Below are 57,671 nucleotides of genomic sequence, written 5' to 3'. Positions count from 1 at the left end.
TACTTTCAATTGATTTTAAAGAATCAATTCTCTTGCGAATTTCATTTTCATACTTTACAATGTCATCATCAATTAAAGTGTTTGCCTTTTTCATACAAACCTCAAAATGATTCTTTATATTCTCTTCAAAACTTGCCTTAATATCTCCAAATTGAGAATTTAGAACATCGTAACAATCTTTAATTTTATCTTGCAATTCTTTTTCAAAATCTAAAATATCTTTTGATCTTTGCTCTATTATCTCAAAATTATGATCCATTTCAGAAATCTTAATTTGCAAATTTTCATCATTGCTTGTAAGTGTTTTATAGATTTCATCTCTAATTTTTGAAATAGCCCCCTCGCTTTCAATTAAAAATGTAGAATATCTCTCTTCAAAATTACTCTCAATAAGTTTAAACCTTTCCTTATAAAGATCGTTTAAAAACTCGGCTTTACTCTCAATATTATTTTTAAGCTCATTTGTTATCTCTCCAAATCTCTCTTTTGCTTGCATAATATCACTATCAATCGTTCTTCTATAATCAATTGCTTCTTCTAATCTAGATTTATAATACTGTTCAATCTCTTTAACAAGATCGTTAATTTTTGCCTCTCCATCATCTGTTAAATCTTTAACTTTCAACTCAAATTTTTCAACTTGATATTTCGATATATCAAAAGATTCCTTAAGTTTTTGAAGATTTTCATCCATACCTTTGCCAAGACTATCTATTCTATCTGTCAATCTTCTATTTAGACTTTCAATCTCATGCATTATTTCATTTTCAAGTTTACTAGAAATATTTTCTGAATACCCTCTATAATTAGATATCACCTCATTATATTTTCCATTAATTTCTTTGTTTATATCATTAAACTTCACACTAAGAGAATCAAGAGTAATATCTATATTAGCCTGAAAAGAAGCAATATCGGTTCTTTTATCCTGCAACAAACTGTCAACCTCTTTAACAAATTCTTCTGAATTATTTAAAACTGAGGCAAATTTCTTTGATAAATTCTCTTCAAGTTCTCTAGTCTCTTTATTAAAATGATTCATTATGTCTTGCAAAAGCTCATCAGAATATATAGCCCCTTGATTTCTAAACTCATCTATTTTCTCAAGATAATAACTCTCAAGACTTTCTATAGAAAATTTAAGCTCTTTAATTTTTGTAGTCACCTCAGAATCTATTAAATCCAGATCAACTTTGCCTGAAGACAATAAATTTTCAATTTTAACAGTTATTTCGTTTAATTTACTTTGCCAATCACTAAGCTTGCTATCTACTTCAGTGTTAATTGAATCCTTCTTGTTTAAAATATCTTTAGAAATTCTATCTAAAAAATCATCAATTTGCTTTTGATTGTCCGATTTTATATTAGAGACAATTTGTAGTTTTGACTCAACAAATTCATTAAGATCAGATTTAAAATTATTTAAAATATCTTCTGATTCAATCTTGAAATCTTTTAATTTATAATCACATTCTTCAATCTTGCTTATAACAAAATTATTCTTATCATCAAATTTTTTGCTCAAATCTTCAAGCATAAATACACTTTTATCTTTAATTATTTCTGTTTGCCTATCAATAAATTCTTTAATCCCTAATATAGCCTCATCACTTTGTGAATACGACATATCTTTTAATTCTTTGTATTTTTCTATCACTAAACTCTCAATATCGCCTGTTTTTAACAAAACATATTCCATTCTATCGTTAACATCTTTTTCTAAATTTTCTATTTTTAAAGTAGCAGATGAAAGTAGCTCTTCACTAGAAATCTTAATATCAAGCAAAGATTTATTTAAAGCAATAAGCTCATCTTTCCAACTGCCATGCATATCAATAGCTTTTTTTTGAATATGATCTGAAAGATCATTAAAAACGCTCTCACTAAGCTCTATTCCTTTGTCTTTTTGAATCTGAATTAAGCTTAAAAATTCTTCATTTGTTTTATTTATTTGAGATTCAATATTTTTTAAATTAGAATCCATTTCATCTTGCCACTTTAAATATTGAAGCTTACTTTCTTCTAGTTGAGTAACAAAAACATTTACCTCATTGTAATAACTATCCTTAAACTCTACTATATTTTTACCAATTTCATCTTTAATGTTAATTAAACTAGCATTAAAATCTTCTTTTAAAGTCTCCTGGGTTTTTTCAAAAATATTATAAAAATATCCAACTTCATTTTCTAATTTTTTGTTTAAATCTTGAAATTCTTGATAATTATTGGTTGCCTCTTGAGAGAGTGTATCAAATTTTTCACCATAAATTAAAGAAAATTCATCCATTTTTGCTGTTAATTTATCTGCAAAACTCTTATATTGGGATTCCATTTGATTTTCAAATTTAGAACTACTAGAATCCAAAGATTCAAAAAGAGACTTGTACTTGGCATTTATACTATCGCTTAAATTTGAATAATTATTATTAAACTTACCATTAATTTCTTCAAAATTAGAAATCAAATTATCATTAAGTTTAATAAGCTTGCCTTGAATATTTGAATCAACATCTAAGAGTTGAGATTCTAACTGCACTTTAAGTTGATTAATATCACCTTTAAAACTTTCACTAAATACTTCAATATCTGCTCCAAACTTATCTTTAAATTCAAGATATATTCCATTAGAATCATCTTCAAGCCTCTTTATTAAATCAATAGCACCTACCTGAACACTTTCCATTTTAGAATTCAAATCTAACAAAGTAAGCTCTACCCTTTCTCTAATGTTATTATCAACTTGACTTATTTTATCTTCATAATCCTCATAAATATTTTTAAGATTCAACTCAACTTGAGATCTAAATTTATCAAAAACATCATCTACTTGCTCCTCATACTTTCCCATCTCTATTCGCATTGACTCCTCAAGTGAATTAATTCTTGAATAAACATTGTCTTTAAAAGAAGAACTCATAGAAGAAATTTCATTGTCCACCAAAACCAATTTATCCTCAAGCTTATCTTTAATTTCCTTAGAACGATCATCAACATATTCAAAAATATCTTTAAATTTATTTTGCAATTCTTCATTCAGTCGATTTAAAATAAAATCTTCTTTTTCATTAATTTTATTCTTTACACTCTCCATAATAAGCTCTATAGAATCTTCTATTAACTTATATTTGTTTTCATAAAAATTAAAAGAACTTTCAATCTCTTTACTATATTTGTCAATATTAAATTCGACCTTTTCAAGAAAATCATTGAATTCTAAATCTAATTTCTCATTACCCTTAACTAAAATATCATTTTTTCTCTCTTCAATATTTGCTAAATCTTTTTCATAAAGACTAATCTCTTTATTCAAATTATCCATTTTAAAAACAAGGTCCTTAATATTGGTGTCAAACTTTTCCCAACTAGCAATTTTAATAGATTCGAGATTTTCTTTATTAGTCTTGTCAAATTTTTCTAACACTGAATTCAAATTTGATTCAACCGAATCAATCTGAGTATTAAATCCTTTTAAAGTTTTTGAAAGCTTATCTACTATTTTCCCATCAACTTGCAATCTTTGTATATTCTCTTGAACTTTAAAAGTCATTTCATCAAGATCCTTAAGCATAGAATCATGATAAGCTATCTTTTTTTCAACCTCTGCAAAATCATTGCTTTTATTTTTAATCTTTTGCTGAACTTCATCAATTTTTTTTATTATTTCTATACTAGATCTTTGATAAGCTTCCATATCAACAGCAAGATCATTAATCTCTTTTGTCTTATCTTCAATAAAATCTTCAAGATTAACCTTTGTAAGATCAACGAACTTTTTAATTTTATCTAATGCTCTAGAACGCTTATCATATTGCCTATAAACAAATAAAACTATTGAAACCAAAAAAAGGTTAACTAAAATAGTCGCAAAATCTATCATAAAATATTTTACCCATATTCTATATATTCAAACGTATATATTCTCTTAAGTCTTTATAATCATGAAAAATAAAATCAATCATCCCTTTGTAATTTATATTCTTTTTAGAAAAAAAAGCTGCTTTCATTGAAACATTTCTAGCACCTAAAATGTCATATTCATAAGAATTCCCTACATACAAAATATTATTACCACTTAAATTTAAATCTTCAATAACTTTTAAAAAAGGTGCCTTATGTGGCTTTAAATACCCAGTATCTTCTGAGGAACAAAGAATATCCCAAAAACTGTCTTGAATGCCCAATAAATTTTTGACACGACCTAAAATAGGAAAGTCTGACATTACACCCAATTTTATTCCCTTAAATTTAAGCCAATAGATTAAATCTTGAACTCCATGATATGGCTTAAGTTTTTTAAACTTATCGCTAAAAATCTGACTATAATATATTTTATTTAATAAAAAAGAACACCGATTCTCATCAAGATTTAAATGCTCAGAAAGCATTTTAACCTGAAGAGAAAAAAGTTCATCCCTATTTGAAGACGAAAATTGATTGCTTTGTAAAATTCGTATTTTTTTCCTAATCTGTTTAAAAGCTAAAAAAAACTTAACATTAGTTAAAAATTCAAAAAACATTAGTTTATTTCTAGCCGCCTCAGGATACAAGGTGCCATCTAAATCAAATACTACAGCTTTAATCATGATGATTTATTATTTGCCTTTATAGGCATAGGTACTATTGATAAATTTTCAGGAACCTTGACTCTAACTAAATGAATATAAGACTTTGGATATCTTTTCTGTAGAGACTTGATTGAAGTTTCAGTATTAACCTCGCTAACAGAAACCCTAAAAATCCTATTTTCATCAAGAAATGGAAGAAATAAAACAACATGTTTATGAAGCACCATGCTTGATAAATTGTTAACACCCGTGCTAATAGATCCTAAATAAATATACCCAGGCTCATCTAAAGCTAGACTATATAATAAAAACTCTAAATTTTCAATTTTATAACCACGATTGTCCACATAATCAAAAAACTTAATATTATTGACATCATTTTCCTTGATTTTAGATAAATTTAAATCTGCATTAATATTATTTATCCTATAAGCAATATTACGAATCCAATCAAGACCAAAAAAAGGATCCTTATTAAATTCTTGACTCCTAGTAAAACCACTGCCTCTAACACCAATATGTCTAAGCCTAAGATCATCAATTCTTAAAAGTCGTCCTGTCATTGATTGATAAATCGAATCCGCCACCCATTTAACAAATCCCGAGCAATTAAACCCCACTGGATCTTTTTGCAATAACCCAGTTTCTATATGCACCATTTTGCCATACTCATCCATTGCACCATCAACAACCTCAGCAATAGGAAAAGACGCAAGGGATTTCCTTAAACTAATTGCCATATTAGAAATATCTTTATAAATATCAAAATATTCAGGAATAAAATATCTAAAATCAATAACCCTACTAATATAATTTATTATATTAGCAAGAGAAATTACTGCAATGTCTTCAATCTTAAAAGGCAATTTAACGTCTTTATAAATCAAAGTATTTACCAAATAAAAATCAGCATTAGAAGAAAATTTTGCAGATTTTATTCTAATAAACGTATCCCCTCTATTTATAAAAAATACTTTTATCTGTTTAATACCATCTTTGCCCACTTTAATCACATAAGACCCTGGAAAAATATAACTCACATTCTTTTTTTTATTAAAAAAAGAATAATAAACATACTCAGAAGAAACTTCACTTGAAACTTCAATGTAATAATCTTGTGTAATAAAATGTTTTACTGGACTTATTTTTTTTTGCACATAGCTTGAATTAAAATATTTTGAATACTTGGTTCTTACATCAAAATCATAAAAAAAACTCTCAAGCGAAAAAAGATTTAGACTCTTAAATATTAAAAATAAAAATATATATCTCACTTTAAATCTCTTATTTTTTCCTTTAATTCTACTAAAATTGGAATATTTTTATATCCAATTTTACGCAAATTATTTACTAAATAATTATAATAAGAATTTGGAAAATTCTTTATTTTATTTGCAAAAAGAATAAACTTAACGGGATTAGTGCTAACTTGTGTAATATATTTGATTTTATGAGAAATATTTAAATGATAATCTTTGATCCATAAATTTAACATTTTATTTAAATCTGGAGTGCTGGTTTTAAGCTCAAGCTGCTCTTTTAACTTAAAAGATTCTTTAAAAAGAGAATCTAGACCTATCTTTTTATGAACAGAAATTCTAAATATAGGGGCAAAATTTAAAATAGGGAAAAAAAACTTCGTGCGGCTCTTTAAGGCTTCAAAATAACCTTTGGATTGCTCCACAAGATCCCATTTGCTAAACACAATAATAATTCCCTTCCCTTTTTTAGCAGCATAATGAGCAATTTTTTTATCCTGAGAAGTTAATTCTTCTTTAACATCAATCAACAAAAACACAATATCTACCATGTCAATTACTTTTAATGCCCTACTAACAGAATAATATTCAACAATTTCACTTACTCTTGCCCTTCGCCTTATCCCAGCTGTATCAATAGCCTCAAAAACTTTCCCATTTCTAGTAAACTTAGTTTTAATAAAATCTCTAGTAGTACCGGGCTGATCCGAAACAATTGCAATTTCATTTCCAGATAAATAATTAATAAGGGTAGATTTGCCTGAATTGGGCTTACCTATAATCCCAACCTTAATATCAACTCCACCCTCAATATTAGCTTCACCAACTTCTACTTTTAAAAAATCTCTAAGCTGAGTAATGCCTCTGCCATGGGCTGCACTAACCAGAAAATAGCGCTTGAACCCTAGATTATGAAATTCATGGGCTAAACATTCCTTATCTTTAGTATCTACTTTGTTTAAAACCAAAACCACCTTACTACTATATTTTCTCAGTATTTCAATAATCTGATAATCTTCAAGTAAAATTTCATTAATATCTAAAACCAATAAAATTAAATCAACTTTTTCTAAAGAGCTTAAAACCTTTTGTACAACAATTTTGCTAATCTCATCTTTTAAGATCGTAAACCCACCAGTATCAATTAATTTAAAATTAAAAGAATCAATCTTACAAACCTCTTCAACCAAATCCCTAGTAACACCGTAAGTACTCTCAGTAATACTTCTTTTTGTATCTAAAATTCGATTAAATAAAGCAGATTTACCAACATTTGGTCTACCAACAATAAGAACCTTTTTATAACTAAGCAAAGCAAATACACCTCTTTATTTATTTCGATATTTCCATTATAATAGCAAATATTAGTATTTATGCCAATTACACGTGAGTGTTTATATTGAAAAGAAAAAAAAAATCAAGCTCAACCAAATCAGATATATTTTTAATTTTAATTGCTATTGTTTTAACGATAATTAGTGTGCTATTAATAATCAAAAATTCACTTATTATGCATATTTTTAAAGAAAAAAATTACGATAGCGGGTTATTCGAATCAAGCCAAACACAAGATAATAAATTAATTGGAGCTAAAAAAACTACCAATAAAAATACAAATATAAAAATACTTAAAAATGAAAGTTTTTTAATCCAACCACCAGAAATAAAAAAACTTGAAGAAGAACTCAAGCAAAACCAAAGAAATAATAACCTTAAAAACAAAAAATTTATTAAACTTTATTTTATAAAAGTAACCCCAGAAGGTTATTTTTTAAGACAGACTGTAAAAAGAGCTATATATTACGATAAAAATATTCTTGAAGAAACACTAAAATCTTTAATCAAAGGCCCAAATGAATACGAGCTAAAAAATAATTTTTTAAGCTTAATCCCTATAAAAACCAAGCTTTTAAATTTAAGCCTAAACGAAGGAATTGCTAAAATAAACTTATCTAAAGAATTTTATGAAAATAGTTTCGGAATTGAAGGAATAATTAATCAAATCGCCCAAATAACCTTAACATGTCTTGAAATTAAAGGAATTGATGGAATAATTTTAACAATAGAAAATAATCCAATAATACTTGAAGAATTAAACTTGAATTTCTCAGAAATATTAAATAAAAAGACTTTAGACAAATATTAAAATTCAATATTGCTAAGCAATTGCATAGAACTTGCAATATTTAAAACACTTGACTTAACAACTAAAAACATGAATTCTTGATTGCCTTTTTTACCTTTGGTTTTTAATTTTAATATATTTTTTACTTGTAATTTATTTTTATAGAATTTTTCAATTACACTTTGCAAAATTATTTTCAAATACTTACCATTAACAACACCATTAAAATTTTTAATATCTAAATTTAAACCTTTAAACTCAAACTGGGGCTTAATCAAAACTATAATAAAATTATCAGAAAGTTTATCTATTAAATTTACACATATACTTATTGACGATCTAAAAGAAACATCTACAACAGCAAAATTGGGAACAATCTTAAATTCTGTAACATCAAAAATATTAGTTCTCTCTAAAACTTTAACTCTTGGATCAATTCTCAATTTATAAGAAAGTTGGTTAATTCCTACATCAATTGAATAAACAAAATTAGCCCCACACTGCAACAAACAATCGGTAAAACCGCCGGTTGAAGAGCCAACATCAACACAAATTTTATTTTTAACTTCAATCTCAAAATCTTTAAGGGCCTCTAAAAGCTTGTATCCTCCCCTTGATACAAATGTTTGACAAGCATCCTCAACTAAATCTATTTTACTTGTTTTGTTTATTAACATTTTAGGATTTTTTTCTTTATGAGAATTTACATATATATTACCTTTTAGAATTAAGATCATTAATTCTTCTCGTGTTTTTTCTGGATACCTTTTGCAAAGTATATTTAATAAATTATTTCTGAATCCTTTCAATTTTTAAAGCACGGCCTGTCTTTAAATTAGAAGTAATAATAACTCCTTGTAAAATTATGTCATCTTCTACAACTTCGGCTCTTAAGGGGACATATTCAAGCAAGCCTTTAAGAGAAATATCGGGATTAAATCCTATTACAGAATTTAATCCACCTGTCATCCCAATATCACTAATATAGGCTGTCCCCTTTGACAATATTCTTTCATCTTGAGTCATAACATGGGTATGAGTGCCAACCACACCTGTTACAAAACCATTTAAAAAATATCCAAAACTTTCCTTTTCATAATTGCTCTCAGCATGAAAATCTACAAAAATGGTTCTAGTCTTATTACTAAGCATATTAACCAATTTTTTTGTATTATCAAAAGGATTCTTAACAATAAAATTCATATTTAAAACCCCTTGAACATTAACAACAGCAACCTTTTCATCTTTAATAGTTAAAAAACAATAACCATGCCCATCTAACAAATCTGAAAAATTATTTGGTCTTAAGATATATGTTTGCTTATTTAGGTAATCATTTATTTTGTAATTAGAATACACATGATTGCCAGTAGTAATAACATTAACACCTGATCTAAAAAGATTATTTGCTATTTCTGGAGTTATTCCAAAGCCATTTGAAGAATTTTCTCCATTAGCAATTACCAAATCTATTCTATATTTGTTCTTAATGTTTTTAAGATTAAAAAAAACTTTTTTTAATCCACTCTCGCCTATTATATCCCCAATTATCAAAGTTTTAATAGTGCTATCTTGCATATTCAATAACTCTGGTTTCGCGAATAATTGTAACTTTAATTTTCCCAGGATATCTCATTTCAGCTTCTATCTTCTTAGCAATATCTCTTGCAAGTAAAATTGATTTTTCATCATTAATCACAGCATTGTCAACAATAATTCTAACTTCACGACCAGCTTGAATAGCATAACATTTTTGAACACCCTCAAAACTATAAGCAATGTCTTCAAGTCTTTTAAGTCTATTTATATAGTTATTTAAACTTTCCCGCCTTGCTCCAGGACGAGATGCAGAGATGGCATCTGCTATTTGAACTACAATGGCCTCAAGACTCTCTGGTTTAACCTCATTATGATGTGCAGCAATAGCATTAACAACAATTTCGCTCTCTCCGCAACTTTGAGCAAGTTCAGCACCAGTAATAGCGTGTCCCTCACTATTATCGGAAATACTTTCCATCCCTTTACCAATATCATGCAAAAGACATGCTCTTTTTACTACAACAGGATCTAACTTCATCTCTTTAGCTAAAATTTCTCCTATTATAGCCGTTTCTTTAGAATGGCTTAAAACATTTTGACCGTAACTACTTCTAAAATAAAGCCTTCCCAACCCTCTAATAAGTCTTTTATCAAGCCCATGTATATTAAGGTCAAAAACCACCTTCTCACCTTCTTCTTGAATAATGTTATTTATCTCGTTGGTAACATTATACACAACTTCTTCAATCCTAGCAGGATGAATTCTGCCATCTGTAACAAGTCTTTCTAAAGTCCTCTTAGCAAGCTCTTTTCTTATTGGATCAAAGCAAGATATAACAACGGCTTCAGGCGTATCATCAATAATGATATCCGCTCCTATTAAAGTCTCAAGAGCCCTAATATTACGCCCCTCTTTACCTATAATCCTACCTTTCATCTCATCATTAGGTAATTCAACAGAAGCCACTGTAAACTCAGAACTTACCTCTGTAACAATGCGCTGCATAGTAGATACTAAAATATCTTTTGCAACCTTATCTGCTAATAGCTGCGCTTCCTGTTCACTTTTATTAATAATAACTTGAGCATCTCTTTTCGACTCATGCTCAACTTTTTCAATTACAATTTTTCTTGCGTCTTCTCTTGTAAGACCAGAAATATTTTCCAATCTTTTAACAAGATCGACCTCTTTTTCTCTTATTACTTTTTCTTTTTGTTCAAATTCTTTAATTTTAAAATCAACTCTAGACTGCTGTTTATCAAGAGCAGATATTCTCTTATCTAAGGTTTCTTCTCTTTGTAATAATCTTTTTTCTAGATTAACAATCTCATTTTTCCGATCTCTTATATCCCTATCTTGCTGGTTTTTTTCTTTAAGCATTTGAGATTTTGCATTAGCAATAATTTGCCTTCTTTCATTTTCTATCTCTAATTGTGATTCTACTCTTACTTTTTTCAGATTTTTTTCTAAATCCAATAAAGACAATCTACCTAAAAAAACTCTTATTAAAAATCCTAATATAAAGCCAGCAAAAATAGAAGAAAAAATAATATATATCATATCATTTAACTCCTATGCTGTTTAAAAGCAATTTAAAATTTAATCTTTAAAACAGTGTGCTCAAATTTATTAATTATTCAACTTTTAAAGGCTTTTCAACTAATTCTAGGATAGCCATTTCAGCCGCATCTCCATATCTTTTTCCTAATTTAATCATCCGAGTATACCCACCACTTCTTTGTCTAAAAACAGGAGAAATTTTGGTAAACAGCTTATTTAAAATATACTTATCATGTATAAATTTTGATAATTCTCGCCTATTATGCACAGTATCAACTTTTGCCCTTGTAATTAATCTTTCAGCAAATCTTTTAACTTCAAACAATTTTGCCTTAGTAGAAGAAATTTTTTCATACTTAAAAAAAGAAATTACCATATTTTTTAAAAGTGCTCTTCTGTGACTGGCCTTCCTACTTAATCTATTAAAACCTAATTTTGTTTTCATGAAACAGTCTAAACTCTCCTTTTATTCAAAAATTTTAACATTTTTACTCAATACAGATAGAGCATCTTCTTTAGACATTCCCAAATATAATCGATAAGAACCAAGTTTTTCAATTATTTCTTCTAAACTTTTTTTCCCAAAATTTCTAGCTTTAGAAAGCTCTTCTGCACTTTTGCTAATAAGTTCCCCTAAAGTTCTAACATTTTCTTTGGCTAAACAATTTAAAGATCTGACTGACAAATTTAATCTCTCAATACTCATATCAAGTAAATCAGAACTTTCTGATTTTGATTTTTCAAAAGACGTATTAACATTGTCTTCAAAATCAACAAGGGGAAATAAAAACTCTCTTACTATTGATGCTGCCTTTTTGATGGCATCTTTGGCAGAAATCACACCAGTAGTCCAAATTTCCATTACAAGTTTGTCATAATCTGACCTTTGACCAACCCTAGTATCTTCTACAGAATACGAAACTTTCTCTATAGGAGAAAATATAGAATCTAAAGCAATAACATTAACTTCTTCTAAATATTTAGCATTTTGCTCAGAAGACACATAGCCTCTACCATAATTAATTTGAAATTCAAAATCTAAATTCACATCATGTGATAAAGTGGCTATAACTAAATCTTTATTAAAAACCTCAACTCCATCTCTTTCAAAATGAGAAGCTTTCAAAACATTGGTATCTTTGCCACTAACACTAAAGCTTATTGTCTTGCTTTGCTCTCCTTCTCCAAGTTTCAAATGGATATTTTTAATATTAGCAATAACCTCAAGAGTATCTTCAGAAACTCCAGGAATCAAATCAAATTCACTTAAAACAACCTTTGACGAAGAGTCTTTATTATTAGACTGAACTCTCATAGCAGTAATAGCATATCCCTCAATAGAAGAAAGTAACACTCGCCTTAAAGTATTACCTATAGTAATCCCAAAGCCTCTTTCAAAAGGATATATCGTAAATTTACCATAAGATCCATCACCTTGGCTTTTCAAAAATTCAATTTTTTCAGGTATAGTGAAATCTTTCAAAAATTTTTCCACAGACATCATAACTCCTTCTAGCTAAACTCGTCTGGTTTTTTTCGGTCTGCATCCATTATGAGGAATAGGAGTAATATCTGAAATCGATTTTACAGTCATACCAACCGAACCAATAGCTCTTATTGCAGATTCTCTGCCAATGCCTGGCCCTTTTATATACACATGAACATAATTAATTCCAAAATCTCTAACTTTATTTAAAGCAGACTCTGCTGTTATTTGAGCAGCATATGGGGTTGACTTTTTAGCCCCTTTAAAACCCATTCCACCAGCACTTGCCCAAGCTAAAGCATTCCCCTTTATATCAGATACAGTAACTATAGTATTATTAAAAGTAGCTTGTATATAAACGTTTCCTTCTCCGATATTTCTCTTAATTTTTTTTTTACTATTAGTTGATAATTTTGCGCTCAACTTACCCTCCAAATCTTAAAAACTATTTTATTTGCTAGCTATTTTCTTATTAGCTACAGTCTTTCTTTTTCCTTTTCTAGTTCTTGCATTCGTTTTAGTTCTCTGGCCTCTCAAAGGCAGTCCTTTTCTATGCCTAACACCCCTATAACACGCTATATCCATAAGTCTTTTAATAGACATTGCAACTTCACTTCTAAGTTTCCCTTCTACAACATAATCGCTCTCAATTACCTTCCTAAGTCGATTAACCTCATCATTGTCTAAATCCTTAGCAATTTTGCTTGGAGAAATACTTGATTTATTGCAAACTTCCAAAGCTCTTGTTCTACCTATACCATAAATAGAAGTAAGCGCTATCTTTAACTGTTTATTATTTGGTAAATCTATTCCCGATATTCTAGCCATTTCATTTCTCCTAATTTTTACTTTTGTCTTTGTTTATGCTTTAAATTATCACAAATAATTCTTAACACACCTTTTCTTTTTATAACCTTACATTTTTCACAAATTGGCTTCACACTTACTCTAACTTTCATAATCAAACACTCCTAAATTTTTTGCAAAAATGCATAATTCTTTCTATTTCCATGAGAAAATCCCTGAGTTTTCAAATAAGCATCAATATGAATTAATGTGTCAAGAGCAACTCCTACCATAATAAGCAAAGAAGCCCCCCCCATTATCCTAGAAACATCGTGTGGAAATCTAAAAATATTTTGCACTAAAAATGGAATAATTGCAATAATTGACAAAAAAATAGATCCTGAAAATAAAGTTTTATTCATAATTTCATCTAAATACTTTTCCATTTCATCAGACTTTATTCCTGGAATAACACCCCCATTCTTACGAATATTATTACTTATATCTTTAGGACTTAGCTGAATCTTAGAATAAAAATATGTAAATCCAATTATCAAAATTACATTCAAAAAAGTATAATAAAAACCATTGGGCCTTAAATAAGATAAAATTTGCCTAGCTATAGAAGAAGTTTCTGCAAAACCACTTAAAATTTGTAAAGGCAGGGTAATTAAAACAGAGGCAAAAATAACGGGTAAAACGCCCGATGGATTCAACTTGATTGGTAAATATGAACTAACTGTGCTATTAGAATTTGCCCTAGCATAATGAATAGCAATTCGCATTTGAGCCTTGTATTCATATATAATTAATACAACAACTAAAACAAATATGCTTATAATAAGTATAACAAAAACAGGATTAACATTTTGAGAGGGATCCTGCATACTTTGAAATAAATTAAACAAAGCCGCTTGAAGTCTAACCACTATGCCAGAAAAAATTATCAAAGATGTTCCATTGCCTACACCTCTTTGATTAATTTGCTCTCCAAGCCACAAAAGGATAAATGTTCCCGTAGTAACCGTTAAAATAGCAATAAATATATATCTATAAAAGGGAATGGTAACAGCACCCGGAATACCCTTAGCATAAAGGCTTGTTGCGTATCCTTGAACTACAGCTGCAACTATTGTTAAATATTTTGTATATTTTTTAGTCTTTTGTCTCCCACCATCCCCTTCTTGCATTTTTTTCAAAGAAGGGAAAGAATAAACAAGAAGTTGAACAATAATAGATGCTGAAATGTAGGGCCCTATACTAAGCATAAAGATAGAAAAATTACTAAAAGCTCCCCCTGAAAAAAAATCAAAATAATTAGCAATTGAAAAATCTGATTGCGACTTGAAATAGCTTTTAAGAGCTACAGAATCTATTCCCGGTATCGGCAAATATGAACCAACTCTAAAAAGAAAAAGAACAAACAAAGTAAATAAGAACTTATTTCTCAAATCCTTAACGGTAAATAAACTTAAAAACAATTCTTTCATTTTTATTCCACTTTAAACCAATTTAATAGTACAGCCAATTTTTATTACAAGACTTTCAGCCGATTTAGAAATTTTAGAAACCTCAAAAGAAACTTTTTTTGTAAGCTTACCATTAGACAAAATCTTAATTTTTTTATTTTTCTTTTTTATAAGTTTATTTTCAAGCAAAGTATCATAATTGACAACTTGTCCATCCTTAAATTTTTTATCTATATCTCCAAGACTAACAATTGCATATTCCAATTTATAATCATTATTAGAAAAACCTTTTCTTGGCAATCTCCTATAAAGAGGAGTCTGTCCACCTTCAAATCCAAGTCTTGGCGAAGTATTTCTTGCTTTTTGACCCTTTTGACCTCTCCCAGAAGTTTTACCAAGTCCTGAACCCGAACCTCTGCCAACAATTTTACGTCGCTTACTAGCTCCCTTAGGCTTTAACAGGTTAAACATTACATTACCTCGCTTATTAAAATCATATTAATAGTCTCGTTAAGCATGCCCTTAATAGATTCATTTAAAAAATGCACCTTTTTATCGCCTATTTTATTCAAACCTAATGCTTTTAAAACTTTGACTTTTTTATTTAATTTCCCAATAAGACTTCTTACAAGAAAAACTTGCACATTAATATTGTTTTTAGAAATAATTTTTCTATTATTTTCCATTCTTCTAATAAAACATTTATTCTTAGATCTAGACCTTGAAGCATTAAACCTAGCTTTCTTTAGTTGTAATCTCAATTTCCTTTTAATCATACATTAACCCCATAAAGTTTTCAAAGTTTTTCCTCGCATTTCTGCCACTTTTTCAGCATTCAAAACTAAATCAAATGCCTTAAAAGTCGCCTTTACTACATTCATAGAATTATTAGAGCCAAGAGATTTGCTCAAAATATCATGCACTCCTAAAGCCTCCATTACAGCACGAACAGGGCCCCCCGCAATAACACCAGTACCATGAGTAGCCGGCTTGATTAAAACTTTAGCTTTTTTAAAGCAACCAAGAACCTCATGTGGCAATGTTCCTTTTCTAATAGGAACAAATCTTAAATTCTTTCTAGCGCTTGTTAAACTTTTTTTTATTGCATCACTAGCATCATTGGCTTTACCAAAGCCCCAACCAACATGTCCTTCTCCATCTCCAACAACCATAAAAGCAGCAAAAGAGAATCTTCTCCCACCCTTAACAACCTTAGTAACTCTATTGAGTGATATTAATTTTTCTATCTGCTTTCTCTGAGCCTGAACATCTACCATAAATACACTCCCTTAAATATTAATACCAAACTCTCTTAAAGAAGTTGCAAAACTTGCAATAAGCCCATGATACTTATAACCATTTCTGTCAAAAATAAGATTATTTATATTTTTATCCTTAAGCCTTTTAGCAAGAACTTCTCCAAGTTTTTTTACATCATCAATATTTTTGCCTAAATTAAGACTTTTTTCAATAGTAGAAATACTTGCAACAGTATGCCCCTTAGCATCATCTATAACTTGCGCATAAAAATACCTATTAGATTTAAATATGGTAATTCGCGGCCTACTAGCTACTCCACGCCCTATTTTGTCCTTTATTCTTTTTTTACGTCTAAGCTTTCTCTGTTCTGCTTCTTTTATTTTTTTCATAACTATTACCCAAAATTTATTTTTTTACACCAGATTTTCCAACTTTTCTTCTAATAACTTCATTATCATATTTAATGCCCTTTCCTTTATATGGCTCTGGTTTTTTTAAACTTCTAATCTCAGCAGCAACTTGACCAACCTTAAACTTGTCTATTCCTTCAACAGAAATTTTAGTATTTCCGTCAAGCTTTACACTAATACCATCTGGAACAACATATTCAAACTGAGTTGAATAACCAAGACTTAAAAAAAGGCTATTGCCTTGTTGCTCTACCCTATATCCTATACCATTTATAGTAAGAGACTTAGAAAATCCTTCAGTCACCCCTTTTACCATGTTAAAAATTAAACTTCTGTAAAGACCGTGGTAAGCTTTTGCTTTTTTATCATTAACAACTCGGTCAACAATAACACTACCATTCTCAACTTTAACATTAATACTGTCTTTTATATCTTGAACTAATCTTCCCCTAATGCCTTCAACTATTACTAAGTTGTCTTTAATATCAACCTTAACAGCATCTGGAATCTTTATCGGAAGTCTTCCAATACGTGACATACATCCCCCTATTAAACTACCAAACTGAGCAAATCAACTCACCACCTATTTTTTTATCTTTAGCTTCCTTGCCAGTAATAACACCCTGAGAAGAAGATATAATTAATATTCCATATCCATTCTTTATCCTTGGCATATTTTTATATGAAGAATAAATTTTTCTACCAGGAGTGGAAATGGCATCTATTTTATTTATAACAGGATTTCTTTTGCTGTCATACTTTAGCAAAACCCTAATAAAAGCAATTCCTTCCTTTTCTAAAAAATTAAAATCCCTAATATAACCCTCTTCTTTAAGAATGTTTAATATTGATTTATTCATATTAGACATCTTTAAATCTACAGATCCATGCCTAACTCTACTTGCATTTCTTAATTTAGTTAGCATGTCTCCTACTGAATAAGTAATCGCCATAAAATTCCCTTACCAACTTGATTTTGAAACGCCAGGAATTAATCCTTCAGACGCATACTTTCTAAAACATATTCTACACATACAAAAATCTCTCAAATATCCTCTTGGACGACCACACAACTTACATCTATTATTTTGCCTTGTTTTATACTTAGGCTTTCTTAAAGCCCTAATAATCATTGATTTTTTTGCCATATACCTTATAAATCCCCTAATTACTAAACGGCATTCCAAATTTCAAAAGCAAAGCTTTGCTTTCTTTATCATTTGAAGCTGTTGTCACAATTGTAATATTTAAACCAGATATTCTCTCTATTTTATCATAGTCTATCTCAGAAAATATTATTTGCTCCGTTATCCCAAAAGAATAATTTCCATTACCATCAAAAGCATCCCCATTGATTCCTCTAAAATCCTTAACTCTTGGCAATGCTAAATGAATAAGCTTATATAAAAATTCATACATCGCATTACCCCTAAGTGTAACTTTAGCGCCTATTTCTTGCCCTTGTCTAATTTTAAACCCGGCTATTGCTTTTTTTGCTTTTGTCTTTACAGCTTTCTGACCAGTAATCTGAGCAAGCTCTAAAACAGCAGAATCTAATAACTTCTTATTTTTAACAGCCTCTCCAACGCCTACAGAAACTACTATTTTCTCAAGCTTGGGAACTTGCATTATAGATTTATATTCAAATTCCTTAACAAGCTCTTTTATAACGCTGTCTTTATAATACCTCTTCAATTCAGGAACATAATTCATAAACTCTATATCCTCTGTCCATTTTTTTTAAGATACCTTATTTTTTCATTATTTTCAAATCTAATGCCTAATCTTGAAGAAGTTCCCTTAACAAATATCATCACATTTGAAATATCTATAGCGGCCTCTTTATCTATTATTCTACCTTTTTCTTGGGGCGTCCTAGCTTTAATGACTTTTTTAACCATATTGCAAGACTCAACAATAACTTTATTTTTTTTTCTATTTATACTAGCAATCTTACCTATTCTTCCCTTATCTTTTCCAGAAAGAATTTTTACGCTATCTCCTATCTTCAACTTTGTCTTCACAAAACCCCCTTTTGCTATATAACCTCTGAAGCTAATGATACTACCTTCATAAAATTAGCATCCCTAAGTTCTCTTGCAACAGGTCCAAATACCCTTTTGCCCCTAGGACTTAAATTAGCATCAAGTATCACACAAGCATTATCATCAAACCTAACATAAGTCCCGTTCTTGCGTCTTACTTCTTTAGAAGTTCTAACAATTACGGCTTTATAAACATCTCCTTTTTTAACAGAAGAATTAGGAATTGCTTGTTTTACTACAATAGTTATTATATCCCCAATTTTGGCATAACGCCTTTTACTACCACCAAGCACCTTAATGCATTGAGCCACCTTGCCACCAGTATTATCCGCAATTGTTAAATAAGTCTGCATCTGAATCATAATCAACCTCCTTTAGAAAAATCAAAACTATTTTAATTTTTCTAAAACCTCAACAAGAGACCATCTTTTGTCTTTACTAATAGGTCGAACTTCAATAATTTTTACTTTATCGCCAACCCTTGAAACTTCTTTTTCATCATGTGCTTTAACTTTTTTACTAACTTTTAAATACTTGTGATAAATTGGATGCATCTTTCTTTGAACAATTTCTACTACTATAGTCTTAGACATCTTATCACTAATAACTTTACCAATTAATTCTTTTTTATTTTCTCTTGCCATATCTAAACCTTTCTAATACCTAATTCATATTCATAAATTATTGTATTAAGCCTTGCAATATCACGTCTAATCTCTCTTTTCTTTAAAGGATTTTCAACATGACCAACAACAGATTTAAATCTTAAATCTAAATATTCCTTCTTTAATTCTAGCCTTTTAGCCTTCATATCCTCAAGAGTAAAATTTTTAAAATTTTTCAACATAATTACCTCAAATCTCGCCTTACAACAAACATGGTTTTTACTGGAAGCTTAGAGCTCGCAAGCGACATTGCCTCTTGAGCAAGCTCTTCTACAACTCCTGACATTTCAAACATAACGGTACCAAGCTTAACAGGGGCATTCCAATGATCAACACCCCCCTTACCTTTACCCATTCTAGTTTCGGCCGGTTTTTTAGTATAAGGAATATCGGGAAATATTCTTATCCAAACCCTTCCACCTCTTTTTATTTTACGAGTCATTGCAATACGAGCAGCCTCAATTTGACGAGCAGTAATAAAATTTGTTTCCAAAGAAACAAGTCCATATTCACCAAAAGAAATTTTATTGCCCTTTTGAGCCTCTCCAGACAATCTTCCTCTTTGCTTCTTTCTATATTTAACTTTTTTTGGACTTAACATCTAATTATCCTCCAATATCCTGCTCGCTAAAATCGTCTCTTTCTTTAGAAAAAGACGAACTAGGTTTTTTTTTATTTAAAAGATCTACTTCATCTTTAGACAGTCCATCTTTTTTATTCAAAAGCCTGATTTGCTTTTCATTAGTCTTTTCTCTATTATTTAAAATTTTATCAAAATTTTTAACAGCATCGCCTCTTTCCCTAAAAGGCTTTTTATTTATTACCTGGCCAGCATCAGAATTGGTTTGTCTTCCCAAAACTTCACCTTTAAATAACCAAACCTTAACCCCAATAATGCCATAAGTGGTTTGAGCCTCAGAAAATCCATAATCTATATTGGCTCTAAGAGTATGCAAAGGAACCCGACCTTCCTTAACCTCAAAGCTTCGAGCAATCTCTGCCCCACCAAGTCTACCAGCAATCTTAATTTTTAGCCCTTGAGCACCTTTTAACATAGAAGAAGAAAGGGATGATTTTAAAACTTTTCTATAAGACGCTCTATTTTCTACTTGCTTTGCAATCCCATTAGCAATAATTTGAGCATCAAGCTCCGGTCTTTTAACCTCTTTAATCTTAATGCTAATCTTTTTAGAAATTTTTTTAGTTAACAATTGACCAATTTTTTCAAGATTAGAACCTTTAAGCCCTATCACAGAACCGGGCCTTGGAGTAACAATTACTACTGTTACTTTTTGAGGATTATTTCTAATTATTTCTATATCAGAAATATCAAATTTAATCCCTTTAAGAAACTTCATAATTTCTCGCCTTATTAAAAAGTCTTCATGAAGAATTGCAGAATACAATTTTTTATCAAAATACCATTTTGATTTCCAATCCTTATTAATTTTTACCCTTAAGCTATATGGATGTACTTTTTGGCCCATGCTTTATCCTTTAATATCTTTTTTTTCATCAACTTCAACAAAAATATGACAATTTCTATTAACAAGCCTGTCAGCCCTACCCCTGGCTCTAGGCCAAATCTTTTTACGACGACGCCCATCATCAACCATAACTGTTTTAACAAATATCATATCTTCGGAAAGATTTTTATTGTGATACATCGCATTTGATGCTGCTGATTTAACAACTTTTTCTAAAAGCTTAGCTCCTTTATTAGGCATAGAACAAAGCACTGCAATAGCTTTAATATAAGACTCCCCCCGTATATTGTCAGCTATCGGCCTAACTTTTTTTGGAGAAGAGGGCAAATTTTTGCCCCTTGCTGTATATCTTCTATCTACCAACATAACTACCTACTTCCTTCCCTTTTTGTCTGACTTAGCATGCCCCCTAAAAATCCTTGTAGGTGAAAACTCGCCAAGCTTATGCCCTACAAGATCCTCAGTAATATAAATAGGTATAAAAGTTTTGCCATTGTAAACAGATATAGTAAGACTTACCATCTCAGGAATTATTGTTGAAGATCTGGAGTAAGTTTTAATAACAACCCTCTTCTCACTTCCAAAAGATGATAAAACTTTTTGATAAAGACTCTTTTCTATAAAAGGCCCTTTTTTAATAGATCTTGCCACTATGCTCTCCTATTTATTTCTTCTTTTAATAATAAACTTATCTGAATATCTCTTCTTCTTGCGAGTCTTATAACCCTTAGTAGGCTGTCCCCAAGGAGACACAGGATGGCGACCTCCAGAGGTTTTCCCTTCACCACCACCATGTGGGTGATCAACAGGATTCATAGCAACACCTCTAACCTTGGGCCTTCTACCAAGCCACCTACTTTTACCAGCTTTACCTATAGAAATATTGGCATAATCTTCATTTCCAATCTCACCAATTGTTGCAATACATTTTTTAAAAATCAATCTCATCTCACCAGATGATAATTTTACAGTGACATAATTCCCTTCAGAAGCAAGTATCATAGCATATCCACCAGCACTTCTTACAAGCTGTCCACCCCTTCCCACATTAAGCTCAATATTGTGAACAGTTCTTCCAATAGGAATATTTTCAAGAGGCAAGGCATTGCCAATTTTAATTGGGGCATTCGGACCACTTTCCAAAACATCTCCAACCTTAATGCCTTTAGGAGAAATAATGTATCTTTTTTCTCCATCTTTATAAACAAGCAAAGCTATATTAGCACTTCTATTAGGATCATATTCAATAGACGAAACTCGAGCAGGAATGCTAAATTTATCTCTTCGATTAAAATCAATCAACCTATACCTTCTCTTATGCCCACCACCCCTTCTTCTAACACTAATCCTACCAGAAGAATCTCTGCCCGATTTAAATTTTTTACCTTTTGTTAAAGATTTCAAAGGATCATTACCTTTGCTCAAATCATCAAAAGATAAAGTCGTCTTATAGCGCAAAGAAGAAGTTTTTGGCTTATAAGTCTTAATACCCATATTTATTTTTCTCCAAAACCACTAAAAAATATCTATTTTATCTTCTTTTTTGAGATAAACATATGCCTTCTTCCATGAAGAAGTTTTTCCTTTGCCTACGGGATACCCTTTTCTAGACACCACAACCTTGGCTTTACTTTTAATATTGAGCAAATTACACGATACTGGAGTAACATTGAAAAGTTCTTTTATTGCTGCACCAACCTCTTTTTTATTTGCCCTTTTATTAACCTTAAAAACATAAACATTAATACTTTCCCTTTGAGTATTAGTTTTTTCAGTAAGCATAGGTGAAACTATTATATCATAAGCCTTCATACTTATCCTCAACATCCTTTTTATTTAATGTAAAACTCATTGAGCTTGTTAACAGCAGATTCTAAAGCTATTAAATTCTTAGCATAAAATAAATCAACAACCCTAAGTTTATCAAAAGATAAAATCTTTAAATCTCTTATATTTTTACCGGCCCTTTTTATCATCTGATCATCATTGCCCAAAAGAACAACCACCTTACCATTAAAACTTGCGAAATTTTTTATTATTAAGGCAAGATCTTTAGTTTTTCCAGATTCAATATTAAAATTCTCAATAACTTTAAAACTATTTTCATCAGCAGCCCGCAAACTTAATACAGACTTAAATGCAAGCTTTTTTACCTTTTTAGGCAATCTATAGCTATAATCCCTAGGCTTTGGCCCTAATGCTATGCCTCCGCCAATCCAAATTGGATTTCGCTTTGTACCAACCCTGGCTCTACCGGTTCCTTTTTGCTTCCAAGGCTTTTTAGAACTCCCCCTAACCTCTGATCTGGTTTTAGTTGAAGATGTTCCAACCCTAAGATTAGACAACTCATTTTTTATAGCATTATAAATAGACCCATGACTAATTTCTATATTAAAAACTCTATCATCCAAATTTATAGTTCCAATCTCTTTCCCATCTTTAGAAAAAACTTTTCTTTCCATACTAAATACCTACTTTTTAGATTTCTTAACAACAACAAAAGAACCCTTAGCACCAGGCACAGCCCCTTTTACTAGAAGGGCTCTATTTTCTTCATCAATTAAAACAACTTCAAGATTTTGAATAGTTTGTTGATTTCCACCCATTCTACCAGCCATTTTGGTCCCTTTAAATGTTCTTGCAGGAGTAGTAGCTTGTCCTGTTCCACCAAGATGTCTATGAAATTTTGATCCATGAGAAGATGGCCCACCACTAAAATTGTGCCTTTTCATAGCCCCTTGAAAACCCTTGCCTTTAGTAGTACCTGTAACATCTACATACTTAACAGACTTAAAAACATCAACCTTAATCTCATCCCCAGCATCATACCCATCAAGCCCCTTAAGCTCTATCACATATTTTTTAGGCTCAATATCTTTTAAACTTTTATATTGACCTTTTATAGGCTTTGAAACTTTAGAACTCTTAAGATCAACAGAACCTGCTATAAGAGCGCTATAACCATCTCTATCGACTGTTTTCTTCCCTATAATATAGTTGGGCTGAAACTCTATAACAGTAACAGGAACCACAATGCCATTTTTCTGAAATATCTGAGTCATGCCAACTTTTTTTCCAATCAATCCCAACATTAAAACACCTCAAATTCATATACTTAAAATATCATTTACTGCTTAATATCTACCTCAACACCTGCTGGAAGCTCTAATTTCATTAAAGAATCCATTAAAGCAGAAGTGGGCTCTAAGATATCAATAAGCCTTTTATGAGTTCTCATCTCAAATTGCTCTCTTGATTTTTTATTGACATGAGGAGAACGTAAAACAGTATATTTTTTTATTTTTGTCGGCAAAGGAATTGGGCCTTTAATCTGAGCCTTGGCCTTCTGAACAGCTTTAACAATAGATTCGGCACTCTGGTCTAATATTTTAACATCAAAACTAAATAATCTTACGCGTATCTTATCTTTAGCAATCAATTTATTCTCCTAAACTTTAGAGAGTATTAAATATATCCTTAAAGTTTCTTAACCTATTCCAATATCTCAAGAATTCTTCCTGAAGCAACAGTTCTTCCACCTTCTCGAACAGCAAATTCTACATTCTTATCCATAGCTATTGAAGAGATTAGCTCAACAATAATATCAACATTATCACCAGGCATAACCATTTCTTTGCCTTCTAAAGCAACAACTCCAGTAACATCGGTTGTTCTAAAAAAGAACTGTGGTCTATATCCTGGGAAAAATGGCTTATGCCTACCGCCCTCTTCTTTAGTTAAACAATAAATTGAAGCTTTGAACTTCTTGTGTGGAGTAATTGTGCCCGGAGCTGACAAAACTTGTCCTCTCTCAATATCTTTTTTATCAACTCCCCTTAAAAGAAGACCAACATTATCCCCCGCTTGACCTTGCTCAAGAATTTTCTGGAACATTTCAACACCAGTAACAGTGGTTTTTCTGGTTTCTTTAATACCAACTATTTCAACTTCTTGACCAACTTTAATAACACCTCTTTCAATACGCCCAGTAGCAACAGTGCCCCTTCCCGAAATAGAAAATACATCTTCAACAGCAAGCAAAAATGGTTTGTCAATATCTCTTTCTGGAAGATCAAAATAATTATCCATAGATTCAAGAAGCTCTTTAACGCATTTTGTAGATTCAGGATCTTCTGGATTTGACATAGCACCAAAAGCCGAACCCTTTATTATTGGAGTATCAGCTGAAAAGCCATATTTTTCAACAAGCTCTAAAACTTCAACTTCAACAAGCTCAACAAGTTCAGGATCTGCTAAGTCTAATTTATTTAAAAAAACTATTATTTTCTTTATTCCCATTCTTTGAGCAAGAAGCAAATGTTCTTTTGTTTGAGGCTCAGCACCACTATCAGCAGCAACTAAAAGTATAGCTGCATCCATTTGAGCTGCTCCTGTAATCATATTTTTTATATAATCAGCATGGCCTGGACAATCCACATGAGCATAATGCCTATTAGCTGTTTCGTACTCAATATGTCTGGCATTAATTGTTATTCCTCTTGCCTTCTCCTCGGGCGCATTATCAATATCTTCATACTTTAATGCTTTTGCATCTTTATTTACTTTTGAACAATAAATACTAATAGCCGCTGTTAATGTTGTTTTACCATGATCAACATGACCTATTGTTCCAACATTCATGTGTGGCTTTGTTCTTTGAAAAACTTCTTTTGCCATGACTAACCTCCTAAATTTCACATTCTAAATAGCTACTTACATTTAATTTCTTTAAAAAGTTTTAAACGAATTTTTTCTTATTTAAATAAGAAAATAGCTACAAATAATCAAAAAAATAAAAAAATCAATTTTTAGAAATTGACCCGCACTACACGTGTTTTTCTAAAAAATTTTAATAGCTTTAAAATTCTACACATTTTATAAAATATAGTCAATACACTTGAACTTTTAAACCCAATTAACCACACATACAATAGCACCAAAAATTAACATGAACTTCATATTCATTAAAGAAAAGCACAAAATTCAAAGCAATAGTAAATAGTTTTTGAAATCTAACAGCTAATTAAAATTGGTCAAACGCCTTTATTTATCAAAAAGGTTAACACTACTCAAATAAAAAAATATAATAAAAATGATGAAATCTCAAAAATTTAAGCTTAAATTACTACTAATACTTACAATTTATGGCATTTTAATTGTTTTTGCATCTTGTATGAAAACAAGTACAATAAAATCAAAAGCAAATGCAAAAGAAATTACCTATCTTATTAGCACTATAAAAACCAACAAAAAAATAGAAATAGTAAACTACAAATCCGACAGCAAAAATAATCTAATAATTACTCTTAAAAACAAAAGCAAAGAAGATATAAATGCAAATTCATTGGCAATTTTTAAAGAAGGCAGCAAAACAGGCGAGTTAATTAGAGAAAAACTTAATGGACTTGAGACAAAAACTTTCCATTTAAAAACTAAAATCAACACCAAAAGAAAAAACACATTATATATTTTTGAAAAACAATAACAAAAAATAAATGATTTAAAATTAAAATATTAAAATTATTAAAGACAAATCAACTATTTCCTTTGGTAAAATACATATATAAATCTTCATTACTATTTGTATTTTTTAATTAAAATGGGCTTAGTCCAATAACGAGTGCAAGTAACTGCAACTAAAATTATAATTGCTAAATAATTTGAAATTATAAAAGCATAACCTAAAGAATTTTCAATTATGCCAAAATATTGAAAAATAAAAACTACTGGAAGACGAATAAGCCACAACCTAATAAAAATAACAATCATTGCAATTTTTGTCCTGCCAGACCCAATAAGTCCTCCAAAAAATACCTGCTGCAATCCATATCCAAAAGTACCAATAGTTGTTAACAATAAATAATTATTAGCATAATTTAAAACTTCTAAATCATTTGTAAACAGCCTTAGTATAAACTGTTTATTAAAAATAACAATTGAATTTATTATTAATAAAATTGCTAAAGAAATAAAAAACCCTTTTTTCAAAACTTCTCCCACCCTATTGATTTTCTTGGCACCAAGATTTTGACCAACAATTGAAATAACTCCGGTACCAATTCCCATAGCAGGAAGAAATAAAAAAGAAATAATAGTGTTTGTAAGTCCATACGCAGCCAGAAATTTTGGACTAATATCAATAACTATATAATTGAAAATAAAAAAAGACAACGAAACCATTATTTGTCCAAAAGTTGAAGGCAGTCCAAGATTAACAATTTCCTTAATGGATCTTATATCTATCACTAAGTCCTTCAGATAAATTTTTAATCCATAATTTAGCCTATAGGTCAAAAATAAATAAAAAGCAACGGTTAACAATTTTGAAAATAAAGTGGCCCAAGCAGCCCCAGTAATACCCATATTAAAACTAAATATTAAAATTGGATCAAGAATAAAATTGACAATATTAGCAAATATAACTATTATCATTGAAAGGATAGTTTCTCCTTGGGCATTTAAAATATATGTAATTGAAATACTTAAAAACATAATAGGTATTCCAAAAATTGTCACATAAAAATAAACTCTTGAAAGTTCTTTAAGCTCACCTTTTACACCCAGCAAATCTAAAAGATGATCAATAAAAAAAAAAGCACAAATAGTAACAAATAAGGATAAAACAAAGTTTAAAGCAATAAGTTGCCCTGCATACCTTGAAAAACGAGAAAAATTTCCCTCTCCTATGCATTTTGACATCAAAGAAATGCTTCCTGTAGCCATTCCCATAGCAATAGCCATAATAAAAAAATTTACAGGACCAGCAAGCGAAAGTGCTGACAAAGGCATGGCTCCAAGCTTGCCAACATAAAACATGTCGGTAAGATCATAAAAAGCTTGAATAATATTGGTTATAACAATAGGAAAACTTATTAAAAAAAGAACCTTATATAAATTACCATTTAATATTAATTCTCTAGTCTTACTCTTATTTGTAGACATAAAATTTTATCCTTATCTAAAATATTTTTTATAAAAAATCTAAACTCAAATTTATTCATCAATAATAAAAAAGTATTTAATTTTTAATTTCAAAAATTAAAAATTAATATACAATGTTAAAACCATTAACAGTCAATATGTTATGCATTAAATGATTAAGATATAAATAAAACCTATTAACCCGCAATACTAAAAAAATCATAACCAAAAACAGAAAAATTAAAACCATTCTTACAAATTAAAGTAGAAAAATAAATACTTTATTTAAAAGAATAACTAATATTATAAAAACAAAAATTCAAAATCAGAAACACCTCTATTCAAATTTTTATCAATCTTTCAATATTATTTTTTACGCTAAGATCTTTAAACTATAAAATAAAAAAATTAACAATATTAGATAAAAATACTAAAACTCTAACAATCCTTTAAATTACAGACGAACTAAATAAAATAACAAAAAATCTCAACAATAAAAATTAATGTAATATATTTTCATTTATAATTCAATCTCTTAATACTTTATCTTTATCTTCTATTAAAAACATTTTCCATAAATCATACATATAATAAAGCCCAACACAAGCTATTGACTTTTAACTTTCTTGATTTTTGCACCCAAATTAATTAATTTACTAGCTACATCTTCATATCCTCTTTCAATTTGATAAACATTTTGAATTTCGCTGCGACCTTCAGCAACAAAAGCCGCAATAAGAAGAGACATTCCCGCTCGCACATCCGGAGAAGACAAAATATTGCCTTTAAGAGAAGATTTACCCGTAACTACTACACGGTGCGGATCGCAAAGCACAATTTGAGCACCCATTTTTATTAATTTGTCTACAAAAAACATCCTAGATTCAAACATCTTTTCAAAAACTAAAACCATGCCTTCTACTTGAGTTGCAGTGACTATAATAATACTCATAAGGTCTGTTGGAAAGGCCGGCCACGGACCATCATCAATTTTTGGAATATGTCCACCAAAATCTAACTTAACTTTTAATTCTTGTTTATCTTTTACATATACATTTTCCCTGTCATATTCAAAATTAATTCCAAGTCTTGAATATACATACCTAATTAATCTGAAATGATGGGGATCTGCTTTTTTAATTTCCAGCTCACCCCCTGTTAATGCAGCAAGGCTAATTAGAGAACCAACTTGCATAAAATCGGCCCCTATTCTAAATACAGTCCCACTTAATTTTTTTACACCTCTTATTTCTAAAATATTCGAACCAATTCCTAAAATATTAGCACCCATTGAATTTAACATATTACATAAATCTTGAACATGCGGCTCACAAGCAGCGTTCATAATAACGGTATTTCCTTCAGCAAGAACTGCGGCCATAATGATATTTTCTGTAGCTGTAACTGAAGCTTCATCTAAAAACATTTCAGCTCCAACAAGCTTGTTAGCCTTTAAAACAATTCTTCCGTCTTTTGTAATTAATTTGGCCCCCAGCTTGCAAAGTCCGTAAAAATGAGTATCAAGCCGCCTCTTTCCAATTACATCTCCTCCTGGAAGCGCCATATCTATTTCCCCAAATCTAGAAACAAAAGGTCCTAATAAAAGTATGGAAGCCCTAATTAAATCCGTAAGAGAGGAATCTATTTCTGTTTTTACAATATTTAAAACTTTTATTTTTAAAGTATTCCCCTCTCTTACAATATCTGCCCCTATATCACTTAAAATATCTAAAACAACTTTTACATCATTAATATTAGGAATGTTTTCTAAAATAACCTCTTCATTAGTAAGTAAAGCAGCCAAAATACAAGGCAAAGCAGCGTTCTTATTCCCACTAGCTGTAATTTGACCACTTATCTTATAACCACCTTCTACAATATAGCTATACACAATAAATCCTCCTATACATAAAGACTTAATAAAATTAAATCACACAGATAAGATTATTAAAATTTAAAGAATATCTAAAGATATAAATATCAAACAATATCCATATCTTTTAAACTTGACTTACAATCTATATATTCTCTAACAGTCTCTACAGAAAAAGAATGCCCATTCTCATCAATATCAATTAAAACGCCGTTAAAACCAAGGCCTTCCCAAGATTCATCAAATCTCTGATTTAAAAATCCTTTCAAAAATTTATCCACCTCTAAATCGGGAGAATATCCAATAACACTGTCCAAACTCCCAACTCTGCCTAAATCAGTTATAATAGCAGTATTATCTAAAATTCTCAAATCAGCTGTTAAAATCCTTTTCCCGGTTCCAAGACAAGCACTAACTCTTGATTTTAAATAAAAAAACAAAGCATTAACTTCAGCTGTAGTATTTGAATCAAAAAGAACAATAATATTATTTGTTTGCATTTTGATTCTTTGATAAAAAAAATCAAAACTATAAAAAGGATGATTAAATTTATATTTGGTTATTCCTGTTTGACCGACAATTCTAATCACAGCTAATTTTTTGCCATTAATATTATAAATAAAATAAGAATATCCCTTTAATTTTGCAGGACAATTTAAAGGTTTTAAAATAAAATTATACTTATCAAGATCATCAGACAAATCAGTCCTTGCAAAAGCATTTTCACCTAAAGTCAAAACATCAATTCCATACTTTTTTAATAAAAAGGCATGTCTCTTGCCAAGACCCCTTAAACCTGTAGTAAAATTATTGCCAGATATTACAAAATCGATCTTTTTTTCAGGCTTAAAGGATGATAAAAAGGACTTTATAACAATAATCCCAGCTTTGCCGACAACCTCACCAGCAACTAAAACCCTTAAAGACACAAAGCCTCTCTTTTTATTGATCTAGTTCAAACAACTTAATAAGAAAACTTTTTACAATAAAAATTGACACAAAATACCCCGCAAAAACAGCAAAAACAATCATCATAAAAATCAATATAACTTGTAAATAAGGTTTTACAATAATGCTAAATTTAACAACTAAAAAAAACTCGAAAAAGAACACTAAAAACATAAAAAATAAGTTCATTAACATGCATAAAATAAAACTCAAAATCTTCATTTATTAAGCGCTTTTCTTTTTATAAAAAAATCATAAACCAAAAATAAAATCATACCTATAACAACATAGCTATCTGCAAAATTAAAAGTAGGCCATCTATCAAGTCCAAAAATTCCATAAAATTTCAAATCTAAAAAATCTACAACCCCATAAGGTCTAAACAATCTATCAATAACATTTCCAACTCCTCCTGAAAAAATTAATAAAAGTGAGATTTTAGCAATACAATTTTTTTCTTTTAAAGAAAGATAAAAAACAAATATTAAAATGAAAAGAGGCATTGCAAGAAAAAAAATTTTTTTCAAGCTATAATGGATATTAGAACCCATAGAAAATAAAATGCCCGTGTTTCTTACATGTATTATCCTAAAAAAATCATCAAAAAGAGAAAAATATATTGAACCCAATTTGACATACTTTACAACCAAATACTTAGAAAGTTGATCAAAAAAAATCAAACTAATAATAAATACAAAAATATTGAAATATTGCTTACTTTTAGCGCCCATACAAAAATCCTTATAAATTAGTATCTTTACAAATAAATTTAACCTCTAAATCTTCTTGAATTTTGAAATCTTCCATTAATTTAATTAAACCAAAAGTTTCAGTAAAATAATGCCCCGCAAAAATCAAGTTCACACCGAATTCTTCTGCCAAAGAATATATTTGATAAGAAGTGTCACCAGTTATAAACAAGTCTACATTATGACATAAAGCTTCTTCAAAAAAAGAGTATCCAGAACCACTAACAATCGCAACCTTATTCACCGATTCTTTAAACTTTTTCGAAAAAAGAATATGTTTATTTTGATTTTTGATTTTTTCTAAAATTTCAGAAAAGCTAAAAACAGAATCAGCAATAATTCCTAAATTAACACCCCCATAATTTGCAAAAACAAAAGAATTTTTTAATCCTAAAAAATCTGAGAACACTTTGCTATGCGAATAAACAGAATGAGCATCCATAGGTAAGTGCACCGAATAAAGAGCTAAATTATTATCAATCAAAAATTTAATTTTATCATACATATTAGAAACAATGCGCTCTTTTTTTGACCAAAAAATACCATGATGGGTAATTAAAAAATCATTTCCTTTCGCTTCTTTTAAAGTTGAAAAGCTAGCATCAACAGCAAAAGCAACCTTGTTAACCTTGGCATTAAAATTTCCCACTTGAAGCCCGTTTAAACTTTTATCAATATGCTCATATTTATTTATATCAAAAATTGAATTAAGCTTAAAAGATAAATCTCTTACGTTCAAACTAAATTCTCCAAATTAAAGCATAACTTTGACTTTCTCTTAATCTTCTATAAGAATAAAGATTTTTCAAACAATACGTACAAAGCTTTGAATTATAAATATTTAAATTAAAACTAGAAAGTAAATTTAAATTAAAACTAGCATTATCAAAGTACATTTTACCATCTCTTGTAACAAAAGAAGCATTTAATAAACCTTTGCTAAATTTATTACTTACTTCTTCTAAGAAAATTTCAGAAACTTCATAACAACAAGATCTGTTATAAGGCCCAAAAACAATTTTCAAATCCTTAAAAGTTGATCCCATCTTTTCAAACATAAACAACATTTTTAAAATAATCAAATTAAAGCTTCCTTTATATCCGCTGTGAATAAGTCCTATAATTTTTTTCACCGAATCATAAAGGTATATCGGAAGACAGTCTGCAAAGTAAGCAACAAGAGCTACATCTAAAGAAGTAGATATAAGACCATCTCCTTCTTGAAAATTAATAAAATCATCTTCAACTTTATAAATAATATCTGTATGCAATTGCTTTAAATATTTTATTTTCTTAGACTTAGGAACAAAGTTGAAATTATCATTACTAAGTTCTTTTAAATTTAGATTAAAGGGCTTTTTAGTATAAATCATTTTAACATCATCAGCTATCTTAAATTCATAATAAAGTTCATGATCTATTGTTTTCATAATCTAAATTCTTCTCCCAAATAAAGCTTTTTAGCTTTTTCACTACTTATTATATAATCAACACCACCCGCATCAAGCACTTGCCCCTGATAAACAATATAAGCTCTGTCGATTATATCAAAAGCATCTCTTACATTATGATCAGTGATAAGAACGCCTATGTTTCTCTCTTTTAAAATTTTTATTATATTCTTTATATCCCCAATAGCAATAGGATCAATACCAGCAAAAGGTTCATCTAATAGTAAAAAATAGGGATTTACAGCTAAAGCTCTTGCTATCTCTGCTCGCCTTCTCTCTCCACCAGAAAGAGTATAAGCTTTTTGGTTTTGTATTCTTTTTATCTCAAATTCTTTAAGCAAATTCACAAGTTCTATCTTGCGCTCAGCATTAGATAGATCTTCCCTTCTCTCTAAAGCAACCATAATATTCTCTTCAACTGTAAGTTCTCTAAAAATTGAAGCATCTTGGGGAAGATATACAACTCCTATTCGTGCGCGCTCATACATATTAAGAGATGAAATATTATAATCATTTATTAAAACTTTGCCTGCATTAGGCTTAATAAAACCTACAATTGTATAAAATGTTGTTGTTTTGCCAGCCCCATTTGGACCAAGAAGCCCCACAACCTCACCTTTATGAATGTCAATCGTAATACCATTAACGGCAAACTTTTCACCATACTTTTTAATAATGTTGTCTGCTTTTAAAACAACATTGTTGATAGAATTAAGGTTAAGACTTTCCTTAATCTCTTTTATTTTATTTTTTTTCTTCAGAAACATCATTCTCAACTTGAGTAAACTCTCCCTCAACACTTCCCTCAAGTTTATACCTATTAGTTTTTGTATTAAAAATTATTCTTGAAGCAGAATAATAGTTGTCTTTCTGGTAAATTACTGGAACCCCCTCAAGAATCATTTCTTTTTCTTCTTTATTATAAGTCCCATTCTCAGCTCTTGCAAAAGTATCATCCTTATATATTTTAACAGAATATTGCATAATATAAACATTAGCTTTATTGCTGCCTTCAACTCTTTCTGCTTTAATAAGCATATTGTTTTCTAAGTCTTCAAGCTCAACCCCTTTTTGCAGATAAAAATTATCCAATTTTCTATTAAAAAACAAAAATTGAGCTTTAACATGCATCTTATTCTTATAATCTTTATAAAAAACATTTCCTCTAGCTTCAAGATAAGAGCCATTTTCTCCATAAATTTCAATTTCATCTGCTCTAAGATTAAAATCTAAGGAAATAACCTCTGAATTTCCTTTTAAAACAATTTTTTTATAAAAAGAAGACACTATGCCTTGTGCAAAATCTGACTTAAAGGTGAAATTAATATTTTTCTCTTCGCTTCCCTTAAGTTTTTCGGGCTTAAGACTGGATTCCATTCGTGCTGCTTGAATATTGTTAACAAAAATAATAAAAATCCATATTAAAATTAAATCCCTCAATTCATGATTCCTTTAACCCCAGAATCAAAATAAAAAACATTGCTCTTTAAAAAATAAGAAAATCCTTTCCCTTTTATTTTGCTATGATTAAATCTAATTAATACTAGCTCATTTGGAGGAGATTGCAACTTCTTGTCTTTATTCTTCCATAAAAGCCTATTTGAATTAAGCAAATAATAATTATTTTTATCTTCTATTTTAAATTCTACAGAATCTCTCATATCCAAATCCTTTGTAATATAAGAACCTTCCAAATTATTAAACTTTCCTGAAATCTCATTATCTAGTGAATGATACAAAAATCTTCCATTCTCTGCCTTATAAATTTTATAGTCATTAAAATAGCTAAAACTTAAAGAATCTAAAACGGTTTGCTCTTTATTGTATACAACATCATAATACTTGATTCCTAATATTTGTATTGAAGGAAACTTTTTGGCAGCATCAGATCTATTAGAATATTCATCATAATCGAAAGTACAAGAAAAAAATAAAAATAACGAATAAAGTCTAAGTATTTTCATAAATATTTTTCACAAGAATAGAAATTTTTCCTATTTTAATTGACAATATATCAAACGTAACAACACGCTGTTAAAAACTTTATCAAACAAAATTTATTTATATAATCAATTATAATGTAAAACACAAAATCAAAGCAAAAACACTGCTTTTAAGAACAATCTTCAGCATAAGAATTCTCTTAAAAATACAAAAATTCAAACAAAAGTACAAAAATTGCTCTTACTTTAGATTAGCATAAAGGCAATTTACATTTTATTCCTTTTAAGAAATAGATTATAAAAACTAACAATAATAATGCTCACATTCATCATCTCTTTTGTAGTTTAAAATTTCATTATCTTTAAACCAAATTGGTATTTCGCGAATAGCATCTGCCTCATTTGCAGATGCATGAATCACATTGTAAATCGAAAAACCTTTTTCATTTGAATACTTAAAACTATGATAAGAAAAATCTCCCCTTATTGTTCCAGGAATAGCTAATTTTGGCTCAGTAGCACCACAAAGCTTTCTAACAACCTCGATGCTTTCAACCCCTTCAACAACAAATGCAAAAACAGGGGAATTTGAAATAAATCTAATTAAAGAATTCCAAACCGCCTCACTATGCCTAAAGACAATATCATCATATAAATAATGTTTTTTTGCTAAACTCTCATCAACAATAAGCATTTTAGCAGCAACTATCTTTAAACCTACTCTTTCGAATCTAGAAACTACATCACCAATTAAACCTCTCCTAACTCCATCTGGCTTAATAATACATAAAGTTTTTTGCAATAACATTGACATAAATCCTCCTAAAATTTAGGATATTTATTTAACAAAAATTAAATAAATAAAAACACTTGCTCAATACAAAAATTATATCTGATTAATTACATTTATATGGAATACTACAAGTTATAAAGCGCTTAACATTATATTGAAAAATCAAAATATAACTTTTACAAAATTAAAAACTACATTCCAAAAGGAAGAACTCCCATGGTTTTTAATTTTATCTCTTCTTTAACCTTAGAAACAGCATCATTTAAAGCAGATTTAACCATTTGCTCAAAAGCATCATTGTCTAAATCATCAAAAAATTCCTTATTGATTGAAACTTTTTTAACATTAAATTCGCCATCCATCTCAATAGTAACAATATCGCTACCCGCTTTACCACAAACCGTAATTTTAGAAATTTCCTTTTTAATACTATCAATATTATCCTTAACGCTAGACATATTTTTTAAAAAATCTAATGGATTTACTGCCATATTTTATCCCTCCAGAACTTCACTTGCTCCAAAAATATTCTTTACAGTTTCTAATTTTTCAAAATCCTTTTCAAGGCTTTGAAAATTTTTCTGAAACACAATGCTTAAATTGGGAAATTCTTTATAAAATTCAGATCTTATCTCACCTTTATAATTTTTAAGCTCATTATATTCAAACTCGCTAAACACCTTATAATATAGAACATTGTTATCAATAGCAACTTCTCCTGAATGAACTAAAGTTTGAACATATCTTGAAACAATATAAATAAATTTATCTCTTATATCAATAAAATCATTTGCTTTACTTGGATTATCATCTTCAATAAAAATCTCATCAATCTCGTCAATACTATTGGTTTCTATAAAATTTTTATTAATTTTTGTTGACAAATTTTCATCATGATCGATTTCCTCTTTTCCTAAAGATCCGACTTCGGGAAATCCACATTTTAAACTAGATTTTGCTGGAATAAAAGCCAAATCATCTTCGCTCTTATTATTTTCTAAAACATCAAAATTGTTTGAATCTATAGCAATATTTTCTAACAAATTGTCTTCAAGATTTTGAATTTGATTTATTAAAATATGATTTGGAACATAATTTTTAAGTCTTAAAATTTTAATAAAATTAATCTCAAGCTCATATCTTGGATTAACCGAAAATTGCAAATCCCTGTAAGTTTCAAGCAAAACAACAATAATTCTCTCAAGATAATTCAAATCAAACTCAATTAATTTTTTTCTCAAATCCTCAGATTTAATTCCAATAAACTCAAAATTTTTAATACCTATCTTTAAAAATAATGCCTCTCTAAAAAATTCAATTGAATCTAAAAGAAATTGCTCATAAGATACTCCAGATGAAAAAATAGAATCAAGAACACAAATTAACTCTTTTACATCTTCACTAAGAATGCTAACTGACAACTTTTCCAAAAATTCATCATTAGTTAAACCCATCTTGGATCTTATTTGATCTAATTTAATGTTAGAATCACTAAAAGAAACTATCTGATCAAAAAGAGTATACGCATCTCTTACGCTACCGCTACTTTTATATGCAATCCATTTTAAAGCTTCATCTTCATATTTAATATGATCTTCCAAACAAACCTTCTTAAGCATATTATAAATCTTTTCTAAAGATAAAAGCTTAAAACTAAAATGTTGACATCTGCTTTTTATTGTCTCTGGAAGCTTGTGTGATTCTGTAGTGGCAAAAATAAAAACAATATAATTTGGGGGCTCTTCAATTGTCTTCAAAAGAGCATTAAAAGCAGAATTGGAAAGCATGTGAACTTCATCAATAATATATATTCTATATTTAGAAATTGCAGGAGGAAACATTATCTCTTCTTTGATTTGTCTAATATCTTGGACCGAAGTGTTTGAAGCACCATCAATTTCAATAACATCAAGACTGCTGTCATTCTCAATAGATTTACAATTGCTGCACTCCCCACATGGCACAACTGTCGGACCATTCTTGCAATTTAAGCATCTGGCAAAAGCCCTAGCTGATGAAGTCTTGCCAACACCTCTTGGCCCTGAAAAAATATAAGCATTGGCTATTTTATTTTTCTCTATAGAATGCTTTAGAGTTTCAACAACAAAGTCTTGCCCTTCAAGAGAGTTGAAATCTCTGGGTCGCCTCTTAAGAGCGGTGCCTCTTGAAGACGCCATTAACTTTTTACCTCCCTATGCTTTAATAAGTTAAATATTAGTAAATATATAATATACAACATATTTATATCTCAAAACTACTGCTTTAAAAGAGCTAACAAAGAATTTTATGAAACATAAAAAATATCTAACAAAAAAAAGCTTTCTAAAAAGTATAATAAAACTGAAAATTTCAAAAAGATAAATCTACATCTTAACATAAAGCAAAGCATTGCATTTTGGCTCAAAATTAAACCTAAGACTTACGTACTCATCAAAGAAATCGCTTACCGCTGCTACCTTCCAGTCCTGACGGGATTCGGCAATACTTGATAGTACGGGTCCTAGGAATCGGAGAGAATGGGATTCGAACCCATGATACATTTTACTGTATACACGCTTTCCAAGCGTGCGCCTTAAGCCACTCGGCCATCTCTCCAAACTAACAATCTTTTCGTGTCCAAGAGGACTTGAACCTCCGACCTTAAGAATCGCAATCTAACGCTCTATCCAACTGAGCTATGGACACAAACAATTAATTTTTATTGTAATAAAAATTACTATTTATTACAATAAAAACATTCAACAGAAAATGGAGAAGTTGTGAAAACTAAAATAATCATTTTTTTTTCAATATTGTCTATTTTATCATGTTCTAAATCAGTCTCAAGTAAAGTTAATTTTGAATTTGAAATTAAAACCAAAAATATTAAAAAAAATGAAATACTAAAAAACAATAATATTATCCACATAGATGCAAAAATTCCCTTTATGGAAAATACAAACTTTGAATTTGAAAATCTTATAAAAAAATGGAAAAAAGATGTCGAAAATAAAATATCAAAACCCGAAAACTCTAAAAATGAATATTTTTATTTTTCTAACTTTACAATATTTAAAAATGAAAATATTGGCATTACGTCTATTTTATACAAAGAATCTTTCAGAGAAAAGGAATCAAACACTCTCTTGAGATATTATTCTTTAAACTTAAAAGGAAATAAAAAAATAGAAATTTCAGAAATAATATCAAAAGACCAGCTAGATTCTCTAATAAACGTATTAAAAGAACAGTTAAAAAGCAGAATTAAAAATTTTTATGTTAAAGAACAACACGGCCCAAAAGAATTGGGGAAAAAATTCACAACAATCTTTCCAAGATATAAGTATTACTTTAAAAATAACCAAATTATAGTTTTTTATGATCCATTCTCAATTGACTGCAATGGCTGCGATAAAATTGAGTTTCAATTCCCTATACATGAAAACACAGAAAATGAATATCAGCCAAATAAAAAACCTCACTCCAACTTTTAATACTTAAAATCAAATGCTAATTACGGAGAGGGTGAGATTCGAACTCACGGTAGGCTTACACCTACAACGGTTTTCAAGACCGTAGCATTAAACCACTCTGCCACCTCTCCAGAGCTAAAACAAATTTTAATAAATAAAGTACACGCTGTCAAGATTTAAATAATTACGGAGAGAATGGGATTCGAACCCATGGTCCCCTTTTAAAAGGACAACTTCTTAGCAGGAAGCCCCATTCGGCCACTCTGGCATCTCTCCTATAACATTAATACATATTATCTTAGAGATATTATTATTGTCAACCAAATCAATTATAAATATTAGTAATTTATTTTAAACTCTTTATAAGCTTCTATTAAATTTTGCAAATCCCCAATAGAAATGTCAATTTCGGGCAAAATACATGCTTCGTGCAAGATCTCTTGAACCATTTTTTCTTCATTGTTGCTAAATTTTAATTCAATGCACTCGTCTTTAATTTTCCAAATATATGTATTTACTCTCATATTGTGATCAAAAACAAAAACGGGATCCCTTAAATTTAAAGAATTATCAATAAAAAATAAATACTCTAAATACCAATTTACTCTTAAAGATACTGCAAATTCTTCAAGCAGAGTTTCAATTAACATATCCTCACTAGACTCAAGTAATTTTAAAAATTTTGAATACGGCTCTGGATTAAGTTCACAAAGTTTTTTCATGTAAAAATAGGCATCTTCAAGATCACGATTCCTAAGAAAAAATAAGGTTGCATATAAATATATCAAATCTAGGTTAGAATAATCATCAACCATTCTCTCAATAGACTTTTTAGGAGAAAATTTTAAAAGTTCCACTGTTGCAATATGCATATTGTAAATTGTATAAATATTGGGAAAATTTAAAATGGCTTTAACATATGATGTTGTGGCTTGAGTCATGTTGCCTATTTTATGAAAAATAGTTGCCCTATTGTGCCAAATATACTTAGAATAATGAGAATCTGTTAAAAGTTCCTCAGAAAGCCTAATTGCCCTGCTTACTTCCCCAATAGAATAGAAGTAATACATTAAATAATTAACAACAATAGCAAGATTGGCATCAAAAAAAATTTTATCTACTTTTAAAAAACTTGCTGCTTGAAGAGATTCACTTTTTTTTAAAATCCAAATATTAAGCTTAACTAGAGAATTGTTGTGATCCAAGTCTCTAGCCTCAAAAAATAATTTTAAAGCCTCGTCCTTGTTGCCCAGCATTTCAAATAAGACAGCACTATTGTTTAAAGCTTGTACAAAATCAGATTTTTGCTCTTTAGCTTTTAAAAAACAACTTAAAGCAAGCTCATATTCTTTTAAATTAAAATAAAAAACACCTAAATTATAATTCTCAAAAGGACCTAAATCATCTTTATTTTTTTCAATTTTGCCATAATCTATGAGTTTAACTAAAAAATTATATTCACTCAAAACAACAGGATAAGTATTTAAAACATACAAAAGAGCCTTATAATCTTTTTTCTTGAAATAAATAAGTGCTTTAAGTGCAAGAGAATCAAAATTCTCATCAAAAACATCTAAATTGTCAAGAGAACTTTTAAAATCACCATCTTTATAAAAATTTAAAGCCTTCTCAAAACTAAAGTTATTCATATTTTTTAAAAATCTCCATAGGCCTTACAGAAATTTCCTTTGAAAAAGAAGTATTATTAACACTTTTATCCAAATTATAAGCAGCAATACTAATATAATAAAGTCTTCCATCTTCAAGTCCTGTAATCTTAAAAGAAGTTTGATTTCCAACATCAATAGGAGAAGTTAAAACACTGCTGGTTTTTCCATGATAATTACCAGAAGCAACGCCAATATAAATGTAATACCCTTCAACATTGCTATTAACAACAGGAATCCATTCAATAAAAACCTCTCTAGAGCCTGGAATAACTTTTGTTATCACAGGAGGAAATGGCGCTGCTTCAGGAACGTAAGTAATTGACATACTATAAAGAGAAGGGCTACTTACAGAATCTCCACTAGGATAAAATTCAACTTTTATTTGAATATATTTTGATATCTTTGAATCTGGAAAATCTTTTTTAGGATCAAAATGAATCCACGCCCCAGTTAAATTTTTTTTAATATTCCCATGACTATCTGTATCATAAAATACCTTATTATCTAATCTGTAATAATAAACAATCTCTGTATCCTTAGGAACATTGGAATCAACATCAAAAGATAATACTTGAGAATAATATTTAGAAAGTTTAATAGGCTCTGTAATAATGTATCCCATATTCTTTGAAAAAAAAGCATTACTAACCTCTTCAAAGCTTTTATGTATTTCCAAATTTTCAACCGCACCAGTAAAATAAGTTCCCAAGGTAAAATCAATAAAATTACCAATACTTAATAAATATCCTGATCCTTCCTTCTTATTATCCGTTATATATTCTATTGCCTGAGGTTTAGAATCTATCAAATATTCAAGCATGCCGTCCTTTTGCCTATATCTTAAAGTATGCAAATGCCATTTCTTTGGAATAAAATCATCATTACTTTTCATTCTAATTTTGATAGGGCTTTTATTATCTTTTAAAAAGACATTGTTTAAAACCCAAACAAAATTTCCCTCATCACTTTCTAATCTAATAGACTGATCTACCCACAAATTATTAATCTTTTTATAACCATCCCAACTAAAAATAATTTCCCCTGTAACAGAAGTTGTTCGATATACCCAAAACTTAATAGTAAAATCAGAAACGGTATTGCCTGAAAAAAAGAAAGCTTTCTTTGTCAGCGGCTTAAACTTAACAGGATTTTGATTTGAATAAAAAATTAAAGACCCATTAGAAACATTTCGAAATTCATTTGAAACTCTCAAACTTTTTGCACTAACTAAATAATTTGAAGATGTGTCTTTTAATTTATTATCCCTTCCTATTTCTAAGCGCAAATCAATATTATTTAAATCTAAAACAGCTTTATATCTATCCAAATAAATGCCAAGCAAACCTCTCATATCCCTTTCAAAAGTAACATTGCTAGAATCTTGAATAAATTTAAAATTTTTTTTCGAATCAAGTATTAACTTCAATTCTTGAGATAAAAGAATAGAAAAGCACAAAAAAAATAGCAAGAGCATTAAAATTAATCTCATTTTTGACCTTTTATTTGTTATTATTAATATTTTTAAATACCTCAAAACATAAAACAAGCTGCATTATGATACAATATTATATCATAAGATGATTTTTAAAATCTAAAAACTACCTGACATTATGAAAGAGAGCCTAACAAGTTTATTCGAAAAAGTAATAAAATTGCCAACCACAAGCGGTTGCTATAAAATGCTAAATGAAAATAAAAAAATACTCTATATTGGAAAAGCAAAAAATCTAAGATCAAGAGTAAAAAGTTATTTTTCAAAAAAAAATAGCCATAAAATCAAAATATTAATGAAAAATGTAAAATCAATAGAAGTTATTACAACAAATAGCGAATACGAAGCATTGCTCCTAGAGTGCAATCTAATAAAAACTCACAAACCTGATTACAATGTCAAATTAAAAGATGGGAAAGGTTATCCCATGGTCAGAGTGACCCATGAAAAATATCCAAGAATTTTCAAAACTAGAAAAATAATTAATGACAAAAGCGAATATTTTGGACCATTTACCAACGTAAAAAAATTAGACCAAGTACTAGATTTTATTAACAAAACATTTAAAATTAGAAAGTGCAAAAAAAAATCCAATGCTCCTTGCCTATATTACCATATGGGACAGTGCCTTGGAGTATGCTACAAGGAAAACCTTGAAAAAGAATATCAAAAAGAACTAGATAAGGCAAAATCCATACTAAGCGGCAATATATCCGAAATATTAAGCCAAATTGATACCAAATTAAAACTTGCCATACAAAAAGAAAATTTCGAAAACGCTATCAAATTAAAAGAAATTAAAAGTTCTTTAATAGAAATTAATCAAATACAAATCGTTACAAAAACCAACAATTTAAACATAGACTATGTACATGTTCATCCAGGAGAAAATGTAAATACAATAATAGTATTAAAATACAGAAATGGGAAATTGGTTGAAAGAGATGCAAACTTTGATGAGAGTATATGTAAAAAAAATGAGCTGATTTTACAATTTTTGATTCAATATTACACATCTATTAATATGATAGTACCAGACAAAATTTATATTTTTATCAAAGATATCGACACTAAAAATGTTGAAAAACTAATAAATGAAATTAAAAATACAAAAACAAAAATTATTTACAAAGAAACAGAAGAAATTTTAAAAATAATGGAAATGGCCATATCTAATGCCGAATTATCTTTAAGAGAATACGAAAATAAAAGCACCAAAGCACTTGAGAGTTTAAAAATTTTTCTAGAAATGGACAAACTTCCCAAAATAATTGAAGGATTTGATATTGCTCATCTTAAAGGGCAAGAGACAGTGGCTTCTATGGTTACTTTTAAAATGGGAATACCCTTTAAAGAAAGCTATAGACTTTACAAGCTAAACTCGCTATTGGAAGGAGAAATTAACGACTTTAAGGCAATAAAAGAAGTAATCTCAAGAAGATATTCAGAAATAATCAATAACAACTTAGAACTACCTAATTTAATTTTAATTGATGGAGGCAAGGGACAATTAAATGCTGCTTTTTCTATCTTAAAAGGCTTAAAAATAGAAAACAAAGTTAAAGTCTGCTCGTTGGCAAAAAAACAAGAAACAATATTCTTAATAACTAACAAAAAAGGAATAAATCTGCCCCAAGGACATCCTGCACTTAGGATACTGCAAAATGTAAGAGATGAGGCACACAGAAAAGCCACCGGATTTAACAAAAAAAGAAGGGAAAAAATCACCCTATTTTATACAAAAATACATGGAATTGGAGAAAAAACAGCCCAAAAAATATTAAAATCAATTGGAACCTATAAGGATATATTACCTTTAAGTGAAGTCGAAATTTCAGAAAAAATAAAAGTAAATATGCAACTTGCAAAAAGAATAAAAGAATTTGCGGTAAAAGAAAACGCAATAAAAAATTATAATCAAGATAAATAAATTTTAAATTCAATTAAAATTTTATATAAACTCAAAATTAACGGTAAAATTATAAAATTTTAAACTAGATTATTATTTATTAATATTTTTAAAATAAAACACCATTTGAAATCCCAGGTGATAAAACCAAAAAAAGATCATTAATAAGCTTATTTCTAACCTGTATATTTAAAACATCTCCTAAAAGCTCTATTTTATAACTTTCAGAAGAACTTTTAACTACTCTAAAAAAATGAACAATTTCGGTGTAATCAAAATTATCCAATTCTCCAATAATTTCATTTATTAAATTGTCAAATATTTTTTTACGCTCTTTTTTTTCTAAATTTTTAATGTTTAAAGATTTCTCTTCAATTTTATTTAATTTGGCCAAAAATTTTTCTATCCCATTTTGAAAATTAATATTTTTAATAACAACTTCAAATTCAAAGCCCTTAAAAATATTTTTTCTACCTATTATCTCGTATCTTAGATTATTAAAAAACAAAGGATAAAAAATGAAATCATCCTTTGCCTGAGACTTTAACCCACGAATTTTTGCTCTCAGATCATCATCATTTGGAATATTTAAATAATTAAAAAATATTTCAGGACTGCTTTGAAAACTTTTAATAGAATCAAAAAACTCTATTAAAACAATTTCTGCCAATCTAGATTCAGATCTACAAGACAAAAAACAAAACAATACAATCCAACTTAATTTTTGTTTCATACATTAAAAATTAAATTTTGATTCCGCAGAATATTGCATTAAAAAATTATCATTAAGCTTTAAAATTGAAAATATCAAAAAGTACGACAAATTCTGATGAATATTTTTAGAATAAATTCTAGAATATAAATCAAACTTATATAAAATTTTCAAAACAATTTTAATTTCTGAAATTGAATAATTTTTAACTCCTACTCTATAAATTTTATTTAATGAAAAAAAGATTTTATTTTTATTTAATGCACTCTGTAAGCTACCACATGCACTATAATCTATTTGCACCTTTAACAATCTTTTAAATTGCCAAATAAGACTCATTAAAACATTGAGCAAATCTTCTCCTTGATCCAAAATAGATTTAATCTTGATCAAAGAATGCCTCATATCTTTTTTCAAAATTGAATTAAATAAGGAAAAGGGGTTTTCAAAGCGAATAAAACTAATCCAAGAAGTTATATCTTCCTCATCAATGGCATTGTTCTTGGCAAAAAGCGCAAAAGAATCTATATAAAATTTCAAAATTTTAGTATCTGAATTTAACATTAAAAGCATTAAGTTTATTGCAGAATCTGTAATTTTAATATTAAGATTAAAAAAATTTCTTCTTACAAATGTAAATTTATCATCATCAGAAATCTCATAAAAAACTTTTTTTATAATCTTAAGTTTATTTTTAAAATCAATGCTACATGTATTACTATTAGAAACAAAAATAACAGTTTTATTATTAGACTTTAAAATTGCATTGCATACTAGCTCTAAATCTTTTCCTGCTTTTAAAAGTTCAGACTCATAAACAATAAAAATTTCTTTTTTTTCAAAAAAAGAATTAGAAAATAGTTTCTCAGCAAATCCTACAGCCGATAGTTCTGACAAAAAAATTTTAGTAACTGAAACTTTAGATTTAAAAGCATTCATCTTGATTAACAGTTCTTTTAAATAAGCTTCTTTTAAACCTTGTTCATTACCCAACAACAAATAAACCACTTGCATTAAAGTAAATTATAATCCAAGTGCCAAATATATTATACTTAAGCTAGGAGGAGAATATGAAAGTTGCAATATTTACAGATACGTATATCCCAGAAAAAAATGGAGTGGCAACGTCAATAAAACAAATTAAAGAAGGATTAGAAAAAAATGGATATGAAGTTTACATATTTTGTCCAAAAGCCAAAGCACCTTTAAACGAAAAAAACGTTTACAGATGTTCATCTATTCAAATAAATAAAAAACTTGATGCTGTAATAGCTTTTCCCAACAAAAGAAAAATATCTAAAATAATTCAAAGCTACAAACCAGACATCATTCATACTCACTCCGAGTTTTCTATGGGGAAAATTGGAAAACAAATTGCATTAAAACAAAACATACCAATAGTGCACACGAGCCATACAATGTGGGATTATTATTTGCATTACTTGGGAATTTTTAAATATTTTATTAAACCCGATAAACTGATGCAAAAACATTATAACAAAATAAAACATTTTATTTACCCATCAAGCAAGGCAAAAGAAAGGTATTTTCAACTTTCAAATAATTCTAACTATAAAATAATTCCAAATGGAGTTGACAGAAAGCTTTTTATAAAAACTTTAAGCAAAGAAAAAAAAGATGAAATTTTAAAAAAACACAACATAAAGCAAACAGACAAAATAATCATCTTTGTTGGCAGAATAAATAAAGAAAAAAACATACATTCATTAGTAATACACTTAAAAGACCTTTTAATACAAAACAAAAATTATAAGCTTATCATTATTGGCAAAGGAAATGAAGAAAAGGAAATAAAAAATTTTAGCATCAAACATGCGCTTGAAAAACAAATATTGTTAATAGGAACAATTCCTTGGGAAGAAATGTGCTATTACTACAAAATTTCTGATATTTTCGCTAGTCTATCAAGAAGCGAAGTATATCCAATGACAGTAATAGAAGCACTAACTGCTGGAATACCTGCTATTTTAATAAATGATTATATATATAAAGACGTAATAAAAGAGGGAATAAACGGATTCCTAATAAAAAAGTACGAAAACTTATCTCAGTACATAGACAAAGTAATAAAAGACGATAAAATATTAAAAATATTTAAACAAAATGCAAAAAAATACTCTACTAAATTTTCAAGTCATTTTTTCACAAAAAAAATTGAAAATTATTACTCAGAAATTATTGCAGGAAAAAATCATTAATATAGCTTATCAAAAGGTATAAAACAAATTGGAAACTTAATTTTCATATCCAATAAAATATTTTTAATAGACTCCCCAATAAAATATTTAAAATCCCAAAAAACCTCTGTATTAACAAAAAATCGAACCTGCAAAACTATATAATAAGGGGTGTATTTTTTGACAATAAGAGTAGGAGAACAAATCTCAACATTAAATTTCTTATTATTGAAAATCATTAAATCCTCTATTTTATCTTTTAATAAACCAATATTCGTATCATAGGGAACTTGAAACGAAAACACAACCCTTCTTCTGGGATTTGCTGAAAAATTAACAACAAAATTGGATGTAAGCTTGCTATTTGGAATTTTAATAATTTCTTCGTCAAATGTTTTAAGTGTAGTAAAAAAAATTTGGACATCCTCAACCAAACCTTCAACATCTCCACATTTAATATGATCTCCACACTTAAAAAAATTAGAATTCAAAACAATAAATCCACTAACAAAATTAGATAAAATACCCTGAGCAGCAAGCCCAATGGCAATCCCCAATGATCCAAATACAGCAATAATAGATGTTATGGGCACCCCAAGATATGGCAATATTATTAAAATAATAACAAAGTCTGTTAATATCTTGAAAAAAGATTTTAAAAAGTTAAAAACCGTAACCTCTAACTTCTCTTCTAATCTAGACTTTTCTAAAGTCTTAAATAAAATTTTTCCCATTTTATTAACAATTAACTTTAAAAAATACCATAGCACTATAGCAATCGTAACTTTTAAACCATAACCTACCACACCCTCAATAATATAATTAAAATAATCTTGAAATATAAAAAACTCCTTAAACAAATTAAACTTTCCTTCCAAGCTTTACATAAATTAATTGAATTATAGCACAAAAAACAAACAAGCCTTAAAAGAAAAACCCTAATAAAAACAATAAGGCAATGTTTTAAAGCCACAACACAATATAACATTTTTTCATCGCTACCACTCAACAATAAAATGAACATTACAACAATATTTGTGATAGAATTAGTATTCAAAGGTTTTTACTAAATTTGACAAAACAAATGTATAAAAAGAAACAAAAAAAATTATATGAAATTCTGGACTTGTTTTTACTTGTCTTTAAAACAACAACACTTACAATTGGCGGAGGATTAATAATTATATCTGAGCTTAAAAAAATATTTGTAAAAAAAAGAAAAATAATATCTGAGGACGATTTTAACAAAATACTAGCAACATCAAATGTAATTCCTGGAGTTACAGCGATTAATTTTGTGTTCCTAGTAGGAAAAAAATTTGGAGGCTTTCCATGTGCACTTTTGCTTGTTGTTGCTGGAATTTTACCTTCCATTATTGCAATAATAATGGTTTTCCTTTACCTAAAATTAGTACCAGGCAACATACATGTTGAAAAATTTCTAGAAGGTGCAAAAATATCTTCAATTATCATAATGATAACCGTTGTTTTAAAATTTTCCAAAAAAATGTTGAATAATTCTATAATAAAATGGACAATATGTTTTCTTGTAATTTTTGCAATTTTTAAATTAAAAATAAGAATATCATACATATTGTTAATTTTCTTTTTAGTATACACATTTAAATATATAACAATAAAAAAAATATCAACTAAATAAGAAAAGGATATCAGTTGATTTTAATAAATTTATTCATTACATTTTTAAAAATCGGATTATTAAATTTCGGAGGCGGCAATGGAATTGCCGCAATAATAAACAACGAAATAATTAATAATAAACATTGGATGACAAAAAAAGAATTTGTCAATATGATTACAATATCAAGAATAACTCCTGGGCCTATTGCAACAAACATAGCAACATACGTTGGAATGAAAACTGCCGGAATTGCGGGAGCAATAACTGCTACAGTAGCGTTAATAACAGCTCCAATAATAATAATGATTATAATCCTTCTAATACTACACAAAATCGGCTTTTTAAATTACTGCCTAGAGAATCTAAAACCTATTATTGTTGCGCTATGGATAATTACAATAATGATTTTGCTTGAACATACATATTTAAAGATAGAAAACAACAACACAGAACTTTCGAAAACTCTGACCATTGTGGGAATTAATTTTTTTATTTTATTTTTTTATAATAAAATAAGTCCCGCATTAGTAATTATACTTAGTGGATTTTTTTATACATTAATATAAATATGATTAAACAAAAATTAAAGTTATCCCAAAATTTAAACTCAATTCAAATACAAACAATAAAAATATTAGGACTTAATCAAAAAGAATTAATAAAGCTTATACTAGACGAAAGCGAAAACAACGAATACCTAGAAATAAATTCAAATAAAATATTTTTTGAAACATTGAAAACATATAGGTTTAAAAAAATTTTTTATAAAGAAGCTGGAATGATAAAAAATCAACACGACATAGCTCTTGAAAAAATGCAAACAAATACTTCTTTAAAAGAACACCTTTTATTACAGTTAAGAATTCAAAGAATAAATGAAGATGAACTTAAAATAGGTGAAATGCTAATAAACAATCTAAACAGCAAAGGTTTTCATATAATAAACCCTTACGATCTTTTTAAAAAGGAAGAAAAAGCAAAAGTAAAAAAAATAATTGAACTTATTCAAAAATTTGATCCAATTGGGATTTGTGTCCCCAACATAATAGAATCGTTAATTTTGCAAGCAAAGCATCATAAATTAGAAACCAATATTATTAAAATTCTTGAAAAAGCAGATCTTCTTGAAAAAACTCAAGAAAAGTTAAAAGAAGAGCTCAAAATAAGAAGCAAAGAATTTAACAAAGCTTTAGAAATTATCAGACAAAAACTTAACCCCAACCCAACACTCGAATTTAAAGATCCAAACGACACTAATTTCTATGTCGATCCAGATATATTAATAATTAATCACAATAACAAATTTAAAATTAAAATCAAAGAAGTTAGTATCTTTAAAAAAGAACTTAAAAAGATAGCTAAAAATCCTCAAAAACAAAAAACAGCAAAGTGGTTAATCGAATCTCTACGATATAGAGATGAAATACTTGCAAAAATAGGAATAGCTATATATACATTGCAAAAAGAATTTCTAAGAAGAGGTTTTAAAAGCTTAAGGCCAATGAACTTGAGCATTTTGTCAGAAAAAATTAGTGTGTCAAAATCAACAATATCAAGAGCAATAAAAAATAAATACTTAAAATGCGAATGGGGTACAATATTAATCAAAGAGCTTTTTAGCTCTGTTGGTGGAGCAAAAACAAATGAATTTTCAAAATTAAGCATTAAGATAACAGTAAAAAAGTTGTTAGAAACAAATAAAAAGATGTCAGATGAAGCGATTTCTGCTATACTGAAATCCAAAGGAATCTCTATTTCTAGAAGAACAGTGAACAAGTATAGAAATGAATTGAAATCTGAGAAAGGGAGAACATATTATGGAACCTAAAATTCAAGCGGTTAATTATAGCTTAAATGAGAATGAAAAAATTTTTATTCTCAAAAAACTAGAAAAATTTGATACTCATATTAAAAAACATATTGATAATTTAAAAATTACAATTAAAAAAGAGCATGAGCTTTTTGAATTGGACGCACATATTCACTTTAATTGGGGAAAAATAATACACATAAGAGAAGATGGAAAAATACTTCTTAATCTTATTGATAGCGCAATAGCAAGACTTTACAAAACAGCAACTAAAGAGAAAGAGAAAAAAAACAACAAATAAGATAAATAAAAAATGCAAAAAGCAAAAATTAAGATAATAAATAAAAATGGAATACATTCAAGATCAGCAAACATAATTGCTGAATTAGCAAATAAAAACTCTTCCTGCGATATAAAAATAACAACAAAAGATGGCAGAAAAGCCAGCACAAAGTTCACAATCGAAATTATCATATTGGGAATAATATACAAAGAAAAAGTAAAAATAACAGCCGAAGGAAAAAAAGAAAAACTAGCAATTGTTAATTTGTTAAAATTTACTTTTTTAAAAGAGCTTGAAAAATGAACAAAAAAATTTTTTACACAACAATATTGATGCACTTGCCTAATCTTCTATTTTCATACTCAACAAAATACGACATTGAGGTAAACATGTCAGCTTTTGTCATGAGTCTGGCAATCATTGTAATCTCATCTATTTCAATAGGAAATCTAGTAGCTAAAATAGGAATTCCAAAAGTAATAGGACAAATAACAGCAGGAATAATTCTAAGTCCAAATGCCTTTGGAAAAATTCAAATACCTTTATTATTCCCATTAGGAATAACTCAAATTGGAGAAAATTATTTAATCAATGAAAAAATATTTGCAATTTCTACCATAGCTTCAATAATATTGCTTTTCACAGCAGGACTTGAAACTGACTTAAAATTGTTTATCAAATTTTTGCCACGCGGAGGAATTATTGGAATAACAGAGGTTGTTGGCACATTCACAAGTTTTGTACTAATGGCAAGCATAATTTTTAACGTTCCTTTAATAAGTCCAACCTCACTTTTTATTGGAATAATTGGAACCCCAACATCAGCAGGAATCGCAGCAAGCATACTTTCGGCAAAGAAAAAAATGAGCACCTCAGAAGGAGTGACAATAATTTCAACCTCAATTATTGATGATGTTCTTTCAATGCTTATGCTTACAAGTGTAATAGCTATATCAAGGTCTATATCAGATCTTGATATAGCAAGCTCGATCAAAACCATAATTCAAAACATAGTAATTTGGCTATGCTTAACTTTCTCTTTAATATACATATCAGAAACACTCTCAAGCCTGTTGAAAAAATTAAACAGTGTCACCTTAGCAACCGTAATAACGCTCTCTTTAGCCCTTACTATTGCAAGCATTTTCCAAAATTTAGGAATGTCTTTTGTTGTTGGAGCTTATGTATTCGGACTTGCCATGTCAAAAACAGACATTGTATACGTAATTCAAGATAAACTAACAATCTTTGAAAGATTTTTTATCCCGATCTTTTTTACATCAATTGGACTTATGTCAGATATTAATGAAATACTCTCAAAAGAAGTTCTTATTTTAGGATTAGCAATTAGTGCAATAGCAATAATTACTAAAAGTATATTTTGCTTTATTCCAGCACTCTTTTTGGGATTCAACAAACTTGGAGCCTTAAAAATTGCAACAGGAATGGTTCCAAGAGGAGAAGTTTCACTTATTATGGCAAATGTAGCATTATCTTCAGGATTTATTAGCCAAAAAATATTTGGAATCATAATAATAATGGTATTTCTGCCAACAATCGTTGCAACACCTATAATAAACTTTTTATTTAAAATAAATAAAAGTGGACTTAAAAAAGAACTCCCAACAGATCAAAATACACACATGTGCGTATCATTTGAATATGATAATTTAGCCAAAATTCTTATATGGGACTTTAAAAATGAGTTAAGAAAAGAAGGATTTTACACACAACAAATTAAAAATGATTCTTCACAATATATTAATGCAAGAAAAAACAATATATCCTTCTCAATAAAGCGAGAAGGTAGTAAAATCACATTTGAATGCCCAAATAATCACTTAATTATAATACAAGATCTTTTTAGAGAAACAATCTTAAACCTAGAAAAAATAACCAAAGAAGTTGAAACGGTCTCTCTAAGAGCAAAAAAACTAGATTACTCAATAAATTACGATAAAATCCTTAGCAATATCAAACTAAATAAAAGAATAAAAAAGGAAAACATTATTCTAGAATTAAAATCAAGTAATAAGGCTGATGTAATAAGAGAGCTTCTAAGCGTAATAAACATTGAAATTGACAAAGAAAGAATCTTCCAAGATTTAATGGAAAGAGAAAAATTAATTACTACTGCACTAAAAGAAGGTTTTGCCATTCCCCATTTAAAAACAAATTTAATATCAAAAATACATATTGCAATAGGAATAAGTCACGAGGGAATTGACTTTAATGCTCTTGACAAGAACTTAAGCCATGTTTTTATATTAATACTGTGCCCAGCAAAAGATTACGTTAGCTACCCCAGAATTTTAGCCTCTGTTGTGGGTAAAGTTGATTTGTACAAAAAAGAAATTTTAAATGCAAAAACAGACAAAGAAATTTATAATATAATAGTGAGCTGAATTATGTTTAAAGTTATCAAATGTAATGAATTGAATGAAAAATTGATAAACAAAAAAGTTGAAGTAAATGCTTGGGTAAAAAAAATTAGACATCATGGGAAATTTATCTTTCTAAACATAAGAGACAGATATGAAAAAGCCCAAGTTCTGGTAAACGAAGAATACCTTTTAAAGATCACAGAAAAAATAAAACTTGAATATTGTATTAAAATTCAAGGACTGTTGATAAAAAGACCTCCTAACATGATAAATGCAAATATGAAAACAGGACATTTTGAAATATTGGCAAAAAATATTGAAATTATTTCAAAGTGCAATGAATTGCCGTTTATGATAGAAGATGACAATAATGCAAGTGAAAACTCAAAACTTGAATATAGATACTTAGATTTAAGAAGAGATTCCTTGAAAAATAAAATCATTTTAAGATCTCAAGCCACTCATCTTATTAGAAATTTTTTAGTAAAAAGAAAATTTTTAGAGCTAGAAACTCCAACTTTTGTAAAATCAACACCAGAAGGCGCAAGAGATTTTATAATCCCATCAAGAATTCACAAAGGGACTTTTTATGCACTACCTCAATCTCCGCAACTTTACAAACAGCTTATAATGATAGCAGGATTTGATAAATACTTTCAGATGGCTCGTTGTTATAGAGACGAAGATTCAAGAGGAGATAGACAGCCAGAATTCACACAGCTTGATCTTGAAATGAGCTTTGTCAAAAAAGAAAATATTTTTAAATTAATAGAAAATATGCTTTTTTTAATATTTAAAAATTGCATTAATGTTAACTTACCTAAAAAATTCAAAAAAATAACATACAAAAAGGCAATGAACAAATATGGAAGCGACAAGCCAGATACTAGATTTGAACTTGAATTACAAGATATAAGTCGCAATCTAAAAAATTCAGAATTTAATATATTCAAAGATACTCTAAAAAACAAAGGCTCAATTAAAATTTTAATAGTAAAAAATAAAGCCGATAAGTTTTCAAGAACAAAAATAAATAATTTAGAAGAAATTGCAAAGCTTTATAAAACACAAGGGCTTTATTTTACAAAAATTGAAAACAATAAATTTTCTGGAGGAATTGCAAAATTTTTAAAAACAGAAGAGCAGAATTTAATAAAAACCTATTCTCTAGAAAATAATGACATAATTTTCTTTACAGCTAATAATAACTGGGAAACTGTCTGTAAAGCAATGGGTCAAATTAGACTAAAAATTGCAAATGATCTTGGACTAATAGATGAAAATAAATTTGAATTTCTATGGGTCTACGATTTTCCACTATTTGAATATGATGAAAATACAAAAACCTATTCACCAGCTCACCATATGTTCTCGCTTCCCAAAAAGCAATATATTGCCAATTTAGAAAAAAATCCAAAAAAAACTATAGGAGAAATTTACGATCTTGTTTTAAATGGTGTAGAGCTTGGCTCAGGTTCAATTAGAATACATAATAAAGAACTTCAACAAAGAATTTTCAACATAATAGGATTTCAAAAAGAAAAATCAGAAGATAGATTTGGATTTTTTCTAAAAGCATTAGAATACGGGCCTCCTAATCATGGTGGCATTGCTATTGGCATTGATAGACTACTAATGCTGATGACAAAATCAACTTCAATAAAAGATGTAATACTGTTTCCTAAGAATTCTTTCGCAGCAAGCCCTCTTGATAATTCTCCCTCTAAAATCTCAAATACACAACTCAAAGAACTTGGAATCAGTATTATTGCCGATGACACTTAATTTATAATGCAACTATGCCAGATGCCTTTAAAATTATAAAAATAACTAATCCGCATATTCTTTCAAGAAATTAAATCTCAAAGTTTAATTTCTTACAAACAACAAGTGATATAAAAACACATAAAGTCAATCTAAAACAAAATGCCTTTTTACAATTTAAACACAATTTTACTAATTGTTTAATCTTTAATAAAAACAGTTTCATAAACAAAGCATTTAATTTAATAATAATTTTAAAAATAAATTAATATATTTTATGTTCTGAAAAAATACACAAAAATAACAAAAAAAGATACATAATAAATAGTAAAAAATATATTAAACAATCAATAATTTTGTAATTCAATATAAAATATTATAATTAGAATAATAAAAAAGCCGCTCATAAAGCAGCTTACAAATAAAAATTAGTGAATTTTTACTTAATTCCTATTAATATTATTAAGATTTTTGCATGCAATCTTTACACGGTCTTTCATAGAAACTTCGGCTTCTCTTAACCAAACCCTTGGATCATAAAATTTCTTATTTGGAATATCACTGTCCTTACCATCTCCTAATTGACTTTGCAAACGATTTTCATTTTTTTTGTAATAATTTAAAACTCCCTCCCAGGCAGCCCACTGCGTATCTGTGTCAATATTCATCTTTACAACACCATAAGAAAGCGCCTCATTGATCTCATCAATTGTAGATCCAGACCCTCCATGAAAAACATAAGAAACTGGCTTGGTAATATTTACTCCTGTTTTTGATATGACATAATCTTGACCATCTTTTAACACTTTTGGAGTAAGTTTAACGTTCCCCGGTTTGTATACTCCATGAACATTTCCAAAAGCTGCTGCAATCTGAAAATTTGGGCTAACTTTTAAAAGTTCTGAATATCCATAATAAATATCCTCGGGGGTAGAAAATAGTTCATGCATAGCCCTATCTGAATTATCAACGCCATCCTCTTCCCCACCAGTAATTCCAAGCTCTATTTCTAAAAACATTTCAATTTTTGCCATTCTTTCTAAGAATTTTTTAGAAATTTCAATATTTTCTTTAATAGGTTCTTCTGATAAATCTAGCATATGTGAAGAAAATAATGGTTTTTTGTGCTGACTATAGTACTTCTCTCCATGCTCTAAAAGTCCTTCAACCCAAGGAAGCAAATTTTTAGCACAATGATCAGTATGAAGAACAACAGGAATACCATAATGCTCTGCCATTAAATGAACATGCATAGCACCAGAAATAGCTCCAGCTATTGAAACTCCTTGTGGTTTTTCCATCTTCAAGCCTTTTCCAGAAATAAAAGCAGAACCACTATTAGAAAATTGTATCATAATAGGAGAATTAATTTCTTTTGCTGCCTCCAAAACCGCATTAATAGAATTTGTTCCTATACAATTAATAGAAGGAATAGCAAATCCTTCCTTTTTACATATTTCATATAACAAATGTAGCTCCTTCCCATAAACTACACCCGGTTTAATCTTGTCTAAAACGCCCATTTATATCACTCCTTTTCTTTATTTTTTCTTTTATCAAATACCTATAATAAATTATACACCTAAGAAGTTGAGTTGAATTTAAATCAATAAATAATTATTAAACCAAAAACAAACATAAAATTTATTAAAAATCTATCATTTTGCACAAAAAAGACTAAAATCAAGCCTTCTTGGTAGGCTCTAACATTTTATACCACTGTGAAAATTCTTTTATTCCTTCTTTAATAGAAATTTTAGCCTCATACCCAACATCATTTTTAAGCTTCAAAATATCACAACAACTTTCCACAACATCTGCTTTTTGCATAGGCATATAATTTTTTAAGGCCTTTTTATCAAAATTTGCTTCAAGCTCGCTAATAAAATCTAACAGTTTGGTTGCATGTCCGGTTCCTATATTATATATTCTGTAAGGGAAAGAAGATGTTGACGAATTTGGATTTTTAACGTCAAAATTACAATCGCTCTTAGCCGGATTTTTCAACACTTTGTAAACACCTTCTGCAATGTCACTCACATATGTAAAATCTCTAGCCATATTTCCATTGTTAAAAATATTAATGGACTTGCCGTTTTTAATTCCATCTGAAAATAAATATAAAGCCATATCAGGCCTTCCATAAGTCCCATAAACCGTGAAAAATCTAAGCCCTGTTGTGGGAATATTAAAAGACGCACTATAAGCATGCGCCATCATCTCATTAGATTTTTTACTAGCTGCATATAAATTTAAAGGGTGATCCGTAATAGAATCTTCACTAGACGGCATATTTTCATTTATACCATAAACCGATGACGTAGAGGCATAAACAAAATGTTCGATTTTTTCTTTATAAACCCTGCACACATCCAAAACATTAAAAAACCCAACAATATTTATTGAAACATAGCTATCGGGATTTTCAAGACTATCTCTAATTCCTGCTTGAGCAGCCAAATGACAAACATGTGTAAACTCATGATCTTTAAAAAGCTCTAGCAGTTTATCCTTATTCAGGATATCAAGATATAAAAAAGATAAATTATTATATTTTTTACTCTTAATAATTTTATGCGTTTTGACATCCTCAGAACAAAATCCCAAAGCTTCTAACCTTTCATGCTTAAATTTGAGTTCATAATAATCATTTAATACGTCTATGCCTAAAACTTCATGCCCTTCTTCTACAAGCTTTTTAGCTACATGAAATCCAATAAACCCCGCAATTCCGGTTAAAAAAATCTTCATACTATTATTCCCTTTAAAATTCAATAAAAAACAACATCATTAATCTATTTTTTAAAACCAATATTTCTTTTCTGATAACTGCGAGAATTGTTGATACCACCCCTATTATTTCTAATATAAGAGATTCTTATTCTTTTTATATTTCCATCTCCCTCGCTTTCAGTTTTTATGTCACTATAACGATTTAAAGTTGTATGAATGATCCTTCTTTCAAAAGGATTCATTGATGGCAACAAAATAGAGCGCCTGGTTCTTTTGACTTTATGAAA

General features: G+C 28.8%; 68 protein-coding genes, 4 tRNA genes and 1 other RNA gene (2 of these 73 cut by a window edge). 12 read left to right on the top strand and 61 right to left on the bottom strand.

Annotation, left to right across the window (positions count from 1 at the left end; translation table 11 throughout):
- The 4 genes in view from BBIDN127_RS02540 to der are tightly spaced (at most 19 nt apart) and all read right to left on the bottom strand, a layout consistent with a single transcriptional unit that may run on beyond the window.
- Positions 1-3,877, bottom strand: partial view of a SpiroCoCo family coiled-coil protein gene (locus tag BBIDN127_RS02540; RefSeq protein ID WP_014023734.1) — the 5' portion only. It extends 2,624 nt beyond the left edge of the window; the window shows 3,877 of its 6,501 coding nt (coding positions 1-3,877); the start codon lies at positions 3,875-3,877; the stop codon falls past the left edge of the window.
- A 19-nt stretch (positions 3,878-3,896) separates the two neighbouring features.
- Positions 3,897-4,583 carry an HAD family hydrolase gene (locus BBIDN127_RS02535; protein ID WP_014023733.1) on the bottom strand — a complete coding sequence of 229 codons (687 nt, stop codon included), beginning with the start codon at positions 4,581-4,583 and terminating at the stop codon, positions 3,897-3,899.
- The gene (locus tag BBIDN127_RS02530) at positions 4,580-5,839 is read right to left on the bottom strand and encodes a hypothetical protein (RefSeq protein ID WP_014023732.1); all 1,260 of its coding nucleotides are present in this window, start codon (positions 5,837-5,839) and stop codon (positions 4,580-4,582) included. Before BBIDN127_RS02530 ends, BBIDN127_RS02535 begins: the two co-directional genes overlap by 4 nt.
- Complete coding sequence (gene der / locus BBIDN127_RS02525; protein WP_014023731.1) at positions 5,836-7,137, bottom strand: ribosome biogenesis GTPase Der; 1,302 nt, start codon at positions 7,135-7,137, stop codon at positions 5,836-5,838. Before der ends, BBIDN127_RS02530 begins: the two co-directional genes overlap by 4 nt.
- Positions 7,138-7,223: 86 nt before the next feature.
- On the opposite strand from der, the gene BBIDN127_RS02520 reads away from it, so the two are divergent.
- Entirely contained in the window at positions 7,224-7,970 is a 747-nt protein-coding gene (locus BBIDN127_RS02520) for a GerMN domain-containing protein (RefSeq protein ID WP_014023730.1), read from the top strand.
- Here the strand turns inward: BBIDN127_RS02520 and BBIDN127_RS02515 are convergent.
- The 31 genes from BBIDN127_RS02515 to tuf all read right to left on the bottom strand — a co-directional run bounded on the left by BBIDN127_RS02515 (position 7,967) and on the right by tuf (position 25,334).
- Positions 7,967-8,758, bottom strand: coding sequence for a TlyA family RNA methyltransferase (locus BBIDN127_RS02515; protein ID WP_044054961.1), 792 nt, complete (start codon positions 8,756-8,758; stop codon positions 7,967-7,969). The two genes, BBIDN127_RS02520 and BBIDN127_RS02515, sit on opposite strands and share 4 nt — an antisense overlap.
- On the bottom strand, positions 8,739-9,527 hold the full coding sequence (locus BBIDN127_RS02510) for a TIGR00282 family metallophosphoesterase (RefSeq protein WP_014023728.1): 789 nt from the start codon (positions 9,525-9,527) through the stop codon (positions 8,739-8,741). Before BBIDN127_RS02510 ends, BBIDN127_RS02515 begins: the two co-directional genes overlap by 20 nt.
- The gene (gene rny, locus BBIDN127_RS02505; protein WP_014023727.1) at positions 9,517-11,049 is read right to left on the bottom strand and encodes a ribonuclease Y; all 1,533 of its coding nucleotides are present in this window, start codon (positions 11,047-11,049) and stop codon (positions 9,517-9,519) included. Before rny ends, BBIDN127_RS02510 begins: the two co-directional genes overlap by 11 nt.
- A 73-nt stretch (positions 11,050-11,122) precedes the next feature.
- Positions 11,123-11,494, bottom strand: coding sequence for a 50S ribosomal protein L17 (gene rplQ / locus BBIDN127_RS02500; protein ID WP_014023726.1), 372 nt, complete (start codon positions 11,492-11,494; stop codon positions 11,123-11,125).
- 21 nt (positions 11,495-11,515) lie between these two features.
- Positions 11,516-12,550 carry a DNA-directed RNA polymerase subunit alpha gene (locus tag BBIDN127_RS02495; RefSeq protein ID WP_014023725.1) on the bottom strand — a complete coding sequence of 345 codons (1,035 nt, stop codon included), beginning with the start codon at positions 12,548-12,550 and terminating at the stop codon, positions 11,516-11,518.
- A gap of 15 nt (positions 12,551-12,565) precedes the next feature.
- Positions 12,566-12,958: a 30S ribosomal protein S11 gene (gene rpsK / locus BBIDN127_RS02490; protein ID WP_014023724.1), complete on the bottom strand. Its 393-nt coding sequence runs from the start codon at positions 12,956-12,958 to the stop codon at positions 12,566-12,568.
- Between the two features lie 27 nt (positions 12,959-12,985).
- A complete protein-coding gene (gene rpsM / locus BBIDN127_RS02485) occupies positions 12,986-13,363 on the bottom strand; it encodes a 30S ribosomal protein S13 (protein WP_002557091.1) in 378 nt (125 codons plus the stop codon).
- 17 nt (positions 13,364-13,380) lie between these two features.
- Positions 13,381-13,494 carry a 50S ribosomal protein L36 gene (rpmJ, locus tag BBIDN127_RS02480; RefSeq protein ID WP_002557090.1) on the bottom strand — a complete coding sequence of 38 codons (114 nt, stop codon included), beginning with the start codon at positions 13,492-13,494 and terminating at the stop codon, positions 13,381-13,383.
- Between the two features lie 12 nt (positions 13,495-13,506).
- Positions 13,507-14,811, bottom strand: coding sequence for a preprotein translocase subunit SecY (secY, locus tag BBIDN127_RS02475; protein ID WP_014023723.1), 1,305 nt, complete (start codon positions 14,809-14,811; stop codon positions 13,507-13,509).
- A gap of 12 nt (positions 14,812-14,823) precedes the next feature.
- Positions 14,824-15,261, bottom strand: coding sequence for a 50S ribosomal protein L15 (gene rplO / locus BBIDN127_RS02470; protein WP_014023722.1), 438 nt, complete (start codon positions 15,259-15,261; stop codon positions 14,824-14,826).
- Positions 15,261-15,566, bottom strand: a complete 306-nt coding sequence (gene rpmD / locus BBIDN127_RS02465; RefSeq protein WP_014023721.1) for a 50S ribosomal protein L30 — start codon at positions 15,564-15,566, stop codon at positions 15,261-15,263. Before rpmD ends, rplO begins: the two co-directional genes overlap by 1 nt.
- A gap of 3 nt (positions 15,567-15,569) precedes the next feature.
- Complete coding sequence (gene rpsE, locus BBIDN127_RS02460) at positions 15,570-16,067, bottom strand: 30S ribosomal protein S5 (RefSeq protein WP_014023720.1); 498 nt, start codon at positions 16,065-16,067, stop codon at positions 15,570-15,572.
- Between the two features lie 12 nt (positions 16,068-16,079).
- Positions 16,080-16,439 carry a 50S ribosomal protein L18 gene (gene rplR, locus BBIDN127_RS02455; RefSeq protein ID WP_014023719.1) on the bottom strand — a complete coding sequence of 120 codons (360 nt, stop codon included), beginning with the start codon at positions 16,437-16,439 and terminating at the stop codon, positions 16,080-16,082.
- Positions 16,440-16,455: 16 nt separating this feature from the next.
- Complete coding sequence (rplF, locus tag BBIDN127_RS02450) at positions 16,456-16,998, bottom strand: 50S ribosomal protein L6 (RefSeq protein ID WP_014023718.1); 543 nt, start codon at positions 16,996-16,998, stop codon at positions 16,456-16,458.
- 16 nt (positions 16,999-17,014) lie between these two features.
- The gene (rpsH, locus tag BBIDN127_RS02445) at positions 17,015-17,413 is read right to left on the bottom strand and encodes a 30S ribosomal protein S8 (RefSeq protein WP_014023717.1); all 399 of its coding nucleotides are present in this window, start codon (positions 17,411-17,413) and stop codon (positions 17,015-17,017) included.
- Positions 17,414-17,422: 9 nt separating this feature from the next.
- Complete coding sequence (locus tag BBIDN127_RS02440) at positions 17,423-17,608, bottom strand: type Z 30S ribosomal protein S14 (RefSeq protein WP_002557082.1); 186 nt, start codon at positions 17,606-17,608, stop codon at positions 17,423-17,425.
- A gap of 16 nt (positions 17,609-17,624) precedes the next feature.
- A complete protein-coding gene (rplE, locus tag BBIDN127_RS02435; RefSeq protein ID WP_014023716.1) occupies positions 17,625-18,173 on the bottom strand; it encodes a 50S ribosomal protein L5 in 549 nt (182 codons plus the stop codon).
- Between the two features lie 5 nt (positions 18,174-18,178).
- Positions 18,179-18,484, bottom strand: a complete 306-nt coding sequence (gene rplX / locus BBIDN127_RS02430; RefSeq protein ID WP_014023715.1) for a 50S ribosomal protein L24 — start codon at positions 18,482-18,484, stop codon at positions 18,179-18,181.
- 14 nt (positions 18,485-18,498) lie between these two features.
- Entirely contained in the window at positions 18,499-18,867 is a 369-nt protein-coding gene (gene rplN / locus BBIDN127_RS02425) for a 50S ribosomal protein L14 (protein WP_002557079.1), read from the bottom strand.
- 27 nt (positions 18,868-18,894) lie between these two features.
- Positions 18,895-19,149, bottom strand: coding sequence for a 30S ribosomal protein S17 (gene rpsQ, locus BBIDN127_RS02420; protein WP_014023714.1), 255 nt, complete (start codon positions 19,147-19,149; stop codon positions 18,895-18,897).
- A 2-nt stretch (positions 19,150-19,151) separates the two neighbouring features.
- On the bottom strand, positions 19,152-19,352 hold the full coding sequence (gene rpmC, locus BBIDN127_RS02415) for a 50S ribosomal protein L29 (protein ID WP_014023713.1): 201 nt from the start codon (positions 19,350-19,352) through the stop codon (positions 19,152-19,154).
- 2 nt (positions 19,353-19,354) lie between these two features.
- Positions 19,355-19,771, bottom strand: a complete 417-nt coding sequence (gene rplP, locus BBIDN127_RS02410) for a 50S ribosomal protein L16 (RefSeq protein WP_002656214.1) — start codon at positions 19,769-19,771, stop codon at positions 19,355-19,357.
- A 4-nt stretch (positions 19,772-19,775) separates the two neighbouring features.
- Positions 19,776-20,657, bottom strand: a complete 882-nt coding sequence (gene rpsC, locus BBIDN127_RS02405; protein WP_014023712.1) for a 30S ribosomal protein S3 — start codon at positions 20,655-20,657, stop codon at positions 19,776-19,778.
- 3 nt (positions 20,658-20,660) lie between these two features.
- Positions 20,661-21,023: a 50S ribosomal protein L22 gene (gene rplV / locus BBIDN127_RS02400; RefSeq protein ID WP_014023711.1), complete on the bottom strand. Its 363-nt coding sequence runs from the start codon at positions 21,021-21,023 to the stop codon at positions 20,661-20,663.
- 6 nt (positions 21,024-21,029) lie between these two features.
- Positions 21,030-21,308: a 30S ribosomal protein S19 gene (rpsS, locus tag BBIDN127_RS02395; protein WP_002557073.1), complete on the bottom strand. Its 279-nt coding sequence runs from the start codon at positions 21,306-21,308 to the stop codon at positions 21,030-21,032.
- A gap of 9 nt (positions 21,309-21,317) precedes the next feature.
- Positions 21,318-22,151 (bottom strand): 50S ribosomal protein L2, encoded by an 834-nt coding sequence (gene rplB / locus BBIDN127_RS02390; RefSeq protein WP_014023710.1) that lies wholly within the window; start codon positions 22,149-22,151, stop codon positions 21,318-21,320.
- 21 nt (positions 22,152-22,172) lie between these two features.
- The gene (rplW, locus tag BBIDN127_RS02385; RefSeq protein ID WP_014023709.1) at positions 22,173-22,469 is read right to left on the bottom strand and encodes a 50S ribosomal protein L23; all 297 of its coding nucleotides are present in this window, start codon (positions 22,467-22,469) and stop codon (positions 22,173-22,175) included.
- Between the two features lie 20 nt (positions 22,470-22,489).
- Positions 22,490-23,119: a 50S ribosomal protein L4 gene (gene rplD / locus BBIDN127_RS02380; RefSeq protein ID WP_014023708.1), complete on the bottom strand. Its 630-nt coding sequence runs from the start codon at positions 23,117-23,119 to the stop codon at positions 22,490-22,492.
- Between the two features lie 9 nt (positions 23,120-23,128).
- Positions 23,129-23,749, bottom strand: coding sequence for a 50S ribosomal protein L3 (rplC, locus tag BBIDN127_RS02375; protein ID WP_014023707.1), 621 nt, complete (start codon positions 23,747-23,749; stop codon positions 23,129-23,131).
- A 35-nt stretch (positions 23,750-23,784) separates the two neighbouring features.
- Positions 23,785-24,096 (bottom strand): 30S ribosomal protein S10, encoded by a 312-nt coding sequence (rpsJ, locus tag BBIDN127_RS02370; RefSeq protein ID WP_002557068.1) that lies wholly within the window; start codon positions 24,094-24,096, stop codon positions 23,785-23,787.
- A gap of 53 nt (positions 24,097-24,149) precedes the next feature.
- Positions 24,150-25,334, bottom strand: coding sequence for an elongation factor Tu (gene tuf, locus BBIDN127_RS02365; RefSeq protein WP_014023706.1), 1,185 nt, complete (start codon positions 25,332-25,334; stop codon positions 24,150-24,152).
- Positions 25,335-25,752: 418 nt separating this feature from the next.
- On the opposite strand from tuf, the gene BBIDN127_RS02360 reads away from it, so the two are divergent.
- On the top strand, positions 25,753-26,142 hold the full coding sequence (locus BBIDN127_RS02360) for a hypothetical protein (protein WP_014023705.1): 390 nt from the start codon (positions 25,753-25,755) through the stop codon (positions 26,140-26,142).
- A gap of 92 nt (positions 26,143-26,234) precedes the next feature.
- Here the strand turns inward: BBIDN127_RS02360 and BBIDN127_RS02355 are convergent, their stop codons facing one another.
- From BBIDN127_RS02355 to BBIDN127_RS02285, 16 genes are all read right to left on the bottom strand, one after another.
- Positions 26,235-27,599, bottom strand: coding sequence for an MATE family efflux transporter (locus BBIDN127_RS02355; RefSeq protein WP_014023704.1), 1,365 nt, complete (start codon positions 27,597-27,599; stop codon positions 26,235-26,237).
- Positions 27,600-28,185: 586 nt separating this feature from the next.
- The gene (gene murA / locus BBIDN127_RS02350) at positions 28,186-29,469 is read right to left on the bottom strand and encodes a UDP-N-acetylglucosamine 1-carboxyvinyltransferase (RefSeq protein ID WP_014023703.1); all 1,284 of its coding nucleotides are present in this window, start codon (positions 29,467-29,469) and stop codon (positions 28,186-28,188) included.
- Between the two features lie 89 nt (positions 29,470-29,558).
- On the bottom strand, positions 29,559-30,380 hold the full coding sequence (locus tag BBIDN127_RS02345; protein WP_014023702.1) for a TIGR00282 family metallophosphoesterase: 822 nt from the start codon (positions 30,378-30,380) through the stop codon (positions 29,559-29,561).
- Positions 30,381-30,393: 13 nt separating this feature from the next.
- Positions 30,394-30,573 (bottom strand): hypothetical protein, encoded by a 180-nt coding sequence (locus tag BBIDN127_RS07790; RefSeq protein WP_014023701.1) that lies wholly within the window; start codon positions 30,571-30,573, stop codon positions 30,394-30,396.
- Positions 30,574-30,617: 44 nt separating this feature from the next.
- Positions 30,618-31,130 carry a signal peptidase II gene (lspA, locus tag BBIDN127_RS02335; protein WP_014023700.1) on the bottom strand — a complete coding sequence of 171 codons (513 nt, stop codon included), beginning with the start codon at positions 31,128-31,130 and terminating at the stop codon, positions 30,618-30,620.
- Positions 31,131-31,140: 10 nt separating this feature from the next.
- Entirely contained in the window at positions 31,141-31,887 is a 747-nt protein-coding gene (locus tag BBIDN127_RS02330) for a Nif3-like dinuclear metal center hexameric protein (protein WP_014023699.1), read from the bottom strand.
- Position 31,888: 1 nt separating this feature from the next.
- A complete protein-coding gene (pgeF, locus tag BBIDN127_RS02325; protein ID WP_014023698.1) occupies positions 31,889-32,578 on the bottom strand; it encodes a peptidoglycan editing factor PgeF in 690 nt (229 codons plus the stop codon).
- Positions 32,575-33,366, bottom strand: coding sequence for an LPS export ABC transporter ATP-binding protein (gene lptB, locus BBIDN127_RS02320; protein WP_014023697.1), 792 nt, complete (start codon positions 33,364-33,366; stop codon positions 32,575-32,577). Before lptB ends, pgeF begins: the two co-directional genes overlap by 4 nt.
- Entirely contained in the window at positions 33,344-34,039 is a 696-nt protein-coding gene (locus BBIDN127_RS02315; RefSeq protein ID WP_014023696.1) for an LptA/OstA family protein, read from the bottom strand. The genes lptB and BBIDN127_RS02315 overlap by 23 nt, the downstream gene beginning before the upstream one ends.
- Positions 34,036-34,563 (bottom strand): hypothetical protein, encoded by a 528-nt coding sequence (locus tag BBIDN127_RS02310; protein WP_014023695.1) that lies wholly within the window; start codon positions 34,561-34,563, stop codon positions 34,036-34,038. The genes BBIDN127_RS02315 and BBIDN127_RS02310 overlap by 4 nt, the downstream gene beginning before the upstream one ends.
- 283 nt (positions 34,564-34,846) lie before the next feature.
- Positions 34,847-35,356, bottom strand: coding sequence for a nucleoside-diphosphate kinase (locus tag BBIDN127_RS02305; RefSeq protein WP_044054960.1), 510 nt, complete (start codon positions 35,354-35,356; stop codon positions 34,847-34,849).
- A 170-nt stretch (positions 35,357-35,526) separates the two neighbouring features.
- Positions 35,527-35,826, bottom strand: a complete 300-nt coding sequence (gene efbC / locus BBIDN127_RS02300; RefSeq protein ID WP_014023693.1) for a nucleoid-associated protein EbfC — start codon at positions 35,824-35,826, stop codon at positions 35,527-35,529.
- A 3-nt stretch (positions 35,827-35,829) separates the two neighbouring features.
- Entirely contained in the window at positions 35,830-37,512 is a 1,683-nt protein-coding gene (dnaX, locus tag BBIDN127_RS02295; protein ID WP_014023692.1) for a DNA polymerase III subunit gamma/tau, read from the bottom strand.
- A 231-nt stretch (positions 37,513-37,743) separates the two neighbouring features.
- Positions 37,744-37,840, bottom strand: an RNA gene (gene ffs / locus BBIDN127_RS07215) — signal recognition particle sRNA small type.
- Between the two features lie 3 nt (positions 37,841-37,843).
- Positions 37,844-37,930 (bottom strand) — tRNA-Ser (locus BBIDN127_RS02290).
- 16 nt (positions 37,931-37,946) lie between these two features.
- A tRNA-Arg gene (locus tag BBIDN127_RS02285) sits at positions 37,947-38,020 on the bottom strand.
- Between the two features lie 74 nt (positions 38,021-38,094).
- On the opposite strand from BBIDN127_RS02285, the gene BBIDN127_RS02280 reads away from it, so the two are divergent.
- Positions 38,095-38,808 carry a hypothetical protein gene (locus BBIDN127_RS02280; RefSeq protein ID WP_014023691.1) on the top strand — a complete coding sequence of 238 codons (714 nt, stop codon included), beginning with the start codon at positions 38,095-38,097 and terminating at the stop codon, positions 38,806-38,808.
- Between the two features lie 23 nt (positions 38,809-38,831).
- Here the strand turns inward: BBIDN127_RS02280 and BBIDN127_RS02275 are convergent.
- From BBIDN127_RS02275 to BBIDN127_RS02260, 4 genes are all read right to left on the bottom strand, one after another.
- Positions 38,832-38,918: transfer RNA gene (locus BBIDN127_RS02275), tRNA-Ser, on the bottom strand.
- 56 nt (positions 38,919-38,974) lie between these two features.
- Positions 38,975-39,063: transfer RNA gene (locus BBIDN127_RS02270), tRNA-Ser, on the bottom strand.
- A 62-nt stretch (positions 39,064-39,125) separates the two neighbouring features.
- On the bottom strand, positions 39,126-40,436 hold the full coding sequence (locus BBIDN127_RS02265) for a tetratricopeptide repeat protein (protein ID WP_014023690.1): 1,311 nt from the start codon (positions 40,434-40,436) through the stop codon (positions 39,126-39,128).
- Positions 40,429-41,946: a fibronectin type III domain-containing protein gene (locus BBIDN127_RS02260; protein WP_014023689.1), complete on the bottom strand. Its 1,518-nt coding sequence runs from the start codon at positions 41,944-41,946 to the stop codon at positions 40,429-40,431. The genes BBIDN127_RS02265 and BBIDN127_RS02260 overlap by 8 nt, the downstream gene beginning before the upstream one ends.
- 121 nt (positions 41,947-42,067) lie before the next feature.
- On the opposite strand from BBIDN127_RS02260, the gene uvrC reads away from it, so the two are divergent.
- Positions 42,068-43,879, top strand: coding sequence for an excinuclease ABC subunit UvrC (gene uvrC, locus BBIDN127_RS02255; protein WP_014023688.1), 1,812 nt, complete (start codon positions 42,068-42,070; stop codon positions 43,877-43,879).
- Positions 43,880-43,967: 88 nt separating this feature from the next.
- On the opposite strand, the gene BBIDN127_RS02250 is transcribed toward uvrC, so the two are convergent.
- Positions 43,968-44,591 (bottom strand): hypothetical protein, encoded by a 624-nt coding sequence (locus BBIDN127_RS02250; RefSeq protein WP_014023687.1) that lies wholly within the window; start codon positions 44,589-44,591, stop codon positions 43,968-43,970.
- A 3-nt stretch (positions 44,592-44,594) separates the two neighbouring features.
- Positions 44,595-45,584, bottom strand: a complete 990-nt coding sequence (holA, locus tag BBIDN127_RS02245; protein ID WP_044054959.1) for a DNA polymerase III subunit delta — start codon at positions 45,582-45,584, stop codon at positions 44,595-44,597.
- 56 nt (positions 45,585-45,640) lie between these two features.
- Between holA and BBIDN127_RS02240 the strand changes: the two genes are divergently transcribed.
- Positions 45,641-46,789: a glycosyltransferase family 4 protein gene (locus BBIDN127_RS02240; RefSeq protein WP_014023685.1), complete on the top strand. Its 1,149-nt coding sequence runs from the start codon at positions 45,641-45,643 to the stop codon at positions 46,787-46,789.
- On the opposite strand, the gene BBIDN127_RS02235 is transcribed toward BBIDN127_RS02240, so the two are convergent.
- A complete protein-coding gene (locus BBIDN127_RS02235) occupies positions 46,786-47,628 on the bottom strand; it encodes a mechanosensitive ion channel family protein (RefSeq protein ID WP_014023684.1) in 843 nt (280 codons plus the stop codon). The two genes, BBIDN127_RS02240 and BBIDN127_RS02235, sit on opposite strands and share 4 nt — an antisense overlap.
- Before the next feature lie 212 nt (positions 47,629-47,840).
- Between BBIDN127_RS02235 and BBIDN127_RS02230 the strand changes: the two genes are divergently transcribed.
- From BBIDN127_RS02230 to aspS, 7 genes are read left to right on the top strand one after another with little or no spacing between them, the layout of a single operon-like run.
- Positions 47,841-48,428 carry a chromate transporter gene (locus tag BBIDN127_RS02230; protein WP_014023683.1) on the top strand — a complete coding sequence of 196 codons (588 nt, stop codon included), beginning with the start codon at positions 47,841-47,843 and terminating at the stop codon, positions 48,426-48,428.
- Between the two features lie 14 nt (positions 48,429-48,442).
- Positions 48,443-48,976, top strand: a complete 534-nt coding sequence (locus BBIDN127_RS02225; protein WP_014023682.1) for a chromate transporter — start codon at positions 48,443-48,445, stop codon at positions 48,974-48,976.
- Positions 48,977-48,978: 2 nt separating this feature from the next.
- Positions 48,979-50,238 carry an RNA polymerase factor sigma-54 gene (gene rpoN / locus BBIDN127_RS02220; protein ID WP_014023681.1) on the top strand — a complete coding sequence of 420 codons (1,260 nt, stop codon included), beginning with the start codon at positions 48,979-48,981 and terminating at the stop codon, positions 50,236-50,238.
- Complete coding sequence (locus BBIDN127_RS02215; RefSeq protein WP_014023680.1) at positions 50,228-50,521, top strand: HPF/RaiA family ribosome-associated protein; 294 nt, start codon at positions 50,228-50,230, stop codon at positions 50,519-50,521. Before rpoN ends, BBIDN127_RS02215 begins: the two co-directional genes overlap by 11 nt.
- Positions 50,522-50,533: 12 nt before the next feature.
- Positions 50,534-50,806, top strand: a complete 273-nt coding sequence (locus tag BBIDN127_RS02210; RefSeq protein WP_014023679.1) for an HPr family phosphocarrier protein — start codon at positions 50,534-50,536, stop codon at positions 50,804-50,806.
- Positions 50,803-52,908 carry a cation:proton antiporter domain-containing protein gene (locus BBIDN127_RS02205; protein ID WP_014023678.1) on the top strand — a complete coding sequence of 702 codons (2,106 nt, stop codon included), beginning with the start codon at positions 50,803-50,805 and terminating at the stop codon, positions 52,906-52,908. Before BBIDN127_RS02210 ends, BBIDN127_RS02205 begins: the two co-directional genes overlap by 4 nt.
- Before the next feature lie 3 nt (positions 52,909-52,911).
- Positions 52,912-54,672, top strand: a complete 1,761-nt coding sequence (gene aspS, locus BBIDN127_RS02200; RefSeq protein WP_014023677.1) for an aspartate--tRNA ligase — start codon at positions 52,912-52,914, stop codon at positions 54,670-54,672.
- Between the two features lie 422 nt (positions 54,673-55,094).
- Here aspS and fbaA read toward each other — a convergent pair whose 3' ends face one another.
- From fbaA to jag, 3 genes are all read right to left on the bottom strand, one after another.
- Positions 55,095-56,174 carry a class II fructose-bisphosphate aldolase gene (gene fbaA / locus BBIDN127_RS02195; protein ID WP_014023676.1) on the bottom strand — a complete coding sequence of 360 codons (1,080 nt, stop codon included), beginning with the start codon at positions 56,172-56,174 and terminating at the stop codon, positions 55,095-55,097.
- Between the two features lie 160 nt (positions 56,175-56,334).
- The gene (locus BBIDN127_RS02190) at positions 56,335-57,402 is read right to left on the bottom strand and encodes an NAD-dependent epimerase (protein ID WP_014023675.1); all 1,068 of its coding nucleotides are present in this window, start codon (positions 57,400-57,402) and stop codon (positions 56,335-56,337) included.
- Between the two features lie 44 nt (positions 57,403-57,446).
- Positions 57,447-57,671, bottom strand: partial view of an RNA-binding cell elongation regulator Jag/EloR gene (gene jag / locus BBIDN127_RS02185; RefSeq protein ID WP_014023674.1) — the 3' portion only. The gene runs 504 nt beyond the window's last position; only the last 225 of its 729 coding nucleotides appear in the window; the start codon falls outside the window, past its right edge; it ends in the stop codon at positions 57,447-57,449.

The organism is Borreliella bissettiae DN127 (assembly GCF_000222305.1).
GTDB lineage: Bacteria > Spirochaetota > Spirochaetia > Borreliales > Borreliaceae > Borreliella > Borreliella carolinensis.
This window is presented reverse-complemented; position numbering and strand designations above follow the sequence as displayed.

What these genes read in the sequence shown, in the direction of transcription:
- BBIDN127_RS02535 (WP_014023733.1), bottom strand. Translation starts at nt 4,583, where the DNA reads ATGATTAAAGCTGTAGTATTTGATTTAGATGGCACCTTGTATCCTGAG.
- BBIDN127_RS02510 (WP_014023728.1), bottom strand. Translation starts at nt 9,527, where the DNA reads ATGCAAGATAGCACTATTAAAACTTTGATAATTGGGGATATAATAGGC.
- rny (WP_014023727.1), bottom strand. Translation starts at nt 11,049, where the DNA reads ATGATATATATTATTTTTTCTTCTATTTTTGCTGGCTTTATATTAGGA.
- rplQ (WP_014023726.1), bottom strand. Translation starts at nt 11,494, where the DNA reads ATGAAAACAAAATTAGGTTTTAATAGATTAAGTAGGAAGGCCAGTCAC.
- BBIDN127_RS02495 (WP_014023725.1), bottom strand. Translation starts at nt 12,550, where the DNA reads ATGTCTGTGGAAAAATTTTTGAAAGATTTCACTATACCTGAAAAAATT.
- rpsM (WP_002557091.1), bottom strand. Translation starts at nt 13,363, where the DNA reads ATGGCTAGAATATCGGGAATAGATTTACCAAATAATAAACAGTTAAAG.
- rpmJ (WP_002557090.1), bottom strand. Translation starts at nt 13,494, where the DNA reads ATGAAAGTTAGAGTAAGTGTGAAGCCAATTTGTGAAAAATGTAAGGTT.
- secY (WP_014023723.1), bottom strand. Translation starts at nt 14,811, where the DNA reads ATGAAAGAATTGTTTTTAAGTTTATTTACCGTTAAGGATTTGAGAAAT.
- rplO (WP_014023722.1), bottom strand. Translation starts at nt 15,261, where the DNA reads ATGTTTAACCTGTTAAAGCCTAAGGGAGCTAGTAAGCGACGTAAAATT.
- rpmD (WP_014023721.1), bottom strand. Translation starts at nt 15,566, where the DNA reads ATGATTAAAAGGAAATTGAGATTACAACTAAAGAAAGCTAGGTTTAAT.
- rpsE (WP_014023720.1), bottom strand. Translation starts at nt 16,067, where the DNA reads ATGGTAGATGTTCAGGCTCAGAGAAAGCAGATAGAAAAATTAATATCA.
- rplR (WP_014023719.1), bottom strand. Translation starts at nt 16,439, where the DNA reads ATGAAAAAAATAAAAGAAGCAGAACAGAGAAAGCTTAGACGTAAAAAA.
- rplF (WP_014023718.1), bottom strand. Translation starts at nt 16,998, where the DNA reads ATGTCACGTATTGGAAGACTTCCGATAAAGATTCCAGATGCTGTTAAG.
- rpsH (WP_014023717.1), bottom strand. Translation starts at nt 17,413, where the DNA reads ATGGCGATTACTTATTCAGTAGGAGACATGCTAACTAAATTAAGAAAT.
- BBIDN127_RS02440 (WP_002557082.1), bottom strand. Translation starts at nt 17,608, where the DNA reads ATGGCAAAAAAATCAATGATTATTAGGGCTTTAAGAAAGCCTAAGTAT.
- rplE (WP_014023716.1), bottom strand. Translation starts at nt 18,173, where the DNA reads ATGAATTATGTTCCTGAATTGAAGAGGTATTATAAAGACAGCGTTATA.
- rplN (WP_002557079.1), bottom strand. Translation starts at nt 18,867, where the DNA reads ATGATTCAGATGCAGACTTATTTAACAATTGCGGATAATACTGGTGGC.
- rpsQ (WP_014023714.1), bottom strand. Translation starts at nt 19,149, where the DNA reads ATGGCAAGAGAAAATAAAAAAGAATTAATTGGTAAAGTTATTAGTGAT.
- rpmC (WP_014023713.1), bottom strand. Translation starts at nt 19,352, where the DNA reads ATGTTGAAAAATTTTAAAAATTTTACTCTTGAGGATATGAAGGCTAAA.
- rplP (WP_002656214.1), bottom strand. Translation starts at nt 19,771, where the DNA reads ATGTTAAGTCCAAAAAAAGTTAAATATAGAAAGAAGCAAAGAGGAAGA.
- rpsC (WP_014023712.1), bottom strand. Translation starts at nt 20,657, where the DNA reads ATGGGCCAAAAAGTACATCCATATAGCTTAAGGGTAAAAATTAATAAG.
- rplV (WP_014023711.1), bottom strand. Translation starts at nt 21,023, where the DNA reads ATGTTGGTAGATAGAAGATATACAGCAAGGGGCAAAAATTTGCCCTCT.
- rplB (WP_014023710.1), bottom strand. Translation starts at nt 22,151, where the DNA reads ATGGGTATTAAGACTTATAAGCCAAAAACTTCTTCTTTGCGCTATAAG.
- rplW (WP_014023709.1), bottom strand. Translation starts at nt 22,469, where the DNA reads ATGAAGGCTTATGATATAATAGTTTCACCTATGCTTACTGAAAAAACT.
- rplD (WP_014023708.1), bottom strand. Translation starts at nt 23,119, where the DNA reads ATGGAAAGAAAAGTTTTTTCTAAAGATGGGAAAGAGATTGGAACTATA.
- rplC (WP_014023707.1), bottom strand. Translation starts at nt 23,749, where the DNA reads ATGTTGGGATTGATTGGAAAAAAAGTTGGCATGACTCAGATATTTCAG.
- tuf (WP_014023706.1), bottom strand. Translation starts at nt 25,334, where the DNA reads ATGGCAAAAGAAGTTTTTCAAAGAACAAAGCCACACATGAATGTTGGA.
- BBIDN127_RS02360 (WP_014023705.1), top strand. Translation starts at nt 25,753, where the DNA reads ATGAAATCTCAAAAATTTAAGCTTAAATTACTACTAATACTTACAATT.
- BBIDN127_RS02355 (WP_014023704.1), bottom strand. Translation starts at nt 27,599, where the DNA reads ATGTCTACAAATAAGAGTAAGACTAGAGAATTAATATTAAATGGTAAT.
- BBIDN127_RS07790 (WP_014023701.1), bottom strand. Translation starts at nt 30,573, where the DNA reads ATGTTTTTAGTGTTCTTTTTCGAGTTTTTTTTAGTTGTTAAATTTAGC.
- lspA (WP_014023700.1), bottom strand. Translation starts at nt 31,130, where the DNA reads ATGGGCGCTAAAAGTAAGCAATATTTCAATATTTTTGTATTTATTATT.
- pgeF (WP_014023698.1), bottom strand. Translation starts at nt 32,578, where the DNA reads ATGAAAACAATAGATCATGAACTTTATTATGAATTTAAGATAGCTGAT.
- lptB (WP_014023697.1), bottom strand. Translation starts at nt 33,366, where the DNA reads ATGTTTCTGAAGAAAAAAAATAAAATAAAAGAGATTAAGGAAAGTCTT.
- BBIDN127_RS02310 (WP_014023695.1), bottom strand. Translation starts at nt 34,563, where the DNA reads ATGAAAATACTTAGACTTTATTCGTTATTTTTATTTTTTTCTTGTACT.
- BBIDN127_RS02305 (WP_044054960.1), bottom strand. Translation starts at nt 35,356, where the DNA reads ATGTCAATGTTATTGCAAAAAACTTTATGTATTATTAAGCCAGATGGA.
- efbC (WP_014023693.1), bottom strand. Translation starts at nt 35,826, where the DNA reads ATGGCAGTAAATCCATTAGATTTTTTAAAAAATATGTCTAGCGTTAAG.
- dnaX (WP_014023692.1), bottom strand. Translation starts at nt 37,512, where the DNA reads ATGGCGTCTTCAAGAGGCACCGCTCTTAAGAGGCGACCCAGAGATTTC.
- BBIDN127_RS02265 (WP_014023690.1), bottom strand. Translation starts at nt 40,436, where the DNA reads ATGAATAACTTTAGTTTTGAGAAGGCTTTAAATTTTTATAAAGATGGT.
- BBIDN127_RS02260 (WP_014023689.1), bottom strand. Translation starts at nt 41,946, where the DNA reads ATGAGATTAATTTTAATGCTCTTGCTATTTTTTTTGTGCTTTTCTATT.
- uvrC (WP_014023688.1), top strand. Translation starts at nt 42,068, where the DNA reads ATGAAAGAGAGCCTAACAAGTTTATTCGAAAAAGTAATAAAATTGCCA.
- BBIDN127_RS02250 (WP_014023687.1), bottom strand. Translation starts at nt 44,591, where the DNA reads ATGAAACAAAAATTAAGTTGGATTGTATTGTTTTGTTTTTTGTCTTGT.
- holA (WP_044054959.1), bottom strand. Translation starts at nt 45,584, where the DNA reads ATGCAAGTGGTTTATTTGTTGTTGGGTAATGAACAAGGTTTAAAAGAA.
- BBIDN127_RS02240 (WP_014023685.1), top strand. Translation starts at nt 45,641, where the DNA reads ATGAAAGTTGCAATATTTACAGATACGTATATCCCAGAAAAAAATGGA.
- rpoN (WP_014023681.1), top strand. Translation starts at nt 48,979, where the DNA reads ATGATTAAACAAAAATTAAAGTTATCCCAAAATTTAAACTCAATTCAA.
- BBIDN127_RS02215 (WP_014023680.1), top strand. Translation starts at nt 50,228, where the DNA reads ATGGAACCTAAAATTCAAGCGGTTAATTATAGCTTAAATGAGAATGAA.
- BBIDN127_RS02210 (WP_014023679.1), top strand. Translation starts at nt 50,534, where the DNA reads ATGCAAAAAGCAAAAATTAAGATAATAAATAAAAATGGAATACATTCA.
- BBIDN127_RS02205 (WP_014023678.1), top strand. Translation starts at nt 50,803, where the DNA reads ATGAACAAAAAAATTTTTTACACAACAATATTGATGCACTTGCCTAAT.
- aspS (WP_014023677.1), top strand. Translation starts at nt 52,912, where the DNA reads ATGTTTAAAGTTATCAAATGTAATGAATTGAATGAAAAATTGATAAAC.
- fbaA (WP_014023676.1), bottom strand. Translation starts at nt 56,174, where the DNA reads ATGGGCGTTTTAGACAAGATTAAACCGGGTGTAGTTTATGGGAAGGAG.
- BBIDN127_RS02190 (WP_014023675.1), bottom strand. Translation starts at nt 57,402, where the DNA reads ATGAAGATTTTTTTAACCGGAATTGCGGGGTTTATTGGATTTCATGTA.